At 68.7% G+C, this 55,653-nt stretch carries 57 protein-coding genes and 1 tRNA gene (2 of these 58 only partly in view); 29 read left to right on the forward strand and 29 right to left on the reverse strand.

What is annotated here, in order from left to right:
* The 3 genes in view from AB0E69_RS25145 to AB0E69_RS25155 are tightly spaced (at most 29 nt apart) and all read left to right on the forward strand, a layout consistent with a single transcriptional unit that may run on beyond the window.
* Positions 1–168: the end of a M67 family metallopeptidase gene (locus tag AB0E69_RS25145; RefSeq protein WP_360150645.1), read on the forward strand. The gene continues 291 nt to the left of window position 1, outside the view; 168 of the gene's 459 nt are visible here — the last part of the coding sequence; its start codon lies beyond the left edge, outside the window; its stop codon occupies positions 166–168.
* A 1-nt stretch (position 169) separates the two neighbouring features.
* Positions 170–448 carry a MoaD/ThiS family protein gene (locus tag AB0E69_RS25150; protein ID WP_360150648.1) on the forward strand — a complete coding sequence of 93 codons (279 nt, stop codon included), beginning with the start codon at positions 170–172 and terminating at the stop codon, positions 446–448.
* A 29-nt stretch (positions 449–477) separates the two neighbouring features.
* Positions 478–1,425 carry a cysteine synthase family protein gene (locus AB0E69_RS25155; protein ID WP_360150651.1) on the forward strand — a complete coding sequence of 316 codons (948 nt, stop codon included), beginning with the start codon at positions 478–480 and terminating at the stop codon, positions 1,423–1,425.
* A gap of 142 nt (positions 1,426–1,567) precedes the next feature.
* Here AB0E69_RS25155 and AB0E69_RS25160 read toward each other — a convergent pair whose 3' ends face one another.
* Positions 1,568–1,930 (reverse strand): hypothetical protein, encoded by a 363-nt coding sequence (locus AB0E69_RS25160; RefSeq protein WP_360150654.1) that lies wholly within the window; start codon positions 1,928–1,930, stop codon positions 1,568–1,570.
* A 167-nt stretch (positions 1,931–2,097) separates the two neighbouring features.
* On the opposite strand from AB0E69_RS25160, the gene murI reads away from it, so the two are divergent.
* The 3 genes from murI to AB0E69_RS25175 all read left to right on the forward strand — a co-directional run bounded on the left by murI (position 2,098) and on the right by AB0E69_RS25175 (position 7,426).
* On the forward strand, positions 2,098–2,901 hold the full coding sequence (gene murI, locus AB0E69_RS25165; RefSeq protein ID WP_360150657.1) for a glutamate racemase: 804 nt from the start codon (positions 2,098–2,100) through the stop codon (positions 2,899–2,901).
* Between the two features lie 130 nt (positions 2,902–3,031).
* Complete coding sequence (locus tag AB0E69_RS25170; protein WP_360150660.1) at positions 3,032–3,778, forward strand: MBL fold metallo-hydrolase; 747 nt, start codon at positions 3,032–3,034, stop codon at positions 3,776–3,778.
* A 108-nt stretch (positions 3,779–3,886) separates the two neighbouring features.
* A complete protein-coding gene (locus tag AB0E69_RS25175; RefSeq protein ID WP_360150662.1) occupies positions 3,887–7,426 on the forward strand; it encodes a PQQ-dependent sugar dehydrogenase in 3,540 nt (1,179 codons plus the stop codon).
* 177 nt (positions 7,427–7,603) lie between these two features.
* Here AB0E69_RS25175 and AB0E69_RS25180 read toward each other — a convergent pair whose 3' ends face one another.
* Positions 7,604–8,431: an SAM hydroxide adenosyltransferase gene (locus AB0E69_RS25180; RefSeq protein WP_360150665.1), complete on the reverse strand. Its 828-nt coding sequence runs from the start codon at positions 8,429–8,431 to the stop codon at positions 7,604–7,606.
* 153 nt (positions 8,432–8,584) lie between these two features.
* The gene (locus AB0E69_RS25185; protein ID WP_360150668.1) at positions 8,585–9,757 is read right to left on the reverse strand and encodes a Gfo/Idh/MocA family oxidoreductase; all 1,173 of its coding nucleotides are present in this window, start codon (positions 9,755–9,757) and stop codon (positions 8,585–8,587) included.
* A gap of 169 nt (positions 9,758–9,926) precedes the next feature.
* On the opposite strand from AB0E69_RS25185, the gene AB0E69_RS25190 reads away from it, so the two are divergent.
* From AB0E69_RS25190 to AB0E69_RS25205, 4 genes are read left to right on the forward strand one after another with little or no spacing between them, the layout of a single operon-like run.
* Positions 9,927–10,781: an SGNH/GDSL hydrolase family protein gene (locus AB0E69_RS25190; RefSeq protein ID WP_360150671.1), complete on the forward strand. Its 855-nt coding sequence runs from the start codon at positions 9,927–9,929 to the stop codon at positions 10,779–10,781.
* A gap of 10 nt (positions 10,782–10,791) precedes the next feature.
* A complete protein-coding gene (gene rph / locus AB0E69_RS25195; protein WP_360150674.1) occupies positions 10,792–11,508 on the forward strand; it encodes a ribonuclease PH in 717 nt (238 codons plus the stop codon).
* Complete coding sequence (gene rdgB / locus AB0E69_RS25200) at positions 11,505–12,110, forward strand: RdgB/HAM1 family non-canonical purine NTP pyrophosphatase (RefSeq protein WP_360150677.1); 606 nt, start codon at positions 11,505–11,507, stop codon at positions 12,108–12,110. The genes rph and rdgB overlap by 4 nt, the downstream gene beginning before the upstream one ends.
* A 2-nt stretch (positions 12,111–12,112) precedes the next feature.
* A complete protein-coding gene (locus AB0E69_RS25205; protein ID WP_360150680.1) occupies positions 12,113–12,700 on the forward strand; it encodes a hypothetical protein in 588 nt (195 codons plus the stop codon).
* A gap of 1 nt (position 12,701) precedes the next feature.
* On the opposite strand, the gene AB0E69_RS25210 is transcribed toward AB0E69_RS25205, so the two are convergent.
* From AB0E69_RS25210 to bcp, 3 genes are all read right to left on the reverse strand, one after another.
* Positions 12,702–12,782 (reverse strand) — tRNA-Leu (locus tag AB0E69_RS25210).
* Positions 12,783–12,826: 44 nt separating this feature from the next.
* The gene (locus AB0E69_RS25215) at positions 12,827–14,461 is read right to left on the reverse strand and encodes a substrate-binding and VWA domain-containing protein (RefSeq protein WP_360150683.1); all 1,635 of its coding nucleotides are present in this window, start codon (positions 14,459–14,461) and stop codon (positions 12,827–12,829) included.
* 358 nt (positions 14,462–14,819) lie between these two features.
* Positions 14,820–15,287, reverse strand: a complete 468-nt coding sequence (bcp, locus tag AB0E69_RS25220; protein WP_360150686.1) for a thioredoxin-dependent thiol peroxidase — start codon at positions 15,285–15,287, stop codon at positions 14,820–14,822.
* A gap of 69 nt (positions 15,288–15,356) precedes the next feature.
* On the opposite strand from bcp, the gene AB0E69_RS25225 reads away from it, so the two are divergent.
* From AB0E69_RS25225 to AB0E69_RS25235, 3 genes are all read left to right on the forward strand, one after another.
* Positions 15,357–16,400 carry a glucose 1-dehydrogenase gene (locus tag AB0E69_RS25225; RefSeq protein WP_360150689.1) on the forward strand — a complete coding sequence of 348 codons (1,044 nt, stop codon included), beginning with the start codon at positions 15,357–15,359 and terminating at the stop codon, positions 16,398–16,400.
* A gap of 67 nt (positions 16,401–16,467) precedes the next feature.
* Positions 16,468–16,731, forward strand: a complete 264-nt coding sequence (locus AB0E69_RS25230; protein WP_360150692.1) for a DUF3618 domain-containing protein — start codon at positions 16,468–16,470, stop codon at positions 16,729–16,731.
* A gap of 41 nt (positions 16,732–16,772) precedes the next feature.
* Positions 16,773–17,066, forward strand: a complete 294-nt coding sequence (locus AB0E69_RS25235; RefSeq protein WP_198682459.1) for a co-chaperone GroES — start codon at positions 16,773–16,775, stop codon at positions 17,064–17,066.
* An 11-nt stretch (positions 17,067–17,077) separates the two neighbouring features.
* Here AB0E69_RS25235 and AB0E69_RS25240 read toward each other — a convergent pair whose 3' ends face one another.
* Complete coding sequence (locus tag AB0E69_RS25240; RefSeq protein ID WP_360150695.1) at positions 17,078–18,145, reverse strand: amidohydrolase family protein; 1,068 nt, start codon at positions 18,143–18,145, stop codon at positions 17,078–17,080.
* Positions 18,146–18,179: 34 nt separating this feature from the next.
* Positions 18,180–18,557, reverse strand: coding sequence for a DoxX family protein (locus AB0E69_RS25245; RefSeq protein ID WP_360150698.1), 378 nt, complete (start codon positions 18,555–18,557; stop codon positions 18,180–18,182).
* 88 nt (positions 18,558–18,645) lie between these two features.
* Here AB0E69_RS25245 and AB0E69_RS25250 point away from each other — a divergent pair, with 88 nt between their 5' ends.
* From AB0E69_RS25250 to AB0E69_RS25280, 7 genes are all read left to right on the forward strand, one after another.
* A complete protein-coding gene (locus tag AB0E69_RS25250; protein ID WP_360150701.1) occupies positions 18,646–19,107 on the forward strand; it encodes a MarR family transcriptional regulator in 462 nt (153 codons plus the stop codon).
* A 62-nt stretch (positions 19,108–19,169) separates the two neighbouring features.
* Positions 19,170–20,270 (forward strand): succinyldiaminopimelate transaminase, encoded by a 1,101-nt coding sequence (gene dapC, locus AB0E69_RS25255; protein WP_360151648.1) that lies wholly within the window; start codon positions 19,170–19,172, stop codon positions 20,268–20,270.
* Positions 20,271–20,352: 82 nt separating this feature from the next.
* Positions 20,353–21,678 (forward strand): M15 family metallopeptidase, encoded by a 1,326-nt coding sequence (locus tag AB0E69_RS25260; RefSeq protein ID WP_360150704.1) that lies wholly within the window; start codon positions 20,353–20,355, stop codon positions 21,676–21,678.
* A gap of 137 nt (positions 21,679–21,815) precedes the next feature.
* Positions 21,816–22,454: a hypothetical protein gene (locus AB0E69_RS25265; protein ID WP_360150707.1), complete on the forward strand. Its 639-nt coding sequence runs from the start codon at positions 21,816–21,818 to the stop codon at positions 22,452–22,454.
* 49 nt (positions 22,455–22,503) lie between these two features.
* A complete protein-coding gene (locus AB0E69_RS25270) occupies positions 22,504–23,658 on the forward strand; it encodes an amino acid deaminase/aldolase (RefSeq protein WP_360150710.1) in 1,155 nt (384 codons plus the stop codon).
* Positions 23,655–24,953 (forward strand): D-arabinono-1,4-lactone oxidase, encoded by a 1,299-nt coding sequence (locus AB0E69_RS25275; protein WP_360150713.1) that lies wholly within the window; start codon positions 23,655–23,657, stop codon positions 24,951–24,953. The genes AB0E69_RS25270 and AB0E69_RS25275 overlap by 4 nt, the downstream gene beginning before the upstream one ends.
* 25 nt (positions 24,954–24,978) lie before the next feature.
* Positions 24,979–25,698, forward strand: coding sequence for a PIG-L deacetylase family protein (locus AB0E69_RS25280; protein ID WP_360150716.1), 720 nt, complete (start codon positions 24,979–24,981; stop codon positions 25,696–25,698).
* A 6-nt stretch (positions 25,699–25,704) separates the two neighbouring features.
* Here the strand turns inward: AB0E69_RS25280 and AB0E69_RS25285 are convergent, their stop codons facing one another.
* Together AB0E69_RS25285 and AB0E69_RS25290 are read right to left on the reverse strand one after the other, a co-directional pair.
* Complete coding sequence (locus AB0E69_RS25285) at positions 25,705–26,208, reverse strand: sigma-70 family RNA polymerase sigma factor (protein WP_360150719.1); 504 nt, start codon at positions 26,206–26,208, stop codon at positions 25,705–25,707.
* Entirely contained in the window at positions 26,205–26,822 is a 618-nt protein-coding gene (locus AB0E69_RS25290; RefSeq protein WP_360150722.1) for a hypothetical protein, read from the reverse strand. The genes AB0E69_RS25285 and AB0E69_RS25290 overlap by 4 nt, the downstream gene beginning before the upstream one ends.
* A gap of 203 nt (positions 26,823–27,025) precedes the next feature.
* Here AB0E69_RS25290 and AB0E69_RS25295 point away from each other — a divergent pair, with 203 nt between their 5' ends.
* Both AB0E69_RS25295 and AB0E69_RS25300 read left to right on the forward strand, forming a co-directional pair.
* Positions 27,026–27,610, forward strand: a complete 585-nt coding sequence (locus AB0E69_RS25295; RefSeq protein ID WP_360150725.1) for a hypothetical protein — start codon at positions 27,026–27,028, stop codon at positions 27,608–27,610.
* Positions 27,611–27,627: 17 nt separating this feature from the next.
* The gene (locus AB0E69_RS25300; RefSeq protein ID WP_360150728.1) at positions 27,628–29,262 is read left to right on the forward strand and encodes a hypothetical protein; all 1,635 of its coding nucleotides are present in this window, start codon (positions 27,628–27,630) and stop codon (positions 29,260–29,262) included.
* Positions 29,263–29,284: 22 nt separating this feature from the next.
* Here the strand turns inward: AB0E69_RS25300 and AB0E69_RS25305 are convergent, their stop codons facing one another.
* From AB0E69_RS25305 to AB0E69_RS25330, 6 genes are all read right to left on the reverse strand, one after another.
* Positions 29,285–29,842: a pyridoxamine 5'-phosphate oxidase family protein gene (locus AB0E69_RS25305; RefSeq protein WP_360150731.1), complete on the reverse strand. Its 558-nt coding sequence runs from the start codon at positions 29,840–29,842 to the stop codon at positions 29,285–29,287.
* A complete protein-coding gene (locus tag AB0E69_RS25310) occupies positions 29,842–30,924 on the reverse strand; it encodes a serine hydrolase domain-containing protein (protein WP_360150734.1) in 1,083 nt (360 codons plus the stop codon). The genes AB0E69_RS25305 and AB0E69_RS25310 overlap by 1 nt, the downstream gene beginning before the upstream one ends.
* Before the next feature lie 66 nt (positions 30,925–30,990).
* Positions 30,991–31,401 (reverse strand): hypothetical protein, encoded by a 411-nt coding sequence (locus AB0E69_RS25315; protein ID WP_360150737.1) that lies wholly within the window; start codon positions 31,399–31,401, stop codon positions 30,991–30,993.
* A 46-nt stretch (positions 31,402–31,447) separates the two neighbouring features.
* Positions 31,448–32,377: an alpha/beta hydrolase gene (locus AB0E69_RS25320; protein ID WP_360150740.1), complete on the reverse strand. Its 930-nt coding sequence runs from the start codon at positions 32,375–32,377 to the stop codon at positions 31,448–31,450.
* Positions 32,378–32,392: 15 nt separating this feature from the next.
* A complete protein-coding gene (locus AB0E69_RS25325) occupies positions 32,393–32,929 on the reverse strand; it encodes a DUF6817 domain-containing protein (RefSeq protein WP_360150743.1) in 537 nt (178 codons plus the stop codon).
* 170 nt (positions 32,930–33,099) lie between these two features.
* Positions 33,100–34,020 (reverse strand): LysR family transcriptional regulator, encoded by a 921-nt coding sequence (locus AB0E69_RS25330; RefSeq protein WP_360150746.1) that lies wholly within the window; start codon positions 34,018–34,020, stop codon positions 33,100–33,102.
* Between the two features lie 112 nt (positions 34,021–34,132).
* On the opposite strand from AB0E69_RS25330, the gene AB0E69_RS25335 reads away from it, so the two are divergent.
* Together AB0E69_RS25335 and AB0E69_RS25340 are read left to right on the forward strand one after the other, a co-directional pair.
* Positions 34,133–34,876: a glucose 1-dehydrogenase gene (locus AB0E69_RS25335; RefSeq protein WP_360150749.1), complete on the forward strand. Its 744-nt coding sequence runs from the start codon at positions 34,133–34,135 to the stop codon at positions 34,874–34,876.
* A 14-nt stretch (positions 34,877–34,890) separates the two neighbouring features.
* Positions 34,891–35,904, forward strand: a complete 1,014-nt coding sequence (locus tag AB0E69_RS25340) for an alcohol dehydrogenase catalytic domain-containing protein (protein WP_360150752.1) — start codon at positions 34,891–34,893, stop codon at positions 35,902–35,904.
* A 110-nt stretch (positions 35,905–36,014) separates the two neighbouring features.
* Here AB0E69_RS25340 and AB0E69_RS25345 read toward each other — a convergent pair whose 3' ends face one another.
* Entirely contained in the window at positions 36,015–36,449 is a 435-nt protein-coding gene (locus tag AB0E69_RS25345; RefSeq protein ID WP_360150755.1) for a DUF6319 family protein, read from the reverse strand.
* Between the two features lie 113 nt (positions 36,450–36,562).
* Positions 36,563–38,002: an NADP-dependent phosphogluconate dehydrogenase gene (gene gndA, locus AB0E69_RS25350; protein WP_360150758.1), complete on the reverse strand. Its 1,440-nt coding sequence runs from the start codon at positions 38,000–38,002 to the stop codon at positions 36,563–36,565.
* Positions 38,003–38,147: 145 nt separating this feature from the next.
* On the opposite strand from gndA, the gene AB0E69_RS25355 reads away from it, so the two are divergent.
* On the forward strand, positions 38,148–41,288 hold the full coding sequence (locus tag AB0E69_RS25355) for a DUF2961 domain-containing protein (RefSeq protein WP_360150761.1): 3,141 nt from the start codon (positions 38,148–38,150) through the stop codon (positions 41,286–41,288).
* A 143-nt stretch (positions 41,289–41,431) separates the two neighbouring features.
* A complete protein-coding gene (locus AB0E69_RS25360; RefSeq protein WP_360150764.1) occupies positions 41,432–41,953 on the forward strand; it encodes an isochorismatase family protein in 522 nt (173 codons plus the stop codon).
* Between the two features lie 820 nt (positions 41,954–42,773).
* Here the strand turns inward: AB0E69_RS25360 and AB0E69_RS25365 are convergent.
* From AB0E69_RS25365 to tyrS, 3 genes are all read right to left on the reverse strand, one after another.
* The gene (locus AB0E69_RS25365) at positions 42,774–43,595 is read right to left on the reverse strand and encodes an NAD(P)H-binding protein (RefSeq protein ID WP_360150767.1); all 822 of its coding nucleotides are present in this window, start codon (positions 43,593–43,595) and stop codon (positions 42,774–42,776) included.
* Positions 43,596–43,657: 62 nt separating this feature from the next.
* A complete protein-coding gene (locus AB0E69_RS25370; protein WP_360150770.1) occupies positions 43,658–44,890 on the reverse strand; it encodes an aminoglycoside phosphotransferase family protein in 1,233 nt (410 codons plus the stop codon).
* A 2-nt stretch (positions 44,891–44,892) separates the two neighbouring features.
* The gene (gene tyrS, locus AB0E69_RS25375) at positions 44,893–46,086 is read right to left on the reverse strand and encodes a tyrosine--tRNA ligase (protein ID WP_360150773.1); all 1,194 of its coding nucleotides are present in this window, start codon (positions 46,084–46,086) and stop codon (positions 44,893–44,895) included.
* Positions 46,087–46,303: 217 nt separating this feature from the next.
* On the opposite strand from tyrS, the gene idi reads away from it, so the two are divergent.
* Positions 46,304–46,870 carry an isopentenyl-diphosphate Delta-isomerase gene (idi, locus tag AB0E69_RS25380; RefSeq protein WP_360150776.1) on the forward strand — a complete coding sequence of 189 codons (567 nt, stop codon included), beginning with the start codon at positions 46,304–46,306 and terminating at the stop codon, positions 46,868–46,870.
* Here the strand turns inward: idi and AB0E69_RS25385 are convergent.
* Complete coding sequence (locus tag AB0E69_RS25385) at positions 46,847–47,713, reverse strand: NAD(P)/FAD-dependent oxidoreductase (protein WP_360150779.1); 867 nt, start codon at positions 47,711–47,713, stop codon at positions 46,847–46,849. The two genes, idi and AB0E69_RS25385, sit on opposite strands and share 24 nt — an antisense overlap.
* Before the next feature lie 80 nt (positions 47,714–47,793).
* Here AB0E69_RS25385 and AB0E69_RS25390 point away from each other — a divergent pair, with 80 nt between their 5' ends.
* Positions 47,794–48,702: a GNAT family N-acetyltransferase gene (locus AB0E69_RS25390; RefSeq protein WP_360150782.1), complete on the forward strand. Its 909-nt coding sequence runs from the start codon at positions 47,794–47,796 to the stop codon at positions 48,700–48,702.
* Here AB0E69_RS25390 and AB0E69_RS25395 read toward each other — a convergent pair.
* Positions 48,667–49,659: a 2-dehydropantoate 2-reductase gene (locus AB0E69_RS25395; protein WP_360150785.1), complete on the reverse strand. Its 993-nt coding sequence runs from the start codon at positions 49,657–49,659 to the stop codon at positions 48,667–48,669. The genes AB0E69_RS25390 and AB0E69_RS25395 overlap by 36 nt on opposite strands.
* A gap of 61 nt (positions 49,660–49,720) precedes the next feature.
* Between AB0E69_RS25395 and AB0E69_RS25400 the strand changes: the two genes are divergently transcribed.
* Positions 49,721–50,755, forward strand: coding sequence for a hypothetical protein (locus AB0E69_RS25400; RefSeq protein WP_360150788.1), 1,035 nt, complete (start codon positions 49,721–49,723; stop codon positions 50,753–50,755).
* Here AB0E69_RS25400 and AB0E69_RS25405 read toward each other — a convergent pair.
* The 6 genes in view from AB0E69_RS25405 to AB0E69_RS25430 are tightly spaced (at most 25 nt apart) and all read right to left on the reverse strand, a layout consistent with a single transcriptional unit that may run on beyond the window.
* A complete protein-coding gene (locus AB0E69_RS25405; RefSeq protein WP_360150791.1) occupies positions 50,752–50,934 on the reverse strand; it encodes a hypothetical protein in 183 nt (60 codons plus the stop codon). The genes AB0E69_RS25400 and AB0E69_RS25405 overlap by 4 nt on opposite strands.
* 25 nt (positions 50,935–50,959) lie before the next feature.
* Positions 50,960–51,919 (reverse strand): ABC transporter permease, encoded by a 960-nt coding sequence (locus AB0E69_RS25410; RefSeq protein WP_360150794.1) that lies wholly within the window; start codon positions 51,917–51,919, stop codon positions 50,960–50,962.
* A 1-nt stretch (position 51,920) separates the two neighbouring features.
* Positions 51,921–52,847, reverse strand: a complete 927-nt coding sequence (locus AB0E69_RS25415) for an ABC transporter permease (protein ID WP_360150797.1) — start codon at positions 52,845–52,847, stop codon at positions 51,921–51,923.
* Positions 52,844–53,857, reverse strand: a complete 1,014-nt coding sequence (locus tag AB0E69_RS25420) for an oligopeptide/dipeptide ABC transporter ATP-binding protein (RefSeq protein ID WP_360150800.1) — start codon at positions 53,855–53,857, stop codon at positions 52,844–52,846. Before AB0E69_RS25420 ends, AB0E69_RS25415 begins: the two co-directional genes overlap by 4 nt.
* The gene (locus AB0E69_RS25425) at positions 53,854–54,834 is read right to left on the reverse strand and encodes an ABC transporter ATP-binding protein (RefSeq protein ID WP_360150803.1); all 981 of its coding nucleotides are present in this window, start codon (positions 54,832–54,834) and stop codon (positions 53,854–53,856) included. The genes AB0E69_RS25420 and AB0E69_RS25425 overlap by 4 nt, the downstream gene beginning before the upstream one ends.
* A gap of 5 nt (positions 54,835–54,839) precedes the next feature.
* A protein-coding gene (locus tag AB0E69_RS25430; protein WP_360150806.1) for an ABC transporter substrate-binding protein crosses the window boundary here: on the reverse strand, positions 54,840–55,653 show its final stretch. It continues 983 nt past the right edge of the window; 814 of the gene's 1,797 nt are visible here — the last part of the coding sequence; its start codon lies beyond the right edge, outside the window — the gene reads right to left on this strand; the stop codon is at positions 54,840–54,842.

Genomic DNA, 55,653 nt, shown 5'->3' on the forward strand with positions numbered 1-55,653 from the left:
GAGCCCGGCGCGCACTACGTGCTGGTGTCGACCCGGGACGGCGCGGACTCCCCGGCGTACGACGGGCCGGTCGAGTTCCGCTCGTACCGGATCGTCGACGGCGAGGTCACGGAAGAAGAAGTACGCGTGGTTGGTTCCTATGGAGAAACCTCAGAAGGAGAGCACTGATATGGCGATCGAGCTGCGCGTGCCGACGATCCTGCGCACCTACACCGGTGGCGAGAAGGCGGTCGACGGCGCCGGCGCGACCCTGGCCGAGTTCATCGACAACGTGAACGGGAACCATCCGGGCCTCAAGGAGCGCATCGTGGAGGGTGAGCCGGAGGAGCTGCGCCGGTTCGTGAACGTGTACGTGAACGACGAGGACGTCCGGTTCACCGGCGGCCTGAAGACCGAGGTCAAGGACGGCGACGTCGTCGTCGTGCTGCCCGCGGTCGCCGGCGGCTGAGCCCCCGACTCGCCGGAAGGACTGAACGGATGCGTTTCGACAGCCTGCTCGACTCGGTCGGCGGTACTCCGCTCGTCGGGCTGCCCCGGCTGTCGCCGTCGGCCGACGTACGGCTGTGGGCGAAGCTCGAGGACCACAACCCGACCGGCTCGATCAAGGACCGCGCGGCGCTGCGGATGCTGCTGGACGCGGAGAAGGACGGCCGGCTCCGGCCGGGCAACACGATCCTCGAGCCGACCTCCGGCAACACCGGCATCTCGCTGGCGATGGCGGCCAAGCTCCGCGGCTACCGGATGGTCTGCGTGCTGCCGGAGAACACCTCCGAGGAGCGCCGCCAGATCCTGCGGATGTGGGGCGCGGAGATCATCTCCTCGCCCGCTGCGGGTGGGTCCAACGAAGCGGTCCGGGTGGCGAAGCAGGTCGCCGAGGACCACCCCGACTGGGTGATGCTGTACCAGTACGGCAACCCGTCCAACGCGCTCGCCCACTACGACGGCACCGCGCGGGAGATCCTCGACGACCTCCCGTCGATCACGCACTTCGTCGCCGGCCTCGGCACCACCGGCACGCTGATGGGCGCCGGGCGGTTCTTCCGGGAGCACAAGCCCGAGGTGCGGATCGTGGCGGCCGAGCCGCGGTACGGCGAGCTCGTCTACGGCCTGCGCAACCTCGACGAGGGCTTCGTCCCGGAGCTGTACGACGCGTCGCTGATCGACGCGCGCTTCTCGGTCGGACCGCGGGACGCCGTCCGGCGGGTCCGTGAACTGCTCGACAACGAAGGCATCTTCGCGGGCATTTCCACCGGGGCGATCCTGCACGCGGCGCTCGGTCAGGCGGCGAAGTGCGTCAAGGACGGGGAGTCCGCGGACATCGCGTTCGTGGTCGCGGACGGCGGCTGGAAGTACCTGTCGACCGGCGCCTACGAGGGCACCATCGACGAGGCCGAAGACCGCCTCGAGGGCCAGCTCTGGGCCTGAGCGAGTTGCTGGTCCGGCAACTGCCTGCCGGGCGTGAGGGTGCAGCGGGGTGTGCCGGGGGTGAACCGGTCCGGCGGGCGGAGGGCCGGTCCGATCACTGCCCAGCTTGTTGCTCAGGGCATTCTTTTGTGGTGGGGCCGGCCTACGGTTCCTTGAACAGGATCCGGCGGCCGATCCGCGGGTGGACGCCGCGGCCCTTGCAGCTGCTGCACGGGCGCTGGGCGTAGCTGAACAGGCTGCCGTGGTGCCGGCCGGCACCCTTGCACCGACCGCACTTCGCGTTCGGGTGCAGCGACAGCGAGACGACGTACAACACGAACGCCGCCATCAGCACCAGCAGCATCATCCCGGTCGGCCCGATGGCCGACGCGACACTCGCCGCGGTGCTCGTGTTGGTCTCCGTGGCCTGACTCGCCGCCTGCCCTGCGGCAGTCACGTGGTCGGGCTGTGGAGTTGGTCCTGCGGTGGTGCTGATCAGCACCGCGATGTGGTGCGCCAGGCTCATGGCATCACGAGGGGCGGTCGAACAAACATCGCTCCAGAGTGGCCTGCATCACGTGAAAAGGCAATTCCATAACGTAAAGATGTGGACAACTCCGGCGTGTCGTTCCCCGTGGTTAGGTAAGGCTCCCTTCGCAACTGCCCGGAAACAGACTTGTATAAGCTTTTCCCGTGGCAGACGCACCGGTGGGGATCTTCGACTCAGGCTTCGGGGGACTCACCGTCGCCCGCGCGGTTCTGGACCAGTTGCCGCACGAACCGATCCTGTACCTCGGTGACACCGCCCGCCAGCCGTACGGGCCGAAGCCGATCGCCGAGGTCCGCGAGTACTCGCTGGAGTGCCTGGACCACCTGGTCGAGGCCGGCGTGAAGATGCTCGTGATCGCGTGCAACTCGGCCAGCGCCGCGATGCTGCGCGACGCCCGCGAGCGATACGACGTACCCGTGGTCGAGGTGATCCTGCCGGCCGCGCGCCGGGCCGTTGCCGCGACGCGGAACCAGCGCGTCGGTGTGATCTGCACCAAGGCGACGGCACAGTCGCTGGCCTACGAGGACGGGTTCGCGGCGGCGCCGCAGGTGGAGCTGTTCACGCAGGTGTGCGCGAAGTTCGTGCCGTTCGTGGAGGCCGGGGTGACGTCGGGGCCGGAGCTGCTGGAGGCGGCGCACGAGTACCTCGATCCGCTGGTCGAGGCCGAGGTGGACACGTTGATCCTCGGCTGCACGCACTACCCGTTGCTGACCGGCGTGATCTCGTACGTGATGGGTGACAACGTCACCCTGGTCAGCAGCGCCGACGAGTGTGCGAAGGACGTCTACAGCGTGCTGACCAAGACTGGTCTGCTGCGGCCCGACGATCTGCCGACGCCCGCGCACCGATTCGTGACCACCGGCAACCCGGCGGACTTCGCGTCGATCGGGTCGCGGTTCCTGGGGCCGGTGCTGTCCAAGGTCGACCAGTTCGCGTGGGTGCGCTGACTCCGGTGTGATCTGGGTCGCACCGCGGATGTTGTCGAAGGCACCGGTCGGCGGCGGATCGCCTGCCTGGTAACCCGATCGACGCGTCGGGGTCCTGCGAACCCGCGGACTCGCCGGTACTGTTCGAAGTATGAAGCTCACCGTGATCGGTTGCTCCGGGTCCGTACCCGGCCCGGACTCGGCCGCCTCGAGCTATCTGGTCACCGCCGACGGTTTCAACCTCGTCCTGGACCTGGGCAGTGGCTCACTCGGCTCGCTCCAACGGCATGTCGCGGTACCGGAGATCGGCGCGATCGGCCTGTCCCACTTGCATCCTGACCATTGCATGGACCTGTGCGGGCTGTACGTCGCGGCGAAGTACGCACCCGGGTCGCCGATCCCGCGGATCCCGGTCTACGCGCCGCCCGGGGCGGCGTACCGGATGGCGCTGGCGTACGACCTCCCGCTCGATCCCGGGATGGAGGAGGAGCTCGAATTCCACGTCTGGCAGGACTCTCAGACCGTCGGGCCGTTCACGGTCCGGACCGCGCAGATGGTGCACCCGGTGCCGGCGTACGCGATCCGGGTTGAGTACGGCAACAGATCCCTCGTGTACACCGGGGACACCGGGCCCAACGACGCCCTCGTCGACCTCGCCCGCGGGGCCGATCTGTTGCTGTCGGAGGCCGCGCTGGTCGACAACGATCCGGACAACCCCACCGACCTGCACCTGACCCCGGCCGACGCCGGCGAACACGCGAAGAAGGCCGGCGCCAAACGCCTCGTCATCACCCACGTTCCGCCGTGGTACGACCGAGCCACCCAGGCCGAGAACGCCCGCCGCACCTTCCCCGGCCCGGTAGAGGTGGCCACGCCGGACGCGACCTTCGACCTCTGACGATCAAACGTTCGACCATCTCGCCCCCCTTGCCGCGGTGATCCGATCGGATCAGACTGCACCCAGGGGCGGCACGCGGGGGAGCGTGGTGCGCAGGGGGTGGGGCAAATGGTACGTCGTCGTGTCAGCAAGCCGTTCGGGATCCTGCTGGCGCTCGCGCTGGCCGCTGTGGGTCTACTGGTGACGTCCGGTCCGGCCGTCGCGGCTGCACCGGCGTACGCCCAGGGCCGGGCCAAGGAAGTCACCTCTGGCACTGTGGACAGCCTGGCGTTCTCGTCCGCCAACACGGGCGGGAACCTGATCGCGGTGTACCTGATCTGGAACACGAACGCGTCGGTGACGCTGTCCGACAGCCGAGGCAACGCGTACGCCGCCGCGGCCCCGGTGACGCGGTGGAACAACAACACCTGGAGCTCGCAGGTGTTCTACGCGAAGAGCATCGCGGCCGGTACGAACACGGTGACGGCCACGTTCTCCACCGCCATCACCGCGTGGGCGGATCTGTACATCCACGAGTACTCGGGCCTGGACAAGTCCAATCCGCTGGACGTCACGGCCGCCGCGGTCGGCACCGCGAGCGCCATGAGCAGCGGTACGGCGACCACCACCAAACCGTCGGACCTGATCTTCGGCGCGGGCGCGTCCACCAGCAAGGTGAACACGACCGGCAGCGGGTTCACCGCCCGGCTCACCAGCTTCGGCAACCGGACCGAGGACCGGGTCGTCAGCAGTTCAGGCCCGTACAGTGCGACCGCCGGCCAGACCGGTACCGGTTGGGTGATGCACTTGGTGGCGTTCAAGAGCGACTCGACGCCGGCTGACACCATCCCGCCGACCGTGGCCGTCACCGCACCGGCGAACAACGCGTCGGTCAGCGACATCGTCACGGTTTCGGCGGATGCAGCCGACAACGATCGCGTGGCCGGCGTCCAGTTCCTCGTCGACGGCGCCGCGAACGGGCCCGAGGACACCGCGGCGCCGTACGCGCTGGTCTGGGACTCCCGCACGGTCGGCAACGGTGCGCACACCCTGGCGGCCCGGGCCCGGGACGCGACCGGCAACACGACGACCTCTGCCGTCGTCAACGTGAACGTCTCGAACACGAACTACTTCCAGAACGAGATCCTGGCGACCGGGTTCGACCTGCCGACGACCTTCGAGTTCCTGCCCGACGGCCGCATGCTCGTCGCGGAGCTGCAGGGCCGGATCAAGGTGCTGCCGCCGCCGTACACGACGCCGAGTCCGACGCTGTTCCTGCAGATCACGAACATCGGCCAGGCCGGGGTGCAGCAGGGCATCTACGACCTCGTGCTCGACCCTGCGTTCACGACGAACCATTACTACTACGTCTTCTACACCTTGGGATCGCCGAACCACGACCGGGTGTCCCGGTTCACCGCGAACGCCGCACTGGACGGCACGGTGCCGGGCAGCGAGTTCGTGCTGTACGAGGATCCGCAGACCGCGAACGCCGAGCACCACGGCGGCGCGCTGAACTTCGACAACGACGGCAAGCTCCTGTTCACAACCGGCGAGCACTTCGACCCGTCGGCCGCGCCGCTGCTCACCAGCCCGCGCGGCAAGGTGCACCGGATCAACTCCGACGGCACCGTGCCGACGGACAACCCGTTCTACGACGGTGCCGGACCGAACGTCGACTCGATCTGGGCCCGCGGCCTGCGCAACCCGTACCGGGCGTACTACGACCCGCCGACCGGCCGGTACTTCATCGGCGATGTCGGCGGCAACGATCCGTCCACCTCGAAGGAAGAGATCAACCTGGGCGTCCGCGGTGCGAACTACGGCTGGCCCGCCACCGAAGGTCCGTGCGCCGCGCCCTGCACCAGCCCGTTGCTGTGGTACCCGCATTCCGGCCGCGACGCCGCGGTCACGGGGGGCTTCGTCTACCATGGCACCGCGTTCCCGGCGGCGTACCGTGGTGCGTACTTCTACGCCGACTACGCGCAGAACTGGATTCGCGGCCTCACCCTGGACGCCAACGGCGCGGTGAGCGGCACCTTCAACTTCGAGCCGGCCGACGGCTCGGTGGACGGACCGTACGGCGACATCGTCTACCTGGCCGAGGGACCTGACGGCGCCTTGTACTACGCGGACCTGGGGTACTCCGACGACAGCGGCACCTTCGGCGTGAGCAAGATCCGCCGGATCAAGTACGTGCAGAACAACCAGGCGCCGGTGGTCAACGCCTCGGCCACCCCGACGTCCGGCCCGACGCCGCTGGACGTCGCGTTCTCCAGCGCCGGCTCGTCCGACCCCGAGGGGCAGCCGCTCACCTACTCGTGGACGTTCGGCGACGGTACGACGTCCACCGAGGCGAATCCGGCCCACACCTACACCACCGCCGGCGCGTACCAGGTCCGGCTGACGGTGTCAGACGGGGTGAACAGCTCGTTGTCGACCCCGCTCACGATCAGCGCCGGCAGCGTCCCGACGGCAACCGTCCTCGCTCCGACGGACGGTGCACACTTCCGCGCCGGGGACGTGATCACATTCAGCGGCGACGGCACGGATCCCGACGACGGCGCGCTGCCCGCGAGCGCCTACACCTGGAACATCGACTTCCTGCACGACGGTCACGTCCATCCCGGTACGCCGATCGCCGGCGTCACCAGCGGCACGTTCACGATCCCGTCGAGCGGGCACGACTTCAGCGGCAACACCCGGTACCGGATCACCCTGACGGTCCGCGACTCCACCGGTCTCACCGCGACGCAGTCGGTCACGATCTGGCCGGACAAGGTGAACCTGAGCTTCGACACCGTGCCGAGCGGACGAACGCTCTACCTCGACGGCATCGCCAAGACGACACCGTTCGTCTACGACACCCTGGTCGGGTTCAACCACACGATCGACGCGCGCAACCAGATCGTGGGCGGTACGTCGTACACGTTCGCGTCGTGGTCCGACGGTGGTGCGCAGCTGCACACCATCACGGTGCCTGCGACCGCCCAGAGCTACACGGCGACCTACACCGCCACGCAGGTGCCGATCGGGCTGGTCGGCGCGTGGGGCTTCAACGAGACGTCCGGTACGACGGTCAACGACACCTCCGGCACCGGCAACAACGGGACGATGTCCGGCGCGGGTGTCACCAGGAGCACGGCCGGCAAGTACGGCGGAGCCCTGTCCTTCAACGGCTCCTCGGGCAACGTGACCGTGCCCTACTCGGCCTCGTTCAGCTTCAGCTCCAGCTACACGCTCGAGGCCTGGGTCAAGCCGACCGCTCTGAGCGGATACCAGACCGTCTTGATCAAGGAGGTCACCGGCGGGTGCGCGTACTGGTTGCAGACGACCGGCAACCAGATCGCCTCCGGCTTCAGCAACGGAGGCTGCCGGGAATGGGTCAGCGGAACACCGACCCTGCCGCTCAACCAGTGGTCGCACCTCGCCGCTGTCTTCAACGACAGCGCGAACACGTTCACCCTCTACCTCAACGGCACGGCCATCCTCACCGCGACCACCACCCTCGCGCCGGTTCCCAACACGCAGGCTCTGGTCTTCGGCCAGTCCGCCTGCAGCGGCTGCAGCTACGAGCGCTGGCGCGGTCTGATCGACGACGTCCGGATCTACAACCGCGCGCTGGCCGCGACCGAGATCCAGTCCGATCGGGACACCGGGGTCAGTTAGGGTGTGTCTCCCAATCCCACGCCTACTGCGCTGCACTCGGCACGGCACCTCGCCGCACTGGAGCAAAGGCCACGATGGAAAAACATCGAGGCCTTCACTCCAGCACGCCGAGGCACCGCACCGAGCACATGCTCGCTACGGCGTGGAATTGGGAGACACACCCTAGGCGGCGTCTCCTTAGGCGGCGCACTCCACGGCCGTACGCCGCAGCGGGCTGTCGCCGGGGCGGAGCCCGAAGCGGCGGGCGGCCGAGCCGCCGCGGACGACCAGCTCGGCGAATCCGGTGCCCGAACTGCCGACGATCAGGCCGGCCGCACCACGCGGGACGTCGGTCAGGTGGCGGTAGCAGGCGACGTCGACGAGCTCCGTCGTACCGTCGTCGTTGCGGCGGACAACGGTCCGGGTGTCGCCGGGGGCGAAGTCCAGACGGCGGTCCAGTTTGCAGTTGCCGAAGTTGTCGACCACGGCAACGGCCGGCTCTTCGTCAACGCCGGCAGGGATCGCGGTCTCGGTCGACGGTACGGCGCGGCCGTCGGCGACCCACTTCGCCAGCAGCGGCAGGTACCAGAGGCTGCGGAACTGGGTGCCGGCGAGCTTCTCGATGTCAGCCGCGGAGAAGCCCGCGGCCGTGACCGCCTCGCGGATGTCGGTCACGTAGACGTGGTCGATGCCGAGCTCACGCCGTACCAGCGCCAGCGCCCGCGCGTTGAACGTGCTGGCGACCAGGTGTTCGCCGTACCAGAAGAAGCAGAACGGGACGCCGTTCGGCCAGGCACCGTCGCGCGGGGCAATGTTCAACAAGGTGATTGTTGGATGGCCGGACGTGCCGAGTGACTCCGTGGCGAGCAGGCAGTCCAGCAGGGTGAGTGCGGCGAACGACTCCGGATCGGGCCCGTCGGCGGCGACGATGGTCGGTGGCTGGCCGAACAGCGCGCCGATCCGGGTGCTGAGTCTGGCGCGGGCGTTGCTGTCGAAACAGTCGGTGATGTAGGTGATCGGGTACATGGCATGGCTCCCAGAGAAGTGGTTGCAGGCAAAAGAAAGAGGCCCCCGATACAGGGGGCCTCTCGCTGCAAGCACAGGTGCCTACGCCGCTAGAGTCCTCCGCATCGAGGGCTCAGCATTCGCATGGCGGCGTACCGGGTCACGAGAAGGAGCTTAGCGCACCTGTCCGTTGTCGAAGTACTCCACCAAAGCAGGGTCCAGCGCTGGGATGTCCTGCGGTACGCCGTTCGCCCGCAGGGACTGCGTAGCGGCGTACCCGGCGGCCACCGCGGCCCGGGCGGCCACTGGTGAGGTCAGCGTGGCCCCACCGTCCCGCACGAACCGCACGAATTCCGCCACCAGGTGCGGGTCGGCGCCACCGTGGTGGTCCGTCTCGCCCGAGATCTCCACCACCTGGTCGGCGTCCTCGCGGTAACCGGAGCGGCGGCTGTTCCACACCTTGACGACCCCGCCGGCGGTGTCACCGAAGTTCTCCAGCCGGCCGTGCGTACCGATGACCGTGTAGTTGCGCCAGTAGTCCGGCGTGAAGTGGCACTGCTCGTAGTTCATCAGGACGCCGTTGTCTAGCAGCAGGTTCACCTGCGAGATGTCCTCGACGTCCATCACCGGCGCAAGCCCCTTCTGCTCCAGCGGCGGCCAGTTGTCCTCGGACACGAAGTCCCTGAAGCGCTGGCCGGACCTGTCCTGCCGGTCCGTGATCCCGCCGTACAGCGTGAGCGCACCCATCGCGTTGACCCGCGTCGTGTACCCGCCGGCCAGCCAGTGCATCACGTCGATGTCATGGGCGCCCTTCTGCAGCAGCAGCCCGGTGGTCCGGCTGCGGTCCGCATGCCAGTCCTTGAAGTAGAAGTCGCCACCGTGGCCGACGAAGTGCCGGCACCAGATCGCCTTCACCTCACCGATCGCCCCGCTCTGGATCAGCTCCCGCATGGTCAGCACCACGGGCATGTGCCGCATGTTGTGGCCGACGTACAGCCGGGCGCCCGAGTCGTACGCCGCCTGCAGCACGCGGTCGCAGCCCTCGGTCGTGATCGCCAGCGGCTTCTCCACGAACACGTTGACGCCGGCGCTGAGGAAGTCGACCGCCGGGCCTTCGTGCAGGTCGTCCGGGGTGGTCAGGAACACCCCGTCGAGCTTCTGGTCGAGCAGCTCGGCGTGGCCGGCGTACGCCGTGGCGTCCGGGTACTGCTCCAGGGCCGCGGAGCGCTGCTCGGCGGCGGGGTCGGCGACGGCCACGATCTCGGAGCCTTCACCAGGCCGGTGCGCGTACTGCGCGATGCGGCTCCGGGCCCCGAGGCCCACCACACCGAACCGAAGGTTGGTCATGCAAGTCACTCCTGCACATAGTTGTTTGTAACACCCTAACTCCGAGCATTTCCGATGCTCAACGGCGATCTCACTCCCGGCGCCGGTTGCGCAATGCTCGGTTGGTGTTGACATGACGGCAACCTCGGACACACCCGGATCTCGCTCCGTGCGCTCACCATGGCGGAATGTGAGCCTCCACTACGTGGCACTGGGGGACTCGACCACAGTTGGGGTCGGGGACCCGATGAACGGCAGCAGCACGACCGACCTTTCCGGTGCCGGCGCGCGCCCGGGCCAAGGGTGGCGGGGCTGGGCCTCGCTGCTCGCCGACGCCCTGGGCAGCTCCCACCGTGTGACGTTCTCCAACTTCGCGACCAGCGGCGCCACCGTGCCGATCGTCGCGACCGAGCAACTGCCCGAGATCGGTACCGGTCCGATCGACCTCGCCTCGCTGATCGTCGGGGTGAACGACACCCTGCGGTCGACGTTCGACGCGGGGCGGATCCGGGACCACCTGGACCAGGTGGCGGAGGACCTGACGTCGCGCGGCGCCCTGCTGCTGACCGTCCGGTTCCACGACCACGGCCAGGTGTTCGGCCTGCCGAAGTGGCTGCGCCGGCCGCTGTGGAACCGGATCGAGCAGGTCAACCTGGTGTTCGACGACCTGCACGCCCGGTTCGGTGGGATCAGGCTGGACATGGCCGATACGCCGGAGGTGTACCGGCGGGACTTCTGGAGCGTCGACCGGCTGCACCCGGGTGAGCTCGGGCACCGCAAGCTGGCGCGGGCGTTCGCGGACGAACTGGTCCGGCGGGGCCTGCGGATCGACGTACCGCCGCAGCTGGACTGTGCGTACCGGCCGCCGAGCAAGTGGGCGGACGCGCTGTGGCTGGTCCGCGAGGGCGTGCCGTGGGTCGGGCGCCGCGCGAACGACCTGCTGCCGTGGGCGGCCCGGATGGCCGTCACGCAGTTCAACCGGACTCCCAGCCCGCTGGTGTTGCCCCCTTCGGCCAATGCGGAGGTCCAGCGCCTGGAGGCATAGGGTTTGGGCCATGGCCCGTATCGATGGACGTACCGCTGACCAGCTCCGCCCGGTGAAGCTCACCAGGAACTGGCTCGACCACGCCGAGGGCTCGGTGCTGGTCGAGTTCGGGAAGACGCGGGTGCTGTGCGCGGCGAGCGTGACCGAGGGCGTGCCGCGGTGGCGCAAGGGGTCCGGGCTCGGCTGGGTCAGCGCGGAGTACGCCATGCTGCCGCGGTCGACCAACACCCGCTCCGACCGGGAGTCGGTGAAGGGCAAGATCGGCGGCCGGACGCACGAGATCTCCCGGCTGATCGGGCGCTCGCTGCGGGCCGTGATCGACTACAAGGCGCTCGGCGAGAACACGATCCTGCTCGACTGCGACGTGCTGCAGGCCGACGGCGGGACGCGGACCGCGGCGATCACCGGGGCGTACGTCGCGCTGGCGGACGCGGTGACCTGGCTGCGGGAGCGGAAGCTGCTGAAGAGCGAGCCGCTGACCGGGACCGTGTCGGCGGTGTCGGTGGGGATCATCGACGGCGCGCCGATGCTCGACCTCTGCTACGAGGAGGACGTGCGAGCCGAGACCGACATGAACCTGGTGATCACCGGCGAGGGGAAGTTCATCGAGGTGCAGGGCACGGCCGAGGGTGCGCCGTTCGACCGCGCCGAGCTGGACAGCCTGCTCGAGCTGGGTACGTCGGGGTGCGCCGAGCTGGCGAAGCTGCAGCAGGAGGCGCTGGCGTGACCCGAGTTCTACTTGCCTCGAACAACCAGAAGAAGCTCGAGGAGCTGCGCCGGATCCTGACCCCGATGGTGCCGGGGATCGAGGTGCTCGGGCTGGGCGACGTACCGCCGTACGACGAGCCGGCCGAGACCGAGCCGACGTTCGAGGGCAACGCGCTGCTGAAGGCGCACGCGGCGCTGGCGGCGACCGGGTTGCCGTCGATCGCCGACGACAGCGGGATCTGTGTCGACGCGCTGAACGGGATGCCGGGCGTGCTGTCGGCCCGCTGGTCGGGTCCGGCGAAGGACAACCACGCGAACAACCTGCTGCTGCTGGGTCAGCTGGAGGACGTGCCGGACGAGCGACGGGGTGCGTCGTTCGTGGCGGCGGTCGCGTTCGTGCAGCCGGACGCCGCGGACGAGATCGTGCGTGGGGAGATGCGCGGCTCGGTGATCCGTTCGCTGCGCGGGACCGGCGGGTTCGGCTACGACGTCCTGTTCCAGGCCGAGGGCTACGACCGGACGACGGCCGAGCTGTCCGTCGAGGAGAAGGACGCGATCAGCCACCGCGGCAAGGCGCTCCGGGCGCTGGCCCCGATCGTGGCGAAGGCGTTAGGGGAGTAATCATGTTGTTCGCAGGAAGTGATCGCGACGGCGTCGCGGAGGGCAAGATCACCGTGGCGTACCGGCGCTGGGCCGAGCCACGGGTGGTCGAGGGCCGGATCTACCGCACGAACGCGGGCCGAATCGAGATCGACAGCATCCGCCAGGTCAACCCCGACCTGATCGCGGACACCGACCCGGAACTCGCGCAGGCGGACCGCCAGAACGCGAAGGACGTCCGCCGCAGACTCCGCGGCGACGAGTCCCAACCCACGTTCCTGATCCGCTTCCACCTGGTCGAAGGCCCGGACCCGCGCGAGCAGCTGGCGGCGCAGTCCACCCTCACCCCAGCGGACCTGGACGACGTGAAGACCCGCCTGGCCCAGTTCGACCAGTCCCACCACGGCCCCTGGACCACCGAAACCCTCCGCCTGATCCAGTCCAAGCCGGCCACCCGAGCAGCAGACCTGGCCGCATCCGTAGGCCGCGAAACAGCCCCCTTCAAACTGGACGTCCGCAAACTCAAGAACCTGGGCCTGACCCACAGCCTCGAAGTCGGCTACGAACTCTCCCCCCGCGGCCAGGCCTACCTGGCCACCCTCGACGACTAGGTACCAGAGACGGGATTTGAACCCGCACGCCCGGGGGCACCGGCACCTAAAGCCGGCGTGTCTGCCGTTCCACCACTCTGGCTGGGGAGTGCTCCCCTAGGAGGGACATCCTAGGGGAGCTTGACGTCAGCGGCTTTGGAGGGCGTCGATGAAGTACGTCTTGAGGTCGTTCGGGTTGGTGGCGACGTAGGCCTGGCCGCCGGTGGCCTGGGCCAGGGCGCTGAGCTCGTCGGCGTTGACCTCGGGGCCCATGCCCAGCGCGATGATGCGGACCGGACGGCCGGGGTCCTGCAGGCCCTGGAGGGTCTTGACCGTCTGGGCCAGGGTCGGGCTGTTCGGGTCCTCGTTCTTGCCGTCGGTGAACAGCAGGACCGAGTTGACCGCGCTCTGGTCGTAGTTCCGCTTGACCGCCCGCACCGCCGCGATCGCGGTATCGTACAGGCCGGTGCTGCCGCCGGGGACCGGCTTCTGGATCTTCAGGTTGGCGGTGATCAGCCCGCGCTGCCGTTTCGACAGCGGCGCGATTTTCACCAGTTCCTTGAAGTCCGCGCCGTCCGGGGTGAGGTTCGTCGAGAACGTCCACAGGCCGAGCGACGCGGTGTCCGGGAACAGCGTCAGACCGGTGGTCGCGGCCTCGATGGTGAGCTGCATCCGGGTCGTGTTGCCGACCTTGTCGCCCATCGAGCCGGAGATGTCGATGACCGCCAGCGAGTGCGTGGACAGCGACAGCCGGGTCCAGTTCTGCAGCGCGATCTCGACCGCGCTCGCGGTCGGCTTGGTCAGCTGGTTGACGTCGCCGACGCCACGGCCACCGCTCAGGGGGCTCAGGGTGCTGTCCCGGAAGCCGGCCTGGTCGCGCGCCTGCTGCGACGCGTCGGTCAGCAGCTCACTGGCCAGCGCCTGCGCCGCCGTCTGCACCTGCGTCGGGTCGGACTTGGTGGTCACGACGATCGGGTAGTCCAGCGGGAGCGTCCCGGTGGACGGCAGGACCGCCCGGAGCTGCGTGTCCGGGTGTGCGTCCTGGTACTGCACCCAGCTCTGCTCCGACGCCGGTACGACGATCGGGCTGCCGTCCTGGTCCGCCCGGCTGAACAGCGCGTTGACGTCGGTGAACGGCTTCGGCATCGAGCCGAGGTGCTGCGCCAGCGGCACGATCAGCCCGTTGACCAGGTCGTCGGACGTCGACGTCTTCACCCGCTCGGCCTGGAGGGCCAGCAGGGTGAGAGCACCGGGTGAGGTGCTCAACGGGTCCAGCAGACCCGTCTGGGGAGTCAGCGACCGCAGCCAGGACGAGGTGTCGGCGAAGTTGGTCCGCCGGCCGACCAGCACCAGCGGCGAGCCGGCGACGGAGGGTACGGCGATGGTCGGAACCGACTGCCCGTCGTCCGCCTTGGCGATCCACAGCGACGAGTCCGGCACCCACAGGTCCGGCCGCGTGTCGGAACCGCTCGCGATGTCGCGGGCGACCTTGGACGACGCTGCCGGGCTGATGGTGAACTGCAGGCACGGGTTGCCGTCCTTACCGCCCTTGCTCGCGATCGACTTGGCTGCAGCCTCGAGTGACGGCTGCATCTCCGGTGTCGTCGCGAGCTGGATCTGGGTCGGGTCGTCGCACGACTTGCTCCCACCGAGGAACCCGTCGGCGCCGGATTCCGACCCGAAGGAACGGACCACGAAGACGGCGCCCAGCGACACCACCAGTAGTCCGACCGCGGTGATGTACACCGACCGGCGGTTGTTGTTGGTGTTACTTCGCGTCACCGCAGAGGAATGCTTTCCCATCGCGGTACGTCCCTCCCTCCCAGAGGCTCACTGCGCGCGCAGATTACCCGGTTTCGGCAGGTCACGGCGAAGGCGGCAACCATTCTTGACACAGCTGTGGTTGGACGCCGACGGCCCCGCGAGTACTGCTCTTTCACAAGAACGCTGTAAAACTCACGGATCGTGTCCAGGTTGTCGCAGCGTGCTGAGCAGATCGTGTGACGTAGATCACAGCAACGACTTCGCTCAAACGACCGTTCCATGGACCGTGATCATGAAACGGTCGAAGGTTTCCCTCCGGGGGCGGAGCTGACAACGTCGCCTTTTCACCATGCCGTCATGGAGCAGACACCATGCTTCAGAGCCCGAGGTCGCGGCGGAGCTTGGCGACGTGCCCGGTCGCCTTCACGTTGTACTGCGCGACCGCGACCTTCCCGTCCGGGTCGACCACGAACGTGGACCGGATCACCCCGGTCACCTTCTTCCCGTACATGGTCTTCTCGCCGAACGCGCCGTACGCCTCGAGCACGGTCTTGTCCGGGTCGCTGAGCAGCGGGAACGTCACGCCGTCGCGCTCGCGGAACTTCGCCAGCTTGGCCGGCTTGTCCGGGGAGATGCCGAGGACGGCGTACCCGGCGGCCTGTAGTGAGTCGAGCGAGTCGCGGAAGTCGCAGGCCTGCTTCGTGCAGCCCGGCGTCATCGCGGCCGGGTAGAAGTAGACGATCACGTTCTTGCCGCGGAGGTCCTTCAGCGCCACGTCGTTGCCGTCGGCATCGGGAAGGGTGAAGTCGGGTGCGGTGTCTCCGACGGACAGACGTTCGGACATGGGTGCCCTCCAACCAGGGTTCGAATGCCGCAATGCTACGTGCGGGAAGGGCCCGGTTAGCCTGAGGCCATGCGGGCCATGACTGTCACGCCGGGCAAGTCCGACTCGGCGCGAGTAGGTGAGGTTTCCGAGCCGCCCGAGACGGACGGCTCCGTGCTGGTGACGGGCCTGCTGACCGGTATCTGCGGTACCGACATCGAGCTGGTCTCGGGAGCCTTCGGCAGCGGCCGAGCCGGCTCCGACCACCTCGTGATCGGCCACGAGTCGCTCGGCCGGGTGCTGGACGCGCCGGTCGGCTCCGGCTTCGCGGCGGGCGACCTGGTCGCCGGCGTGGTCCGCCGACCCGACCCAGAGCCCTGTCCGGCCTGTGCGCGCGGCGAGTGGGACTTCTGCCGCAACGGCCGGTACACCGAGCGCGGCATCAAGGAGATGGACGGGTACGGCGCGGAGCAGTGGCGCGTCGACCCGTACTTCGCCGTACCGGTGCCGGCCGCGCTAGGACTCCTCGGCGTACTCGTGGAGCCGGCCAGCATCCTCACCAAGGCGTGGGAGCAGGTCGACCGGGTCGGTGCGCGCTCCTGGTACGGCCCGGAGCAGGTGCTCGTCACCGGTGCCGGTCCGATCGGTTTGCTCGCTGCACTCATCGCCAGCCAGCGCGGGTACGGCGTACACGTGCTGGACCGCATCGAGGACGGGCCGAAGCCGGAGCTGGTGCGTGCCCTCGGCGGGACGTATCTGACTGACCTGCGGGAGCTGGACGTCGTGCCGGACGTCGTGATCGAGGCAACCGGTGTCGGGCAGCTCGTGTTCGACTGCGCCGAACTACTGCCACCGGCAGGGGTCATTTGCCTGGCGGGGATCCACCCCGGCCCAGCGTCGGTCGACGTACGGCTGGATGCACTGGTCCGGCAGCTCGTCGTACGCAACGCCGCCCTGGTCGGCACGGTGAACGCGGGCAAGCGGCACTACGCGGACGCGGTCGACGTACTGCTCGCGGCGGACCGGACGTGGCTGGAGCGGCTGGTGACCCGGACCGTGCCGCTGTCCGACTGGCCGTCCGCGCTGGTCCGGGAACCGGATGACATCAAGGTGGTCGTGGACTTGCAGGGGTGACCTGCGAGGATGGGTACATCGGAGCCTTCCGGGGCTCCGGCCGGTCGAACTGAAGGGAGCGCCGACGATGTCGGACACGAAGGCTCGGACCGCCGAGCAGATCGAGGCGGACATCGCCGCCACCCGGGCCCGGTTGGCGTCGACCGTGGACGAGCTGGTCGACCGCGCGAACCCCAAGAACGTCGCCCTGCGCCAGGTCGAGCAGGCCAAGGCCCAGGTCTTCGACGAGAGCGGCCGGCTGCGCACCCAGAAGATCGTCGCGGTCGCCGGTGCGGTGGCCGGTGTCGTCGGGGTCCTCCTCGTGGTCCGGCGGCTGGTGGGTCGCCGGTGACTCCTCGCAAGCGCATCGCCGACGACAAACTGCCGATCCGGATGCTGCACGACCGGGTGCTGGTGTCGCTCGAGCAGGAGGGCGAGCGGAAGTCGTCGGCCGGCATCCTGATCCCCGCCACCGCCCAGATGGGCCGCCGCCTGTCCTGGGCGAAGGTGGTCGCGATCGGTGCCAACGTCCGGACCGTCGAGGTGGACGACCGGGTGCTGTTCGACCCCGAGGACCGCGCCGAGGTCGAGGTCCGCGGCGACGACTACATCCTGCTCCGCGAGCGCGACCTGCACGCGGTGGCCGCCGGTCGCCTCGAAGACGGTCAGACCGGCCTGTACCTATAGCCCGTAGAGACCTATAGCCCGTAGAGCCGCAACGCGTTCTCGCGGCCCCACATCAGTGCCACCCGCTCTGCGTCGGCGGCCGACCACAGGTCCTGACTGATGAAGCCGTCCAGCACGGTGGCCAGTGCTTGCCGCCAGATAGCAGCGCCCAGGTAGTGGAGCTCCGGTGGGCCGGCCGCGTCGGACGAGTACAGGAGCTTGGCGAACGGCGCGAGCTCGAGACCCTCGGCCAGTACGGCGGCGGCACGCGCACCGACGTACATCGTGCTGAGGCCGAGGTCGAGGCTCACGTGCGGGAAGACGTGCGCCAGATAGCCGGCCTCGCGGTGGAACGGGTAGCAGTGCAGCAGGACGACGTGTGTGCCGAGCGGCTCGATCTGTCGCAGCCACTCCGTCAGTAACAGCGGATCGGCGCTCCGCAGGTCCAGATCGGGGTCACCGAAGCCCACGTGTAACTGCAGCGGTAGTCCACGACGCGCACCGAGCCACAGCAACCAGCGCAGCAGCACCGGGTCGGTGACTCGCGCGGGCACTTGGGCGTACCAACGATCCAACGCAGCCAACACCTCAGCACCAGTCGGCTCGGTCGGGTCGAAGGCGAAGCCGTGCCGATAAGCCACGATGCTCTTCAGCCCCACCGCACCAGCAGTCCGCTCCGCCAGCCGCTGTGCCAGCGCATCCGGTACGGCGGACACGTCGGACTCGTGCGCAGCGACGTACTCCAGCTCCGACTCGAGCCGGACGACCTCATGTGTCCGTGCGACCTCTGCCAACGCAGTCACGTCACCCAGATAGCCGGTGTCGACCAAGAAGTCACTGACACCGGCCGCTCTGAGGAACACCTGGTCGTCCCGCGCGGCCATGTACTCGTCAGCCGAGGCATGTGGCTCCAGCCCAACCAGTGGAGCGCAGTACCGCCGGATCGCGAACCCCAGCTGCGAGTCGAACGTCGACATCCACGAGGGCACCGGCCGGTCCGTCTCGGTGATCAGCTGCTCGAACGCGGGCCGGTCGAGTGGGCCAGACACCACGCCGTGCACATGGTGGTCGACCAGCGGCAGGTCAAGCTGCACGGTCACCGCCCCCTTCAGCAGAACCTGAAGGGTACGCCGGTCAGAAGCTGTTCGGGCCGAACCGGAAGATGGCCAGCACCACGGCCAGGACGAGGACGACCGCGTTCAGCCCGACCTGCGGGAACTCCTTGCGGCGGACGTGGGTGATGATCGCGCCGAGCATGATCAGCCCGACCCCGGTCGCGGCCAGCGGCACCAGCATCGGCGCGATGTCGAGCACCGCGGGCAGGATCAGGCCGATCGCGCCGAGCACCTCGGCGGTGCCGATCAGCTTGACCGTGCCGGCCGAGAAGTCCTCGACCCACTTCATGTTCGGGTTCGCCAGCAGCTTGCGCCGGCTCTGCGACAGCTTGGTCAGCCCGGCGGCCAGGAAGAAGGCTGCCAGGACACCGGCGAGGATCCACAGAAAGACGTTCATATCCCACTCTCGGTCATTAGTTGATGCGTCAACTCACAACGTAGCCCTGGATGAGTTGAAGCGTCAAGTAAGTCGCTAGACTGGTGGCGTGACCAAGTGGCTGGAGCAGGACGAGCTGGCGGCGTGGATGTCGCTGGCCGGTCTGATGTTCAAGCTGCCCGGCGTGCTGGACTACCAGCTGCAGCGGGACTCCGGCCTGACCCACTTCGAGTACCTCGTGCTCGCCGGGCTCTCCGAGTCACCGGGCCGCTCGCGCCGGATGAGCGACCTGGCCGGCTTCGCCAACGGCTCGCTGTCGCGGCTCTCGCACGTGGTCAAGCGCCTCGAGCAGCGCGGCTTCGTCGAGCGCAGTCCCGCGCCCGAGGACGGCCGGATCACCGTCGCCACCATCACCGACGCCGGCTACGAGATCCTCGTCGCCGCGGCGCCTGGCCATGTCGCGACGGTCCGCGAGTACGTCATCGACACCCTGACGCCCGAGCAACTCGCCCAGCTCAAGGCGATCGCCGACCAGATCCTCGGCAAGGTCGACCCCGGCAAGCCCTGCTGACTTCTCGCGGAGCGGGCGCCCGGCGGTGGCCGGAGCGGCGGCCGGGGGAGAATGGCTGGGTGATCTTCGAGACCTCCAGCCGGTTGCCCGACTTCCCCTGGGACAAGCTTGCCCCGTTCAAGCAGCGGGCGGGCGAGCATCCCGACGGCATCGTGGACCTGTCGATCGGCAGCCCGGTCGACCCTGTGCCCGACCTCGTGCAGCAAGCGCTGGCCGACGCGGCGAACGCGCCGGAGTACCCGACGACGATCGGTACGGCGGCCGCGCGACAGGCGGCCGTGGACTGGATGGCCCGTCGGCTCGACGTGACCGGTGTGGACGCGCAGCGCGGCGTACTGCCGGTCATCGGGACCAAGGAGCTGATCATGCTGCTGCCGACGCTGCTCGGCATCGGCGCCGGCGACACCGTCCTGATCCCTGACCTGGCCTACCCGACGTACGAGGCGGGCGCTGCGCTTGCGCGGGCGACCAGCGTGCCTGTCGCGGACCCGACGGCGTACGACGGCCCGGTGAAGGTCGCGTACCTCAACTCGCCGCGCAACCCGTCCGGTGAGATCACCTCCCCGGACGATCTGTGTCGTACGGTCGAGTGGGCGCGGGCGAACGACGTACTGCTGGTCAGCGACGAGTGCTACACCGAGTTCGGCTGGGACGAGAAGCCGGTGTCGGTGCTGCACCCGGACGTGTGCGGAGGCAGCTTCGACAACCTGCTCGCCGTGCACTCGCTGTCGAAGCGGTCCAACCTGGCCGGATACCGCGGTGGCTTCGTCGCCGGCGACCCGACCGTGGTGACCGAGCTGCTCGCCGTCCGCAAGCACGCAGGCCTGATGGTGCCGTCGCCGATCCAGGCCGCGATGGCAGCCGCCTTCGCTGACGACGTACATGTCGAGGAGCAGCGCACTCGCTACCTGCGTCGCCGGGCGGTACTGCGAGACGCGCTGACGGATGCTGGTTGGACCATCACGCTGTCCAGCGGCGGCCTGTATCTGTGGGCCTCGCACCCGTCGTACGACGCTTGGGGATCCGTCGGTGCACTGGCCGAGAAGGGGATCCTCGTCGCTCCCGGTGCGTTCTACGGCACTGCGGGTGAGCAGCATGTGCGCATTGCCCTGACCGGTACGGACGAGCGCGTGGACGCCGCAGTGAAAAGACTGCAGGAGTAGCAGAACTTTACGCCCGGAGTGTGACGTCTTCCTGTTGTGACTGCCTCTTAAGTGGGTAGGCAACAACAGGGAGGGACAGCGGATGAAATGGCGCGTCTTCGGGGTCGCAGTGGTCGTCGTGCTCGGGATGCTGCCGGCTGGGGTGGCGCGGGCTGACGATCCATCACCGTCGGTCACACCAACGGTGACCCCGACAGTCACGCCAACACCAAAACCGACACCGACATCGACACCACCATCGACACCGGCCACGCCGGCTGTGGTGACGCCGACTCCGGCGTGGTCGATCACGCTCGACCAGCCGGTCGCATCGTGGGAGGACAAGGCCACGATCTTCACCGGCAAGATCAGCAAGCCGATCACCGGGTCCTACATCACCCTGTGGCAGCGCGTCCCCGGCGCGTGGGTGTTGCGGGCCGCGACGCGCACGACAACGGGCGGCGTGTACCGCTTCAGCTACACGTCGGCCATCGCCGGCACCTGGGCGTTCCGCACGATGATCGGCGTGAAGGACACGACCGCGCTCGCGATCTCGGCGTACCGGACGGTGCCGATCCAGGACCGGAAGATCGTCGTGAACACCCCGGCCGCCTGGTACGCGACGCTGACCGGCGTCTCGGTCACCGGCCGGATGACGCCGGCCGAGTCCGGCAAGGAGCTCGCGCTGCAGGACTACCTCGGTAGCGGCAGGTGGCGGCTGCTCGCCGTCGCCAAGATGGATGCCAAGGGCAACTTCCGGCTCCGGGTCCCCGACGACCTGCCGTCCACCCGCACCGTCCGGGTGCTGACCCGCGGCGTCACCCAGTCCGCGATGGAGTACTCCGGCCTGGCCAAGATCGTGATCAAGGCGGTCCTCAACCCCAAGGTGTACGCCGTCTCGGCCGCGATGGTCGCGAACACGTACCGGGCCGGCTGTCCGGTCAAGCCGTCGTCACTGCGGCTGCTCCAGCTCAACTACTGGGGCTTCGACGGCCACGTGCACCGCGGCGAGCTGGTGCTGCGGGATGCCGCCGTCGCGAAGATGATCACCGTCTGGACCACGACGTTCGCCTCCAAGTTCCCGATCCGCGGGATGCGTCGGGTGGACGTGTACGGCGGTAACGACATTAGGTCGATGGCCGCGGACAACACCTCGGCGTTCAACTGCCGCCGCGTGACCGGTGACCCGTACTCGCTCTCGCCGCACTCCTACGGCTGGGCGATCGACATCAACACCGTCGAGAACCCGTACCTGGCCGCGAACGGCGTCTGGTACCCGTCGAACGGGCTGTCCTACCGCAATCGGAAGGTGGCCCGTCCGGGCATGCTGTTCGCCGGCAGCGTCGCGACCAAGGCCCTGGTGGGTCAGGGCTACTTCTGGGGTGCCCGCTGGGCCAAGCCCGACTACCAGCACTTCGAGCCGAAGTGAGAGCGGTAGCAGTCCTACTGATACCGGTCTTGGTGCTGGCCGGCTGCAGCTCCAAGTCGGCCGCCGAACAGAGCAAGTCGGCGCCGACCTCGGCACCGACTCAGGCCATCCCCAGCACGGTGGGCGGGACGGTGCCGGTGCCCACCAATACCGTGGGCACCGCGGAGCCGACGGACGCGGCTGTGCCGCCGGAGGTGCCCGAGCAAGCGACGGCACCGCCGCCCGCGAACGCCGGACCGCTGTCAGCCGCCAACCTGCCGGCACCAGAGAAGCTGGGTGCGGGCTGGAAGACGTACGCCGACCCCGGCGGCGCCGAGGCCGGCTTCATCGGCAACAAGACGTGGACCCGCCGCCGCGACGCCCACCAAGCCGCCTACGAGGCCCTACCGAACGGCTGCGCAGGTGCACCGGTCAGCGGCTCGCTCCCGGTCCCCGCGCACGCCCTCACCGGCACCTACCGCACCGCCGACAACCTGCCCGCCACCGCTCTCCTCCTGCGCTTCGCTCGAGCCGCTCAAGCTCAGACCTACTACAGCGGCTACCAAACCCGCATGAAGGCGTGCGGCGCCGGCGGTGATCTCTCGGTCAAACAGCTTTGGACCAATGACACAGCTGCCGCCGCAGTGCGTTCGTACGCCGGAGCCGAGTCCTACGTAGACATCTCGGTCGTCAAAGGCAGCACTGTCGCCCTGGTAGCGACCGCCTCTGCCCAAGCGGACCACCAGGGAGATTGGGCGAAGTCGGTCGTCCCAGCCCTGGAGGCGGTGATCGATTAGATCCAGAAGTTGTATTACCTTTCAGTATTCTTTGACTTACACTCCGGTTATGGGTGACTTCGACCGATACGGCCGCCTGACCGCGCACCTCGACGCGCCGTACGCGGTCATCGACCTCGCCGCGTTCCGGCGGAACGCGGACGATCTGGTCCGGCGCGCCGCGGGTACGCCGATCCGGATCGCCTCGAAGTCGGTTCGCTGCCGGCCGTTGATCACCGCCGCGCTCGAGCGGCCCGGGTTCCACGGCGTGATGAGCTACGCGCTGCCCGAGGCGCTCTGGCTGGCGCGCAACGGCGTCGACGACATCCTGCTCGGCTACCCGACCACGCACCGGGCCGCGCTCCGCGAGCTGTCCGAGGACCCCGAGGCCGCCGGGCGGATCACGCTGATGATCGACTCGCCCGAGCACCTGGCGTTCATCCGGTCCGCCGCGACCGGCAAGGCCCGCATCCAGGTCTGCCTCGACGTCGACGCCTCGCTGCGCGTCTTCGGCCAGCACCTCGGCGTACGGCGTTCCCCGCTGCGCACGCCGTACGACGCGGCCACGCTGGCGCGGCAGGTCGTCGCGGACGACACCTTCGAGCTGACCGGGGTGATGTTCTACGAGGCACAGATCGCCGGTCTGCCCGACACGTCACCCGCCGTGCGCTGGGTGAAGCGGCGCTCGGCCGCGGAGCTCGCCGACCGACGGGGTGCGGTCGTGGACGCGGTGAAGCAGTTCGCGCCGATCCGGATCGTCAACAGCGGCGGCACCGGCAGCCTCGAGGTGAGCAGCGCCGACAGGGCCGTCACCGAGGTCACAGCGGGCTCGGGTCTCTACGGGCCGACCCTGTTCGACAAGTACGACGTCTTCCAGCCGGAGCCCGCGATGGCGTACGCGCTGGACGTGGTCCGGCGGCCCGCGCCGCGGATCGCGACCCTCTTCGGCGGTGGGTACGTGGCCTCGGGCCCGGCGAAGAAGTCGCGGCTGCCGCTGCCGTCGTACCCTGCCGGTCTGAAGCTGTTGGGCACCGAAGGTGCCGGCGAAGTGCAGACTCCGGTCCATGGGCGGTCCGCCGACGGCCTGCAGCTGGGAGACAGGGTCTGGATGCGCTACGCGAAGGCGGGCGAGATGCTGGAGCGGTTCGACGTCGTGCACGCGGTCGACGGCGATTCGCTGACGGAGCTGGTCACCTATCGGGGCGAGGGGAAGAACTTCGGATGAGCACCTGGCGGAACTGGGCCGGCACCGAGTCTGCCACCGGCATCGAGACCCTACGGCCGGGGTCGGCCGACGAGCTCGCGGCCGCGGTCAAGTCCGCCGCGGAGCAGGGGAAGAAGCTCAAGGCGGTCGGCTCGGGCCACTCGTTCACCGGCTGCTCGGTGCCGCAGGAGGTGATGGTCCGGCTGGACGGGCTGTCGTCGATCATCCATGCGGACAAGGAGTCCGGCCGGGTGACGGTCGGCGCCGGCACCGGCCTGCGCAAGCTCAACGCTGGTTTGGCCGCCTTCGATCTCGCGATGGCAAACCTCGGCGACATCGACAAGCAGACCATCTCCGGCGCGATCTCGACCGGTACGCACGGCACCGGCGCCCGGCTCGGCGGGCTGGCGACGCAGGTGGTCGGGCTCGACCTGGTCACCGCCGACGGCTCGGCGCTGCACTGCTCGGCGGACGAGAACCCGGACGTCTTCGCGGCGGCCCGGGTCTCGGTCGGTGCGCTCGGCGTGATCAGCTCGCTCACGCTGCGGTGCGTGCCGGCGTTCCTGCTCCGCGCGCAGGAGATGCCGATGCCGCTGGCCGACGTGCTGGACGGCTTCGATGAGCTTGCCGATGGCAACGACCACTTCGAGTTCTACTGGTTCCCGCACACCGACGTCGCGCTGACCAAGCGGAACAACCGCGTCGGCCCCGACGTCGGCGCCGCGCCGGTGAGCCGGGTCCGCGGCTGGGTGGACGACGAGCTGCTGTCGAACAAGGTGTTCGAGCTGACCAACCGGATCGCGGTGCGCCGGCCGGGACTGGTACCGCGGATCAACCAGTTCGCCTCCCGGGCGCTGTCGGCGCGCGAGTACGTCGACTCGTCGTACCAGGTGTTCTGCTCCGAGCGCAACGTGGTGTTCCGCGAGTCAGAGTACGCCGTTCCCCGCGCCGACGTGGTCGAGGTGATCTGGCGGCTGCGGGAGTGGATCGACGCGTCCGGGTCGCGGATCCCGTTCCCGATCGAGGTCCGGGTGGCGGCGCCGGACGACATCTGGCTGTCGACGGCGTACGGGCGGGACACGGCGTACGTCGCGATCCACCAGTACCACCGGCTGCCGCACGACCCGTACTTCCAGGCCTTCGAGCGGATCGTGGATGACTACCAGGCCCGGCCGCACTGGGGGAAGCTGCACACGCTGACCGCCGCCGAGCTGCGCGAGCGGTACCCGCGGTTCGACGACTTCCTCGCGGTGCGGGATCGGCTGGACCCGGGCCACACCTTCGGGAACACCTACACACGGCAGGTGTTCGGCTGACGCTCGGTCGCGTTAGCCTGCGGGCATGGATGCTGTGGAGGGGCTCGAGCCGCTGGCCGAGGACTGGCAGAAGGCGCTTGCGGTAGTCGCACACCCGGACGACCTGGAATGGGGCTCGGCCGCGGCGATCGCGCGCTGGACCGGCCAGGGCAAGGAGATCGTCTACTGCCTGCTGACCTCCGGCGAGGCGGGCATCGACGGCGTCGACCCCGCCGAGTGCGGACCGCTCCGCGAGGCCGAGCAGATCGAGTCGGCGCGGATCGTCGGCGTACCGGTGGTCGAGTTCCTCGGGCAGCCCGACGGCACGATCGAGTACGGCGTCCCGCTGCGCCGCGTGATCACGGCCGCGATCCGCCGGCACCAGCCGGAGATCGTCATCACGAACAACTTCCGCGACACCTGGGACGGCGCGACGGCGCTCAACATGGCCGACCACATCAACTCCGGCCGGGCCGTCCTGGACGCGGTCCGCGACGCCGCAAACCGCTGGATCTTCCCGGACGCCGGCGACAAGTGGGACGGCGTACGCCAGGTCTGGGCTGCCAGCTCGCCGTACTCCAAGCACGCGGTCGACACCACGGACACCTTCGACCTGGGGCTGCAGTCGCTGGAGGCGCACAAGGCCTATATCGACGGGCTTTCCCAAGGCTTCGACCCGGAGGAATTCCTCGAGGGCGTCTCCCGTCCCACCGGCACCCGGCTAGGCACCAAGTACGCTGCCCGCTTCGAAGTCTTCCCGATGTAGCCCGTCTCAGCTGTGAGCTTCGCTCAGCGAGAGGGCGACCCGGAGAGTGTCGCGCGCGGCGGCGTACCGGCTTCTCGCGGTGGACGGGTTCAGACTCAGGAGCTCGGCGGCCTCAGTGATGGTGAAGCCGTCCCAGTGGACCAGCGTCACCAGGTCGCGCTGCGCCGGTGGCAGCCGGAGTACGGCGTCCCTGACCGCGTCTGCCTCAGCGTGATCGGGCCCCTGGTCCGTCGTCAGGTGCTGACGGACCCGATCGGCCAGTGCGGTCCGGCGACGCGCGGACCGGCGATGGTTCCCGAGGACGTTCGCGGCGATCGTGAACAGCCACATCCGTCGCCGCTCCGGCGTGGCGGGCAAGGCGTCCGCCCGGCGCCACGCCTGCAGCATGGTTTCGCCGAGCAGGTCGGCCGCGTCCTCACGAATGGCGACCCGCCGCTCCAGGTACGCGAGCAGCTCGCCGGCCGCCTGCCGGAGTGCGCCGCGGATCTCGGCGGTCTGTTCGGGCGTCATCGGCCGCACCCGTACCCGACCACGTAGCTGAGCGCGTACGGCTCGAGGTGTTTGTCCGTGAGGTCGGCCGCCAGCCGGTGCCAGATCTCGGAACCGACCGCGCTCAGCGCGAGATCGTCTCCCGTGATCCGTGGTTGGCGTTCGGCCGGGTCGGGCTCGCCGGCGTTCGCGGCGTCCTCGGCCTTCTGGAACTTCCGGATCGCGGCCGCCTGGTCGATCGACGAGTAGTCGAAGGAGTTCAGGAAGCGGTTCGCTTCGTTGAGCGCGGCCTGCTTGTCCGCCTCGCTGTGCCCGTGTGCGAGAGGCTCGCCGTCGCCGGGGCGTTCGTCGACGACAGGGCTCACCGTGACCTGGATGCGGCACTGGCTACCGGAAGGCGTCGTCCAAGGCACCCACGTCGGCGTCGGCACCAGGCCGGTCGCCATCGCGGCCCCGGTGCCGATCGCGATCGCCGTGGTCGCCAGCCCGCCGATCGCACCGGCCCGCAGCCGTCGCCTGCGGGGCCGGGCAGCGGCTTCCGCGTCGACCACCATGCGGTGCAGGTCGTGCTCCAGCGCCGCCGTACGTGGAGTCAGCGGCGGTGCCGACTTGCCGAGCAGGTCGTCGAGCTCCATGCGTTCCTCCCGAGCGGTCGTGCTGTCACCCCTACCTGTCCGGAACCGGCGGATCCGTCCAAACGAAGTTCTCCGGGATCGGGCGCCCGGTCGGTGGACGTTCGCGCAGGTCCCGGACAGGTAGCTCGATGAGGTCAACCGAACGAGAGGAACCCACGGTGCGATCCACCGCACGATCGCGATGCGTCAGCCTGTCCGTCGCCATGCTGACGGTCCTGGGGGTCGGGCTGACGAGCCAGGTCCACGCAGCGGCAGAGCACATCCCAGCTCGGCACGCCGGTGATCAGCAGGTCACACTGGTGACCGGCGACCGGATCACCTTGTCCGGCGGAGACCCGGCCCAGGCCGCGCTCAGCCGGGGGCCGGGCCGGGACGGGATCACGTTCCGCACGCTGCGCACGAAGGATCACTTCTACGTCATCCCGTCCGACGTCAGCGATCAGGTGGCCGCCGGTCGCCTCGACCGCCGGCTGTTCGACGTCACCGGCTTGATCAAGGCCGGTTACGACGACAGGTCGACCGGGACGCTGCCGGTCCTCGTGACGTCCGAGGGTGCCGCACTACGGTCGACGGTGCCGGGAGCAGCGGTGAGCCGCCGTCTGCCGATTGTCAACGGCGTCAGCATGAAGGTCGACAAGGCGCGGGCCGCCACGTTCCTGACCGGTGCAGCCTCGGCCGGGGTCAAGAAGATCTGGCTGGACGGTCAGCGCGAGGTCAGCCTGGACCGGTCCGTCCCGCAGCTCGGCGCGCCGGCCCGGGCGGAGCACCTGCCCCGGAGGACGCACTGAAGCTCAACGCGACCACGGTGACCGTACCGGCCGGCGGTACGACGTCGGTGCAGGTCACCTCGAACACCGACCACGACGGGCCGGACGGTGTGTACGCCGGCCGGATCACCGCGACCGACGGGGAGAACACGGTCGTGTCGGCGATCGGGATGATCAAGGAGAAGGAAAGCTACGACCTCACCGTCAGCAATCTCGGCCTGGACGGTCAGCCGATCGAGGCAGCGGCGTCCATCGTCGGTGTCGACGTCGACTACCTCCTCGACACCTACCAGGCGACCACCAAGGTCCGGCTGCTGAAGGGCGACTACCTGGTCGACGGCCACCAGTTCGTCGGGTCGGACGTCTACTCGCTGGTCCAGCCGAGCGTTTCGCTGACTCGGAACACCACCGTCGTCCTGGACGCCCGGAAGGCGAAACCGGTCCGTATCACCGTCCCGAACGCCGAAGCCTCGCTGGCGATCGCCGATGTCGGCTACGAGCGGCGCTCGGCGAACGGAGAGCACACAGTCACCGCCACGGTGGCGTTCGACCACTCCCGTCAGGTGTACTCCGCACAGTTCGGGGCGTCGCTGCCACCCGAGCAGCTGACCGGCCACGTGTCCTCCCAGTGGGGGAGGATGAACGCAGATCAGTCGTACGACGGGTCGCCGTACCTGTATGTCCAGCTCGACTCGATGCCCGGCTCGTACCCGACCGGATTCCGTCGTGACGTCGCGGCAGACCAGCTGGCGGTGGTCGACCAGCAGTTCAACGCGACCTCGGATCGAACCGTCGAGCGAGCCGTGTCCGGCGTACCGGCGGGCGGTGGGGACACTTGGGCGATCAGCATCCCGTTCCGCGCCGCGGCCGCGGCGCGGGTGCTGGTGGCCGCCGGCAACGCGAGCTGGCTGACGCGGTTCGACGAGCGCGAGCCCGAGCAGAATCCTCATCCAGAGCTGCCGTTGGACCACGAGCTGGTGTCGCGGCCGAGAACCTATCAGGCTGGGAGGACCTACCAGGAGCGCTACAACGCGGTCGTCCTGGCTCCCTCGCCGGTGACCGCGAGCCGAGCGGGGGATCGGTTGAAGCTGGCAGTGGCTCCGCTGTCGGATGCTGACGGCAACAAAGGCTTCGGGCCCTGGGACCTCCAGTCCAGCAAGCTGATTCAGGACGGCACGGTGATCGCCGACGGACCGGTCTTCGGCGACATCGAGGTTGCCGGCCTACCGGCTGCGAAGACTACCTTCACCTTGCAGGCCGCGCAGACCCGACAGCCACACTCGACCTTCAGCACCCGGACCGAGTACAGCTGGACGTTCTCGTCGGCCGGCACCGCCGAACCCGTCACGCTGCCGATGCTCGCCGTGCGCTACCGGCCGACGGTGGATCGCTCCAATCTCGCCGAGCGCCGGCCGGTGACCGCGCTTCCGGTGATCGTGGACACGGTGCCGGGGCGAGCACTGCCCACGGTCGTCAAGGTACGGCTGCAGGTGTCGGGCGACGACGGCAAGACCTGGCGCGAGGCAAGCGTCGAGCCGACCGGCAGTGGCGCGTACCAGGCAGTCTTCAGCACTCCGAAGGACGCCAGCACGATCTCCCTGAAAGCCCACCTTGTCGATGCCGAGGGCAACTCCACCGACCAGACCGTGATCGCCGCCTATCCGCTCCGCTAGGTCCAGCTTCGGCGCCCTGGGATCACGGCCGCGATACGTCGCCCGGTTCGAGGTCTTCTCGTTCTGAAGCACTCCATCGGTAGCGGGTCTGCGCCGACTCGCTACCGATGGTGAAGGCGAACGCCTGGTCCGGCGGGACCTGGTACAGCAGCACGTCCCCAGCTCGGATGGCGTCGCCCAGGCCGTTCCAGGTTCCGTCCGCGCGGGTGAAGTGCCAGCCGTACGCCTCCTCGAACGCGGTGGCCACTGCGTCCCGAGTGCCGGAGTCGGCCACAGGTCGCGCCGTACCCTCGACCACGTAGTCCGTGCCGGTCAGGGCTGCGGTCCCGGCGGTCAGTGCACAGTGCTGGTTGCCGATCAGGTTCTTCGCCTTCTGCTCGTTGTCGCCAGTGGTGAACCACATCGCGTCGAACGCCCAGATCGCCACCACCGGCGTCACGTGCGGGCGACCGTCCGCGCGCACTGTGCAGAGCTGAAACTTCTGAATCCGGCGCAGGGCCCCTTCCGTGGTGTCCCACGAGGTCGGGTCGACGCCAGCTGTTGAGAACGTCGTACCGAGGCTGGTCTGTGGAGCGGTCATCAGGAGTTCCTTCCAGTAGTCACGATGTTGCTGATCGACTGCGCGGTGTCGAAGTCCGGCAGCAGACGGGTCTTGGTCAGCGCGAAGGCGAGACCGCGGTCGGGATCCGCATAGGCGTAGCTTCCGCCGCCGCCCGGCCAGCCGAAGGCCGTGGAGTTCTCCTCGGGAAGTGCGCCGATCCTGCCGATCGGGTACCCAAGGGCCAACCGCGCCGGGTTGCCGAAGACCTGATCCACGCCCTCGAACGCGGGCGCGGACAGCTCCGCGAGCTGCGCGGAGCCGACGAGCTTGCCGTGCAGCAGAGCGTCGTACATCGCAGCCAGACCGTGCGCCGTGGCGATCGCCACCGACGGGATGTCGGCGCTGAGGATCTTGCGGTTGTTACCGAAGGCGGCACTCGGCCCGCGTTCCCACGGCGCGAGGATCGCCTCGTCGTCCTCTGGGTCGGCGGGCCATTGCGAGTCCAGCTGGTCCAGGTGCGCCAATCCCGGCAACGACTCTTGCGGAGCGGCGAAGTAGAGATGTCCCTCGATGCCCAGCGGCGCCGTGATCCACTCTTGCAGCAGCTCGTGCATCGGCCGTCCGGTTGCCCGGCGGGCGAGCTCGCCGACCAGATAGCCAAAGGTGTACGAGTGGTAGCCCGTGGCAGTGCCCGGCTGCCAGCGCGGCTCGGCGGCGGCCAAGGATTCACACACTCTGGACCAGTCGGGAAGCTCGGCCGGGGTGATCTCGCGCGGCATCGCCGGCAGACCGACCGTGTGCGTGAGCACGTGCCGCAGCGTCGCCGTCTCCTTGCCGTGCACTCCGAACTCGGGCCAGAGGTCGGTGACCGGACCGTCGTACTCGAGGAAACCGCGCGCTACAAGCAGGTGGGCGAGCGTGGCGGACACGTTCTTGCCGGTGGAGAAACTGAAGATCGGTGTGCCCGAGGTGAGCGGTCGCCCGATCGGGTCAGCCGAGCCGGCTACCGCGTCCACGATCAGCCGGCCGTCCTGATACACCGCGACCTGCAGCCCGGTCTCCACGCCACTGTCGATCAGCGCATCGATCTGACGCTGCACTCGTTCCTGTACGTCGCCCATCGCTCTCCTTCGGTCTCGCCTGTCACGGGAGACGTCGGAGCTAGTTGAGCAGACTCGACACGTGCCTCAGTCGTGCGGTAGGTCGAGGCTCGCGTTCAGGTGGGGTGGCGTGGGCTTGGGGTGGCGGGGCTCGCGGTCGCCGGAAAGGTCTGGTGGGGTTGTCGGACCCTGCCAGGAGCGGACCAGGGCCCGGCCGCCCTTGCGGGTCAGCCGGTGCAGGTCGATTCGCTGGACGTCGCTCGCCGGGATGCCCAGCTGAGCGAGGCTGCGGTTGGCCATGCCGCAGGCTGCGTCGTGCTTACGCGGTGACATCTTCTGGTGCAGGACGATCGCGATGCTGCCGTCGGGGAGGTCCTCGACGCGCTGCAGATGCAGCGCCTTGTCCAGCATCCCGGACTTGAGGGCGAGCTCGATGTAGGCGGAGTTGGACAGTCGTTGGTCGGTCTTCGCGCGCGCAACCACTTCGTATCTGGCCATGCTCCGATCATCCGTCGCCGGTGACCCGTTTTCCAGCCGTCTGCCGTCAGCGAAGCGCGTTGACAGCGGCAGCGACCTCGGCCGGGTTGGAGATCATCGTCAGGTGGTTCGCGCCGCGGATCAGCGTCGGCGCGGGTGCGCCGACGCGTGCGGCAGTCTCGGTGGCGTTGCCACCATTGGTGTCCAGAGAGCCGAAGACGACCGCCTTCGGCACCGGGAGATCGCGCAGCTTCGCCAACCGCTCGGGCGCGACCGCAGGTATGCCGTGTGCCGTCATCTGCCAGACCGCCTTCTCTGCGCCGGGCTGGCGGAACGGTCGCGTCCACTGGTCGACGTCCATCGCCGGACAGTCCGGCGAGCAGACGCTGTTGTAGATCTTCCGCAGCAGCCAGTCCGAGCTCAGCACCAGCCGGAACAACGAGGTCCGGTACGGCGGAACGACCAGCCAGCGCGGCGGGCCGGCCTGCCCGCCCGGCAACGGCAGCCCGTCGCCGTCGAGGAACATCAGTCCACCGACCCGTCCCGGTGCCTCCAGCGTCGCCTCGGCCGCGATCCCCGCGCCCAGCGAATGCCCGACCAGGATCGGCTTCGGCTCGCCCGGACCGCCGAGCTGCTGCGCATCCAGGAAGCCGAGCAGTTGTGCGGCGAGATGCTCGATCGTGTACGGCGCCTTGCGCTCGGAGTACCCGTAGCCGGTGATGTCGTACGCGTACACCCGGTGGTTCGTCGCGAGCAGCGGGACCAGTCGCGACCAGCTGTCGACGGATTCGGCCGCTCCGTGGATCAGTACGACCGGCGTTCCCGTCGTACCCCAGGTCTCCCAGCGGGTGTTGATGTCACCGGCGCGGACGAACTTCAACCCGGCCGGGGGATTCGCGGTGCCGCTGGTGGCGAGGTTGTAACCGAAGGACGCCAGGGTGACGAGCAGGCAGAAGCTGAGGATTCCCAGGAACCCCCGCCACAGGAACCGTTTCACGCCCCCAAGTGTGGCCTACAGCCCAAGGATGCGTTGCGCCTCGGCCAGCACCGCCGGTGAGGTCAGCGACTGCCAGCGCGGGATCTGTTCCTTCAGGAACGCGCCGAGCTTTGGCGCCAGCTCCGCGTCGTTGTCGAGCACGTCGAGTTCGTTCACGATCGTCAGGTCGACGAAGTCGCGGAGGTCCTCGGTCCCCAGCTCCTCCGAGGTGCCGGTGAAGCGGTCGGCGACCGTGCGGTGCTCGGCGAGGTCGCGCCAGCTGGTCTCGCGGTCGCAGGCGCCGTACCGGTAGACGAGCAGCTCCGCCTCCGGGCCGATCACCGACTCGAGCACCGGCCGCTCGGTCTGCCAGTCGAACAGGTGGGTCGGATAGCCGTCCGTCCCGTACGCCGCGTGCGCGAGACCGGCCAGCACCAGGGTGTCGGACGCGCCGAGCGAGCCGAGGCGTTTCGCGACCCGGTGCAGGTGGACGTAGAGGCTTCCTCCGGCGTGGTCGAGCTCGTCGGCGCCGCGGACCATCAGCAGCGAACTCAAGTCCTCGAATGTGCTCATCTGACCCCTTCTCGACGCGGAGCGGCCAGGGCCCACGGACCGGCCCAGGTCACCCACGGTAAGGCCAACGCCCCAGGCGCGCCCACACCTGCGGCGTGCCGTTTCCGTCACACCGCGTTCACCTGGTGTTCCGGCGCCGGCACCGATAGCCGATGCCTATCGACCCGTGCTCAGGTGGTTGCTGTTGGCAACGGGTGGGGGTGCAGCGTGCGCCGGGTCTGGTCGAGGAGGAGATGGAGGTACGGGTTGACGTTGTGCCGGGGCCAGATCAGGGCCAGCACGTTCGGCTCGGCGTCGACCAGCGGCAGCCAGGTGAGCCGCGGATGGGCGAAGTACGTCACCGTCGAGGCGGGCGCGATCCAGCAGCCGTGACCGGCCGCGACCAGGTGCAGGCACTCCTCGGGGGTCCGGGCCTGCGGGCCGAAGACCGCCCGGCTGCCGTCCGGCCGTGGGTCGATGAACCAGAAGCTCACCACCGCCTCCGGCATCCGGTCGCGCGGACCGACCACCGGTACGTCGGTCAGGTCCGCGATCGTCAGGCACTTCCGCGACTCCAGCGGGTGACCCGGTGGCAGCGCGACCCACCGGTCCTCCTCCAGCAACGGATGGACGGTGAAGCGCGGGTCGTCGCCGATCGGCAGCCAGAGGAACGCGGCATCCGCGCGCCCCTCGGTCAGCGCCTGCAGCTCATCCGGCAGCGTGTGCATCGAGAGTGGCTGTACTTCGACGTCCGGAGCCTCCCGGCGCATCGCAGCCTCGACCGCGGGCATGAAGTGCGCCGTACTCTGCGCCTTGAACGCGACCCGCAGCGGCTCCGGCCGGCCGGAGCCGGTCAGTCGCGCCTCGCTCACCATCGCCTGCGCGGAGGTGAGCAGCGCCGCGCCCTGCTTGAGCACGATCTCGCCGGCCGGGGTGAGCTCCACGCCGGACGCCCGGCGCTCGACCAGCGGGGTCCCGATCACCCGCTCGAGCTGACGGATCTGACCGCTCACCGCTTGCTGGGTCAGGTTGAGGGTCTGGGCGGCCCGGGTCATGCTGCCCTCGGCCGCCACCGCCTCGAGCGCCTGCAGGAGCCGCAAGCTCAGATCCACTCCGTCATCCTCCCACAACGAGCGCTTGTGGCAGCCCCAACAAGTCTCTGTTTCCGTTCGGTCCGGCCACGGCCGACGATCGAGGAAGGTCTCTTGATAGGAGAAAGAAAGCATGACGCTGAAGGGGAAAACGGCGCTCGTCACCGGCTCCTCGAAAGGGCTCGGCCGCGCGATCCTGCTCCGGCTGGCGGCGCAGGGCGCGAACGTCGTCGTGAACTACTCGCACGACGAATCGGCCGCGAACGAGGTGCTCGCCGCGGCGCAGGAGGTCGGCGCCCGGGCGATCACGGTCGCCGCCGACGTGTCCCAGGTCGACGGGATCGAGAAGGTGTACGACGCGACGCTGGCGGAGTTCGGCCAGGTCGACATCGTGGTCGCGAACGCGGGGATGGAGAAGGTGAACGTGCCGGTGGCCGAGGTCACCGAGGAGGACTTCGACCTGCTGTTCCGGGTCAACACCAAGGGGCCGTACTTCGTCCTCCGCGAGGCGGCGAAGCGGATCGCCGACAACGGCCGGATCGTCACGATCTCGTCGAACACCACGACCGTCCCGCAGCTGGGGGTGGGGCTGTACGGCACCAGCAAGGTCGCGACCGGGTACCTCGCCCGGGTGCTGGCGCTGGAGCTCGGCCCGCGCGGGATCACCGTGAACACCGTGGTCCCCGGGCCGATCGACGGCGCCGGCATCTTCACCGACCCGGCGAACGACGAGTACAAGAAGAGCCTCATCGAGATGGTGCCGATCGGCCGGCTCGGCACCACCGAGGACGTGGCCGGGGTGGTGTCGTTCCTGGTCAGTGACGACGCCGGCCTGATCACCGGACAGCAGCTGGTCGCCGACGGCGGAATGCACTGAGGGAGAGCAGCAGAATGACAGGAACCATGCGGGCAGCCCAGGTCCAGCAGGCCGGCGGGCCCTTCGTCGTGACCGACGTCCCGATCCCGGACCCGAAGCCCGGGCAGATCCGGGTGAAGGTGTACGCCTGCGGCATCTGCGGCGGGGACGCGATCCCGCGGAACGCCCTCTTCGGGACGGTCCTGCCCCGGACCCCCGGGCACGAGATCGCCGGCGTGGTCGACGCGGTCGGCGACGGCGTGACGCTCTGGCAGGTCGGGCAGCGGGTCGGCGTCGGCTGGTCCGGTGGCGTCGACTTCACCTGCGAGTACTGCCGGCGCGGCGACTTCACCAACTGCGTGAACCGGACGATCGTCGGCACGTCGTACGACGGCGGCTACGCGGAGTACATGGTGGCGCCCTGGGACGCGGTGGCGAAGATCCCCGACGAGCTGACCTTCGAGGAGGCGGGTCCGTTGATGTGCGGCGGGATCACCGCGTTCAATGCGCTGCGGCACCTGCACGCGGGGCCCGGCGACACCGTCGCGGTCCACGGCGTCGGCGGGGTCGGGCACCTGGCGATCCAGTACGCGAACAAGATGGGCTTCCGGACCGTCGCGATCAACCGCGGGCGCGACAAGGAGGAGCTCGCCCGCCGGCTGGGGGCGGACGAGTACATCGACAGCACCGAGGGCGACGCGGGTGAGGCGCTGAAGAAGCTGGACGGCGCGCAGGCGATCCTCGCCACCGTCTCCCGGGGCGATCTGCAGTCGGACCTGATCAAGGGCCTGAAGCCGAACGGCCAGCTGGTCGTGCTCGAGGGCATGGACCCGATCCAGGTCACCGGCCACGACCTCGCCGACTGGCGGCTGAACCTCTCCGGCTGGTACTCCGGTGTCGCCCGGGACTCCGAGGACACGCTGAACTTCTCGGTCCTCAAGGGTGTCCGGCCGATCATCGAGACCTTCCCGCTGGAGGAGGCCGAGGCCGCCTGGCAGCACCAGCCGAAGGCCAACCTCCGGATCGTGCTGAAGACCCAGCCCGAGTAACCCCTCCCAAGACAGCTACCCCGGAACTCGCTCGCACGGGTCCCGGGGTAGCTGCACGTTCTCTCCCGCGGTCGCTCAGGGAAGGTGAGTTCGCGCGGGGAGAAGGCTGGTCAGTCGAGGTCGGCGAGGGCCTTCTTCGCGGCCTCCAGCTCGGCCTCGAGCGCGGCGACCTTGGCGGCCTGCTGGGAGCGGGCCTCCTCGATCACCTCGTCGATCGGGGTGGACAGGTCCTCGTGCAGCTCCTTGGCGGCGCGGGAGACGGCGGCCGCGGCCACCGCGAGCCCCCGGGCCAGGTATGTCGTGCCCTGCTTGAGCTCGGCGTGCCACTCGCCGTCCGCCGTGCCGGTGACGGTCAGCGTGAGCTCGATCGTCTTCGTCTTCTTGCCGGCGGCCTTCTTGGCGGGTGCCTTCTTTGGTGCCGGAGCAGCCTCGGAAGTGGGCTCAGGGGTGGGCTCAGGAGTGGTGGCAGCGACCGACGGGATGGTGCTGTCGGGAGTGTCGGCGACGTCGGACGGCGTCTCTACTGCCAGAGTGTCTACAGTCATCGTTGCGGCGATCTCCTTCGATGCATCGCCCGCAGTGAGCGGGCTGGCGCTGTGCGAACATTAGAACATACGTTCGACCCCAACGCCAACCCGCCTGACGCGTCAGCAGAGTGTCAGCTCTGGGTCTCGGCCCGGTCGCCCGACCACTCCAGGTGGAAGGTCCCCTCGCGGTCCGTCCGCTTGTAGGTGTGCGCGCCGAACAGGTCGCGCAACCCCTGGATCAGCGCGGCCGGCAGCCGCTCCGCCCGCAGGCCGTCGTAGTACGACAACGCTGCCGAGAAGCCCGGCGCCGGTACGCCGACTGCCGCGGCAGTCGCCACGACCCGCCGCCACGCCTCCTGCCCGTTCGCGACGGCTTCCTTGAAGTAGTCGTCGACGAGCAGCGAGGGGAGGTCCGGGTTCCGGTCGTAGGCCTCCTTGATCCGGTCCAGGAACCGTGCCCGGATGATGCAGCCGCCACGCCAGATCGTCGCCATCGCGCCGAGGTCGATGTTCCAGCCGTACTGCTCCGAGGCGGCCCGGATCGCGTCGAAGCCCTGCGCGTAGGCGACCAGCTTCGACGAGTACAGCGCGTGCCGCACGTCGTCGATGAACGCCTGCCGGTCGACATCGGCCTTCGCGGACTCCGGTCCGGGCAGCACGCCGGCGGCGGCTTCCCGCCGTACGACGTCACCCGACAGCGACCGCGCGAACACGGCCTCCGCCATACCGCTGACCGGGATGCCGAGGTCGAGCGCGGACTGCACGGTCCAGCGACCGGTGCCCTTCTGCTCCGCCTGGTCCAGGACGATGTCCACGAACGCGCCGCCCGTGGTCGGGTCGGTCTGGCTGAGCACCTCCGCGGTGATCTCGATCAGGAACGACTCGAGGTCGCCGGTGTTCCAGTCCCGGAACACGTCGGCCAGCTCGGCCGGGGAGAGCTCCAGCACGTGGCGGAGCAGGTCGTACGCCTCCGCGATCAGCTGCATGTCGGCGTACTCGATGCCGTTGTGCAGCATCTTCACGAAGTGGCCGGCGCCGTCCGGACCGACGTGCACGCAGCACGGCTCGCCGTTCACGTGCGCGGAGATCTTGGTCAGCATCGGCTCGAGCGCGGCGTACGACTCGGGGGAGCCGCCCGGCATGATGCTCGGGCCGTTCAGCGCGCCTTCCTCGCCGCCGGAGACGCCGGAGCCGACGAAGTGCAGGCCCTTCTCCTTCAGTGCGGCCTCGCGGCGCCGGGTGTCCAGGAAGTGCGCGTTGCCCGCGTCGACGACGATGTCGCCCTCGTCCAGGAGCGGGACCAGCTCGTCGATGACGGCGTCGGTCGGCTCGCCGGCCTTGACCATGATGATCACCCGGCGGGGCGGCTCGAGCGACTCGACGAAGCCGGCCAGGTCGGTCGACGGGACGAACTCTCCCTCGGACCCGAACTCCTTGACCAGCGCGTCGGTGCGCGCCTGGGAGCGGTTGTGCAGGGCGACACGGAACCCGTTGCGCGCCAGGTTCCGGGCCAGGTTGCGGCCCATCACCGCGAGGCCGGTGACGCCGATCTGGGCTTTTGCAGAGCTCATCGAATCTCCCGCGTATCTGAAGTTGTGTGCGGGGTCCAGTCTGCCTGAGGCCTTCTCATCCACAAACATCGGTGGTAAACATCTGAGAAATCGATTTCCCACACGAAGGACTCCGCCCATGCTCCGTCGTGCTGTTGTGCTGTTGATGTCTTCGCTGCTTGTGCTGACCGGATCTGTGCGAGCTACCGCGAGCCCGTCTGGAGGGGGTAACGACAACGGTCCGGTGGGCTGGGACGTCTACCGGAACCTCGACCGGTTGCCCGAGCTGCAGACCGGCGTACGGACGAAGCAGTTCTCCAGCTTCGGCCGGGACGGGACCAACAACGACGGCTTCGACGGGACCTACTCGTGCCTGCGGACGACTGGTGACGGGTGCGTGATCGCCGAGGACTCGGGTCCGGGTGAGGTTGCCTCGATCTGGTTCACGCGGGACGAGGGCAACGTGACGAGGACCGGGACGATCACGGTCGAGCTCGACGGCAAGCAGGTACTGCGGGGCTCGCTGCAGGACATCGTCGACGGGAAGCTGGGTGCGCCGTTCAGCTACCCGCTGGTGGCGAACGCCGGTCAGACCAGTGGCGGCGTCTACATCCGGGTGCCGATGCCGTACCGGTCGTCGATGCGGATCACCACGCAGGTCAATCCGCTCTTCTACCACGTCGACTACCGTCAGTTTCCGGATGCGAACGGCGTCCGTACCTTCGACCCCACCGACAAAGCCGAGGATGTGCTGGCCCTGCTGAAGGCGGCCGGTAGTAGGGACCCGAAGCCTGTGCAGCCCGGTTCTGCGACCGCCAGGACTTTGCTGAATCTTGCCCCAGGCAAGCAGTTGACGCTGAGCCAGACCTACGGTCCGGGTGAGCTGACGGCTCTGCGGCTCAAGCTGCCCGAGCTCGTCGGGCTTGACCTGAAGAGCCTCAGCGACGACGGGCGCGCGTTCCTGGGCGGCAGCACGTTCACGATGAAGGTCGATCCGGCGAACACCGGCGTACGGCTGACCCGGCGGATGGATCTGCGGATCGGCAACCAGCGCGCGAAGGTGCTCGTCGACGGCGTACCGGTCGGGGAGTGGGCGCCGCGCAAGGCCGAGGGTGCGCAATGGGCGGACCAGACCGTCGACCTGCCGGCGAGCGCGACGGCGGGCAAGTCGGAGATCACGATCACCAACCAGTTCATCTCGTCGGACCTGGACTTCAACGAGTTCGCGTACTGGGTGGACTCTCTGGTCGGCGGTCAGGTGAAGCGCACGGACACGCTCGACGTTGGGCCGAACCACGTCGCCGACGAACAGGCGCACGGCTACTCGATCGATCGGCAGAACTGGAGTGGCGAGCACGCGATGGCGTACGCCGCCACGCCGGAAGATGCTGCGCGGGTCAAGCCGTCGGACACCTTGCTGGCAGGGGTGCGTGTGCAGGTGAACGTTGATGGTGTGCAGCGGGTCGACGCGCCGCTGGGTGAGTTCTTCGGGTCCGGTCTTGGTGAGAACCCGGTGCGGTCGCTGTTCTTCGCGATGGATCCGGAGGGCTGGTACTCGTCGTGGTGGCCGATGCCGTACGTCGCCCGCGCGACGGTGACGCTGGTGAACACGACGGCGTACCCACTCTCGGGCCAGGCCGAGGTGACTGCGTCGCGGGACGCTTGGAAGGCGGTCGAGCTGGCGACGGGGAAGATCGGGTACTTCACGGCGATCTCTCGGCGCGGTGAGACGACGCAGGGGAGTGACTGGGCCTTTGCCGACGTGGCCGGGCGGGGGAAGTTCGTCGGAGTGTCGCAGACGATGGAGGGATTGCTTGCTGACGGCAACACCCGCGGGTACCTCGAGGGCGACGAGCGGGTGTCGGTTGACGGCGAGCGGACGCCGGCGATTCATGGGACGGGGACCGAGGACTTCTACGAGTCCGGGTGGTACTTCAACGCCGGGACGTACTCGACGCCGTTCCACGGGAACTCGGCGCACGAGGTGCGAGCCGGGTTCTGCACGAACGAGTGCGACGGGGCGTGGAGACTGCACATCACCGACTCGGTGCAGTTCCAGAACCACTTGAGCTTTGGTATCGAGCACGGTCAGCAGGACGATCATCCGGCGATCTACGGGTCGACCGCGTTCCTCTACACCGCGGCTGGGTTTGGGGCGCGGGAGACGGATCGGATCGATGTCGGTACGGCGGCGGGGCGGCAGCAGCACGGGTACGTCGACAACGGGACCCAAGCGGACCTGAGCTCGGTCTACGAGGGCGACCACGACGACGTCGTACTGACCGACGCCGTACGGTCCACGCTCAGCCCGATCCGCTTCAGCGTCAAGATCGACCCGGCCAACCGCGGCGTCACGCTTCGCCGCACCAGCGATCAGAACAGTCCTGGGCAATCAGCGCAGGTCCTTGTCAACGGCAACGATTCGGGCACCTGGCTGCAGCCCCTCGGCAACTCCCACCAGCGGTGGCTCGACGACAACTACCAGCTTCCGGCGTCGCTGACCTTCGGCAAGACCCGCTTGGACATCGAGCTCCGCCCAACCGGGCCGGCGTGGACGGCTTCGTCGTACGTCGTCCAGTCGCTCGTCCGTCCGTACGACGACCACCGGGCGCCGGCCGCTGTCAGCGGGGTTGTGGCGAGCGGACGTACCGACAACGCCATCAACGTGAGCTGGCCGGACGTGAGCGACGCCAGCGGGATCGCGTACTACAACGTCTATGGTCGGTCGGGCGGCAGCGAGAAGCTGCTGGGAACGACGCCGCTGCCGGGCTTCTTGCACCGCGGTCTCGGACTCCATGAGACGTGGACCTATCGGGTCAGCGCGGTCGATCTCGCCGGTCACGCCGGACCGAAGTCCGCGGGCGCCAGCGCCACCAGCGGAAGCACGTTGCGAATCGAGGGTGAGGCGATGCTGCCGCCGGTGTCATCGACGGTGCCGGTCGATCCGCAGGGCAACTGCTGCGGGGTCAGCTGGTCCGGTGGGGCGCAGGCATGGATCCACGGCACAAAGCCCGGCGACAAGACGGTCTTCCGTTTCACCGTCCCAACCACTGGGACCTACAACCTATCAACCGTCCTGACACGCGCGGCCGACTACGGAATCGTCGAGGTCCAGGTAGACAACAACCCCCCGACAACCTTCGACGGCTACCAACCAACAGGCGTCAGCACCAGCCCACTAGACCTCGGCACCGCCCCCCTCACCACCGGAGACCACCACCTAACCCTCACCCTAACCACCAAAAACCCCTCCGCCACCGCCTACCTAGCCGGCCTAGACCTCCTAAACCTCACCCTGATCACGTGACCGCCCTGCGACGAGAGCGCGGCTTGGGTCGGGTGGTCGGCTTGGGTGTTGGAGCTTGGGCTCGGCAGGTGGCTTCCTGTGGCGAGAGCGCGGCTGGGCCGGTGGGTGGTCGGGTTGGGCCTGTTGGACCTTAGGCTCGGCAGGTGAACTCCCTGGATTCCCGCCGTACCGCTCTCGTTCTGATCGATCTGATGCCGCGCATCATCGCCCTGGACACCGCGCCCTTCACCGGACAAGAGGTCCTCGACCGATCCGTCGCCCTCGCCAAGGCCACGCGATCGGCTGGGGGCCTGGTCGTCAACGTCCGCGTCGAACGTCCTGGTCTGGACGTGCAGCCGGAGGGCAGCGAGTTCGCTCCCGCCGTGGCCCCGCAGCCCGGCGACCTCGAGATCGTCAAAAACACCATCGGCGCCTTCGGCCGTACGACGTTGGACGCGGAGCTCCAGTCCCGAGGCATCACCCACCTCGCTCTAGCAGGCATAGCCACCAACTTCGGCGTCGAATCCACCGCCCGAGCCGCATCCGACCTCGGCTATGAGCTCATCTTCATCACCGACGCCATGACCGGCCTGGACGAGCCCTCCCACACCTTCGCCCTAACCCAAATCTTCCCCCGCCTAGGCACCCTCACCACCACAACCAACTACACCACCTCCCTCACCTAACCCCGGGTCCGCCCCACGCGCGTCCACCCCACGCGGCTCCGCCTCACGCGGGTCAGCCCCACGGACCGCCGCACGCCGGTTCAGCCCCACGCGGGCTACGTGGTTGCTATGTCGTCGCTCAGCTCCTCCGTCGCACCCGGTACACGCGCTCCCGTCCACCCTCCGGCTTACCGCCGGCCTGTCGCCCGGCTATCGCCGGCGTGCTGCCAGCTAGCGCTGGCGTGTTGCGGGCTGCCACCCGCGGGCGACTATCTCGGGCTAGCGTCCTTCGGCGATGAAACTGTGGTGACGGGCTGAGGTAGTTAACCCAGCGCGGTGCTAGGCGCGGCTATGGCGATGCCAAGCCTCGACGCCTCCTGCCGATGGGTCGAGATCTCCGGAACATATGTGCCACCTGGTGACACTTAATTTCCGGAGATCGAGCGCCATCCCAGTCGAGCTGCAAGTTTCGCGTAGACGGCCGACCAACCCACAGCCCACTCGACCGGCCCGACTCCGGTTTGTTGGATCCGTCGCGCGCATCCGTCGCCCGGCGTCGCGTGGTGGCATAGGGAGGACGGCCGCCCGAGGTAGTCATCGCGAGTGGTAACGAGCAGCTCCGCGGCGCCAGCCGCTAACTCTCGGCGCCAGCCGGAAGCCTGCGAGCGCGGCTCGTAACCTCGCGAGCGCAGCGAGCGAACCCGCGAGCGACGGCTGGATGCACCGGGGCGCTCGCCCCCGAACAAGCAGGGTGGGTGGGCGACGCGTGGCGCGATGACGACGGAGCAGGCGCGTAGCCCGCGTGGGGGCTGCCGTGCCTAGTGCCGGGTTGGGGTGGTTGTTAGGTGAAGAGGGGGGCGTTTTCGGTGGTCCATTGGTGGAGGGTTCGGGGTGGGTGGCCGGTGACTGTGGCGACCGTGTTGGTGACGGTGGTTTCGTCGACGGTGCCGTCTCCGAAGAAGGATTCGATGGCGGCTGCGTAGGGCTCGGGCATTGAGGAGTGGAGGGCTTCGTGGGTTTCGGCTCGGGTCATGGGGTATGCCGTGAGGGGGCGGTTGAGGGCCTCCGCGAGGATCGCGACCTGGGCGGGCGGGGTGAGGGCCTCGGGGCCGGTGAGGCGGAGTACCTCTCCAGGGTGGGCGCCTTGGAAGGCTCGGACGGCGACGTCGCCGATGTCGCGGGGGTGGATGGTCGAGATGGGTACGTCGGGGAACTGGACGCGGACCTCGTCGCCGGCGCGTAGTTGGTCGAGCCAGCGGAGCGTGTTCGACATGAAGGAGTTCGGGCGGAGGAAGGTCCAATCCATTGTGGTTGCCTTCACCGCCTCTTCGGTGGCGTGGTGGTAGGCGGCGACGGCGTTGGTGAGTTCGCCGTCGAGGGAACTGCTCGACAGGACCACCACGTTCCGGACGCCGGCCTGGACCGCGTTCGCGAGCAGTACGTCGAGGTTGTCGTATCCGCTCAGCAGGAAGATTCCGGTCACGCCGGTCAGGGCGTCCGCGAACGTCTCCGGATGGTTCAGGTCGCCGTACACGGGCTCGATGCCGGCCGGCAGTTCGGTCGGGGAGCGGACCAGAGCGCGTCCCGGGATGCCTTGTTCCGCGAGTGATTGCACGACGGCGCCGCCGGCGTTTCCGGTGGCACCGGTAATCAGGATCGTCACCGGGCCACTGTGGCACATCCGCGGTTTACTCGGGCTGCCAAGAGAACGCCTGCCGATCGTGTTCAGGTAACTAAGGCTGCCCGGAGGCAGGTGACCGGATCGTCGCGGTGGTAGATGCGTTCGTCCGGCTCGATGTTGTCCAGAAACCGCTGGTACATGAGGGCATAGGTGAGCGGCCCCAGCACCTTCATCGGACCGAACGCGCGCTCCGGCTGACACCCGGGCACGTGTCGCTGCCAAGCCGCCGACCAGACATCGATGACGTGCTGGCGCTTCTCGGCCGGCAGAAAGTCCCGCAGTCGCTGCGCATCGACGGCCGGGTGCCCGACGAAGGTGTCTGCCCAGTCGACAATCACCCGCCGCGTCCCGTCCGAGCGCCAGTTCCCGGGGTGAAAGTCACCGTGCACAAGACTTACTGGAAGCCCGGACGACTCGAGCTCGTCGACCACCTTCGGAAGACCCGCCACGAGTCGCTCGAGCCCGTCCAACTCCTCCGCGGTCAACGCCACCTGCGGTGCGAGCTCCCGGGTGCGGGACCTGCGCGCGGGCTGAGCGCGGTCGCCGGTGACGGACCTGTCCACGAGCCGGGCGATCTGGTCGGCGAGCTCGCTTGGTAGCAGTTGCGGCGCAGCGAAACTGTGCACCGCCGGTGCCATCGCTGCTTGAACACCGACCCACCGGCTCACCACGTCCTCGACCGTCGCCTGGTCCGGCTCCCAGCAGTCGGTGCCGGGTACGTGGGCCAGTAGGGACCAGCGGTCCTGCGGAGACGTCGCGAGCACCTCTGGTACGAGCGACTCGTCGTACTGCTGGACGTGGTGGATGACGTCCGAATCAACCGCGTTGAAGGTGCTGTTCGCTTTGGCCCAGGCCTCGGGAAAGCGGATCAGGCACGAGAGGTTCCAGGTCTTCACCTGGGTTGGGGACTGCAGGTCCACAACCCCCTGCGCCCACTCGATCAAGCGGCTGGGTCCGTCGACCTCGGCCCAGGTCGCTCGGAGAGGGTGTGCAGCGATGACCGCGTCCCAGTCAGCCGGCACCGTGGGGTCGAGTACGCCGGCGCGCGGCTCGGCCAGCGCCTGAACGTGGTACGTGATCCGTCCACCGCGCATCGGGGTCGGGCTCGTGGTGTCGACCAGCCGCAGTACGACGGTCGGTACGCCGAGCAGCGCGTCCAGGTGCTGAGTGACGGCCTCGACCTCGGACCACCACGGTGGCTCCACCGCGAACGCCGGCGCGCGGCCGACGTACCGCTCGCCGACGCTCACCAGCGCCTCGACTGTCTTCGTCTCCACGCTTACTGTCTCCTGACTCGGTGCCACGTGCGGGCTCCTGACTTCACCACCATGGGCTCGGTCAGGTCCACGGCTTTTCCGGGATCGTCGCAGCGATCGCCCTCGATCGTCACCCCACCCTGCCCGATCAGGCGACGCAGCTCGGAGTTGCTGGCGGCCGGATGGATCGCGCGCAGAACTTGCAGCACCGTGCCGGCCGAGGCGGGCACAGTCAGCTCCGGTATGTCGGCCGGTTGCGCTCGGTCGGAGAACGTACGCCGGAACGCGTCCAGCATCTCCCGCGCCGTACCCGCGCCGTGGTACCGCGTGACGACCGCGGCCGCCAGCCGCAACTTCGCGTCCCTCGCCTGTGGACCGCCGGTCGCGGCCGCGGCCTCGAGGGCAGCGACCGTGTCCAGCGGCAGCTCGGTGTAGACGCGCGCGTACTGCTCCACGAGCGAGTCCGGAATGCTCATCACCTTGCCGAACTTGTCCTCCGGGCTGTCCGTCAGCCCGATGTAGTTGTTGAGCGACTTCGACTGCTTCGCCCGCCCGTCGAGGCCCGGCGTGATCGTCGTCGTGATCACCACCTGCGGCGGCGCGCCCAACCGCTGCTGGAAGTGCCGCCCGAGCTGCTCGTTGAACAGCTGGTCGGACCCGACGATGGTCAGGTCGCTCCGCATCGCGAAGCTGTCGTAGCCCTGCAGGACCGGGTAGACGAGCTCGTGGACGGCGATCTCCCGGCCGGCGGTGACGCGTTCGCGGAACATGTCCCGGCCCATCAGCTGCGCCTGCGTGACGTGCGCGAAGAGGCCGAGGAGCTCGGCAATCCGCATCCCGTCGTACCACTCGGAGTTCCGGCGTACTTCGAAGACGGCCGGGTCGGTGCGCAGGACGAGCGACACCTGCTCGAGGAAGGACGCAGCGTTGGCGTCGATCTGCTCCGGGGTGAGGACGGGACGGGTCTCGGAGCGGCCGGTGGGGTCGCCGACGCGGGTGGTGAGGTCGCCGAGCAGGAAGACGACCTGGTGGCCGAGGTCCTGGAGCTGGCGCATCATCCACAGGTTGACGGCGTGGCCGAGGTGCAGGTCGGGGGCGGTGCAGTCGACGCCGTACTTGATCCGCAGCGGGCGTCCGGAGGCGAGCCGCTCGTGGAGGTCGTCGGCGCCGACGATGGTGTCGGTGGTACGGCGTAATCGGTCGATGATCGCGTTCATGGGTGCTCCTCGGGACAGGGCGAGGCACCCGTGAGTCCGCCAGTGCCTCCGGCAAACAAAAGAGGCAGGACGGGTGTCCTGCCTCGGAGGCTCTGGGTGCAGCGGGCGTGCTAGTGGCCGGCTCCTCCCAGAGCCGGTCGATACGTCACGCTGCGCTCGATCACGCGGCCAGGTTAGCAGGTCCGGACCGCTGCCGAAATCGGGTTAACCTCGGAGGGTGACGGAGGAACTGGTGGTACTGCTGGACGAGTCCGGGCGCGCGATCGGGACCGAGGCGAAGGCGACAGTCCACCACGCGACGACTCCGCTGCACCTCGCGTTCTCCAGCTATGTCGTCGATGCCGCCGGGCGGGTGCTGATCACCCAACGTGCCCTCAGCAAACCCACCTGGCCGGGCAGCTGGACCAACAGTTGCTGTGGGCACCCACTCCCCGACGAGCCGCTCGAGGACGCCGTACGCCGCCGCCTCACCGACGAACTGGGCATCACCGCGGACCGCGTCGACCTGGTCCTCCCACAGTTCCGCTACCGAGCCGAAATGCCCACAGGCGTAGTAGAAAACGAACTCTGTCCCGTCTACCTCGTCCCATGGACAGGCGACGCCACCCCCAACCCCACCGAAGTCGAGTCCTACCGCTGGCTACCGTGGTCCGAGGTCCGCGATTTCCCCGCACTCTCCCCGTGGTGCCTACTCCAACTAGCCGAACTGGACCGCCTCGGCCCCAACCCCTTGACCTGGCCAACAGCAGACCCAGCCCTTCTACCTCCCGCCGCCCAGCTCTGACTCCAAGAGATCGCTGTGCACGGTGACTGCGACTGTGCTGGCGTGGCCTGCTGCTGCGATGGCCAGGAGGGCGGGGTGAGTTGTGGTGCCTGCGGCGTAGATGCCGGGGATTGTGGTGCGGCCGGCAGGGTCGGTGACGACCGCTCCGTTGGACGCCGCGCAGCCCAGCCGCTCGGCAAGGTCTGACTGCTGGGACTGGCGGACTGTTGCGAAGACCATGCGTGGGTTGAGCTCGTCTCCGTTGGACAGGTGGATTCGGGGGCCGGCGGTTACCTTGAGGACGGGTTCGGTGCGGACTGTGACGCCGGCTCGGGTCAGTTGAGTGAGGTCTGGTTGGGGGCCGCCGGTGCAGAGGGTTACTTGGTTGCTCCAACGGCTGAGGAGGAGGGCTCGAGCTACCGAACGCTCGGGGTCGTCGCGCAGGCCGAGCTGCACCAGCGGCTGATCCCGCACCTCCCACCCGTGGCAGTGCGGGCAGGCGACAACCGTCCGCCCCCAACGCTCCGCAAGACCCGGTACGTCGGGAAGTTCGTCCCGCAACCCGGTCGCCAACACCACCGCCCGCACTTCAACCCCGTCAACCACAAACCCACCGCCCGACCGCACCACCCCGTCGACCCGAAGTTGGCGTACCTCGACGTCGTACTCGCGGAGCTGTTGCAGGCCGACCGCCAGCAGCTCAGCCGGCGACGCGGAGGGGACGCCAAGGTAGTTGTGGACATGCGAAGCCGCAAGGTTCCGTGGCGACCCGTCGTCGAAGAGAACCACTCGCAGCCGCGCTCGTCCCAGCGTCAGCGCTGCCTGCAGACCTGCCACGCTCCCGCCGACCACAGCGACATCCATACGACCATCATACGAGACTAGGAGTCTCACCTGATGAAATTCAGTGGCCCCACATCAATCCCCGGCAGCCTAATGACCAGATGAGCAGGATCTGGACGGTCGAGTCCGACGCGGACTACGAGGCGTGGCGGCAGGTGCGGATTGCCGTCCTTCCGCACGAGCGCTGCCCGAGCGTCGCCGAGCTGCGCGAGCTCGAGACGCCCGAGCGCCTGCTGGTGCTGGCCGAGCTCGATGGCGTCGTCGTCGCGCACGGTCTCGCGGACCGCTCCAACGAGGCGGGCCGTGGTGGCATCTCGCCGCGGGTCGTGCCGGCCGCGCGGCGGCGGGGCGTCGGGACGCGGCTGCTCGAGGTGCTCGCGGACCATCTCGGGGCGCTGGGCTTTCACGCCGCCGGCTGCACGGTCGACGACGAGGGATCGGTCGAGTTCGCCCGGCGGTTCGGGTTCGTGGAGACCGGTCGGCAGGTGGAGCAGGTACGCCGGATCGGCGCGGAGCCGTGGCCGGACAAGCCGTCGGAGTACGAGATCGTCAGCGTCGCGGAGCGCCCCGAGCTGTGGCCGCTCGCGTACGAGCAGGTCGCGCTGACGACGTTCCCGGACATGGACGTGCAGTTTCCGATGGACGTCTCGGCGCAGGAGTGGGCGACGGACTGGATCAACGACCCGGCCGCGATGTTCGTTGCGGTCGCCGGCGATCAGGTGATCGGCGTGGCGGGGCTGCTGCTCGACACGGACAAGCCTGAGCGGGCCGAGGTCGCCTACACCGGGGTACGGCGGGAGTGGCGCGGCAAGGCTGTTGGCTCGACCCTCAAGCGGACGAGCATGGCCTGGGCCGCCGAGCACGGGATCACCGAGATCTACACGTGGACCCAGGAAGGCAACGCGAACATGCGCCGTCTCAACGAGCACCTCGGCTTCACCTACGGCATCGTGAGCGTCAACGTCCGCGCGGAGCTACCGCTGAAGTTCCCGGAGCAGCCCGGGTCCTGACCACGCCCGACGCGCGGTCTCGGCCGCCCGGATGAGTTCGACCAATCGCCTGTTGACCGGCGCTGAACGCCCGAGTGAGTCGGCGAGCCGGACGACCTCGCCGTTGAGGTAGTCGATCTCGGTGGCGCGGCCGGCCTCGAGGTCCTCCCACATCGACGTGCGGGCGAGCGGATCCACGGCCAGCACCTTCCCCGCGACCCGCCGGAACAGAAAATCCGGCAGCCGGAGGACCATCGGGAACCGGTGCATCGGGATCGCGAGGAGCTGGGCCGGCTCAATCCCGGCCGCGTCCAGCAGCTTCAGCGTTTCAGCCTGCGCCAACGCGAGGCACTGCCGATACGCCCGCTGCGACAGCTCGTCGCGCAACGGCAGGTTGGACAGCGCATTGATCGGGTTGTTGAGGTTGAGCAGCAGCTTCGCCCACTGCACCGGCACGATGTCGTCATGCTGCGTCAACGGCAGCCCGGCGGCAGCGAACGCGTCCAGGTACGGCGTCAGCGCCGCGTCCCGCTGTACGTCGAGCGCACCCTCCGTGCCCTGGTGGAACACGCCTTCGCCCCGGTTGAGCACGTTGAACGGCACCATCCCGGTGACCACCGTCTGCTCACCAAGCCGCGCCTTCAACACCTCACCGTTGCGAAGCCCGTTCTGAAAGCTGACCACCACCGCGCCCGGCTTGAGCACGCCCGCGAGCTCGGCAGCTGCGGTCCCGGTCGCCGCCGACTTCACGGTCACCAACACGAGGTCGGCCTCCGCAGCCGCCGCCGGAGTGGTCTCGACACGCACCTCCGGCACGCGCAGGTCGGCGCCGCGATAGTCCGTGAGCCGCAAACCGTGCACAGCCAACTCGTCCGCAACCCGCTGCCGCCCGACGAACGTCACCGACGTCCCGGCCGCAGCCAGCCGTCCACCGACGTAACAGCCGATCCCACCAGCCCCGTACACGACTATCCGCACCAAGACCTCCTAGCTGGACCAAACCAACCTAGTGCACCCGACCGCGACTAACCTCCGCCAAGTGATCCACGCCGCGCGCAGCCGTCGACGCGTGCTGTACGACGTTCCGCTCCGCGGAGACTTCGCCGAGTACGCCGAAGCCCGGCGCTGGACGTCGCTCGACGAGTCGTCGTGGAAGATCACCGCGGACGCGACGCTCGTGTACTCCGAGCACGCGACCAACGGCATCTGCTTCGTGTACGTGGTCGCTCCAGACCCAACCACCGCCGAGGATCTCGCCGACCAGGTCGATCAGGACTTCCAGGGTCTGATCCGCCCACCGGACGAGCTCCGCGACCGCGTCCTGGCCGCGGACCCCACCGGCCAGGGCCGCGACATCGAGCGCCCGGGCTACACCGACCACCGGTTCAGCGAGCTGACGACCGCTCTGATCATGCTCGGCCTCGGCGCTCCGCTCGAGCCGCGCGAGGAAGACGTCGGGACGCTCCTGCTCTACGCGGGCCATGAGAGCCGGATCGTTCGGACGGCTACCGTCGAGGCCCTCGCCGCCACGGGCTGGATCCTGGAGACGGCGCGCCGGGTGGTGTTGAGATCCGGGGTCAGCCGGGACGAGATCGAGCGCGCGGCCGCCGAGCTGGACTGGGTACCGCGGCAGAACGGTGAGCTCGACACCTGGTCGACGAGCGACCTGGAAACCAGCATCCGCCACGTCACGACGCACCCGACCGGGCTGCCGTACCTGATCGTGCAGGGTCCGGACGCGGTGCTGATCGAGTACCAGGCCCTCGGTCTGCTCGGCTCGTGGTCGTTGGCTGAGGCGCTGACCGCGCTGGCGGTCGCGCCGCCGGGACCGGACCGCCGGACCGCCCTGCTGCGCGTGGCGCTCGCGGCGCCCCGCACTCCGCATCCGAACGTGGAAGGCGACTTCGTCCTGACCGCCGCCGACGCGGATCCAGCCACTCGCCGCGCAGTGGTCGACGCCGTCGGGTACCTCCGCTGGCCGTCTCTGCTCGCCCTCGTCGAGCGTCTCCGCACGACGGACCCCGACCCGACCGTCCGCGCCGCTGCCGCCGCGTTCCGCCGCGATACGCTCTAGAGCCGCAGCTCCCGAAACGCGAAGAACAAGGGCGGGCCGGTGAACCGGTGGGAGGCCGGTGTGTTGGACCAGTGGGCCGGGGTGGTGGGGAAGGCCGAGCGAAACGCGCAGTGCAGGGCGGATGGGTCCGCGGCGTCGCCCAGGAGGACGACGCCGCGATCAGTCAGGTCCGAGAGCACCAGCAGACCCTACAAAGCCCGGGGGCTAATGCAAACGCACTCGTGGATCGAGTACGGCGTACGCGATGTCGACCAGGATGTTCGCCACCACGACGGCGGCCGACGCGAACAGCACGATCCCGATGATCACCGGCAGGTCCTGCTGGTTGATCGCCGTCACCGCCGTCTGACCGAGCCCCGGCAGACTGAACACCGTCTCCGTCACCACGACACCGCCGATCAGCTGCCCGAGGTCGATACCGAACTGCGTCACCACCGGCGTCAGCGCACTCCGCAGCCCGTGCCGGACGATGACCCGGCTCTCCCGGATCCCCTTCGAGCGGGCCGTCCGGATATAGTCCTCGCCCAGCACATCCAGCATCGATCCGCGGGTCAGCCGGGTATATGTTGCCGCAAGCAACAAAGCCAGCGCCACCCACGGCAGCAGCAGGTGCTGGAACCACGGCCCGACCCCACCGGTCAGGGGCGAGTACCCTCCCGCCGGGAACCAGTGGTACCCGGTCAGCGTGAGCCGGAAGTACAGGAAGTACAGCAGCAGCAACCCGAGCAGGAACGACGGGAACGAGTAGAAGAACAGCGCGAACAACGTCAGCCCACGGTCCGCCACCGACCGCGGGTGCGTCGCCGAGACGACCCCGTTGAACACCCCGAGCAGCAGCCACAGTACGGCGGCGCCGAGCGCGAGCGAGACCGTGATCGGCAGCGCCTGCGCGATGATCTTCGTCACCGGCACCTGGTGGTAGTAGTCGTACCCGAGGTTGCCCTTGGCCGCGTCCCCGAGGAAGTTCAGGTACTGCTTCCAGACCGGGAGGTCGAGACCGAGCCGGTGCTTGATCAGCGCGATCGTCTCCGGCGTGGCCTGCCGGCCGGCCAGCGTCTGCGCGACGTTGCTCGGCGCAACGAAGAACAGCGCGAACACCGCGACCGTGATCAGCCACAGGACCAGGATCCCGTGCCCGATCCGGCGTACCAGGAACAGTCCCATCTCAGCTCCGATCCGCGCGGGGGTCGAACGCGTCCCGGACCCCGTCACCGAACAGGTTGAACGCGAGCGTGGTGGTGAGCAGCGCCAGACCGGGGAAGAGGATGAACCACCACGCGGTCGTGTAGTAGTTCTGCGAGGAACTGATCATCCCGCCCCAGTCGGCCGTGGGCGGCGGCAGGCCGAGCCCGAGGAACGACAGCGTCGCCTGGGTCACGATCACCACCGGGATCAGCAGCGTGGTGTAGACGATCACCGGAGCGATCACGTTCGGCAGGATGTCGACGAACATGATCCGGGTGTCGTTGGCCCCGAGCGACCGGGCCGCCTCGACGAACTCGCGTTCGCGCAGGGACAGCACCTGGCCCCGGACGATCCGGGCGACCGAAGCCCAGCTGAAGCACCCGATGACCAGCACCGTCACGGTCAGGCTCGGGCCCGTGACGGAGACCAGCGCGATCGCGACCAGCAGGAACGGCACCGACAGGACGACGTCGATCAGCCGCGCCAGGACCGTGTCGGTGATCCCCCCGAGGAACCCCGCGGCAAGCCCCAGCACGACGCCGATCACGACCGTGATCGCGGTCGCGATCACGCCGACCAGCAGCGACACCCGCGCGCCGTACGCGATCCGGACCAGCACGTCCCGGCCGAGGTCGTCGGTGCCGAGCCAGAACGTCCCGTTCGGCCCGCGCGGCAACCCGTCCGGCGTCAGCCCGATGTCGCGGTACTGCTCGTTCGGCGGGTGCCCGGTGATCGCGGTGAACACCGGCGCGAAGATCGCCATCAGCACGATCAGCACGATCACGGCCAGCGAGATCATCGCGACCTTGTCCTTGCGCAACCGCCGGATCGCCAGCACGAACGGGCTGCGGCCCTCGATCGCCCGCGGCTCGTCGAGGACGTCGACCAGCTCGATGGCGGTACTCATGACGCCTGCAGATCAGGTACGGCGGTGGACAGGTCCTCGCCCAGCGTCAACGGATGGAAGCATGCCGTCCGGTGCTCGTAGGTGTCATCCAGTACGGCGACCAGCGGCGGCTCGCCGGCGACGCAGTCGGTCCGCGCCTTCGGGCACCGCGTGTGGAACCTGCACCCCTCCGGCGGGTTCGTCGCGGCCGGGATGTCGCCGCCGAGGATGATCTGCTCCCGACTGTCCGCGGTATCCGGGTCCGCCACCGGCAGCGCGGACAGCAGCGCCCGCGTGTACGGGTGCCGGGTCTCCCCGAACAGCTCGCTCGTCGGCGCGAGCTCGACGATCTTGCCCAGGTACATCACTGCGATCCGGTTGCTCACGTGCCGGACCACGGACAGGTCGTGCGAGATGAAGACATACGTCAGGTCGAACTCCTGCTGCAGGTCCGCCAGCAGGTTGATGATCTGCGCCTGGATCGACACGTCCAGCGCCGACACCGGCTCGTCGCAGATCACCAGCTTCGGCCGCAGCGCGAGCGCCCGGGCCACGCCGATCCGTTGCCGCTGGCCACCACTGAACTCGGCCGGGAACCGGTTGTAGTGCTCGGGGTTCAGCCCGACCAGCTCCATCAGCTCCTGGACCTTCTTCTTCCGCTCGGCGCCGGACGCGATGTTGTGGATCGCGAACGGGTCCCCGATGATCGACCCGACTCGGCGGCGCGGGTTCAGCGAGCCGTACGGGTCCTGGAAGATCACCTGGATGTCGCGGCGTATCGGTCGCATCGCCCGGCGCGACAGCGCGGTGATGTCCTTGCCTTCGAAAGTCACCGACCCGGATGTCACGTCGTACAGGTGGGCCATGCACCGGGCCAGCGTCGACTTGCCGCAGCCGGTCTCGCCGACCAGCCCGAGCGTCTCGCCCTTGTGCACCTCGAGCGACACCCCCGCGACGGCCTGAACCACTTCCTTCGAGTGCGTGGGGAACTCCTTGCGGACGTCCGCCACGCTCAACAGCACATCGCTCATGAAGCCATCGCCTCTTTGTTCTCGTGCGGCAGCCAGCAGGCCGACTGGTGCCTGGGGTCGCGGGCGACGTCGGTCAACGGCGGCGCCTCGGTCCGGCACTTGTCGAACACATGCGGGCAGCGGGCCGCGAACGGGCACCCCTTGGGCAGGCTGATCAGGCTGGGCGGCGACCCCGCGATCGGCGTCAGCCGGTCACCACTGCGCGCCGGCAGCGACGCCAGCAGACCCTGCGTGTACGGGTGATGGTTGCGGTAGAAGATGTCCCGGCGCGGCGCGCGTTCCATCACCGCCCCGGCGTACATCACCACCACCTCGTCGGCCATCTCGGCCACCACGCCCAGGTCGTGGGTGATCAGGATGATCGCGGTACCGAACTGTTCCTGGAGCCGGCGCATCACGTTCAGCACCTGGGCCTGCACGGTCACGTCGAGCGCGGTGGTCGGCTCGTCCGCGATCAGCAGGGCCGGGTCGAGCGCCATCGCCATCGCGATCATCACCCGTTGCCGCATGCCGCCGGAGAACTGGTGCGGGTAGTCGTCGATCCGCTCCGCGGCGCGCGGGATCCCGACCAGCGTGAGCAGGTCGGTGGCCCGTTTCCGGGCCGCCTGCTTGCTGATCACGGTGTCGTGGGCACGGATCATCTCGACGATCTGCCAGCCGATCCGGTACTGCGGGTGCAGGCTCGAGAGCGGGTCCTGGAAGATCATGCCGATCCGGGCCCCGCGCAGCCGGCGGAGCGTGGCCTGGTCCGCCGAGATCAGGTCCGTCCCGTCGAAGTACGCCGTACCCGACACCTTGGCGCCGCGGGTGAGGCCGGTGATGGTCTGGGTGGAGACGCTCTTGCCGGACCCGGACTCGCCCACCACGGCGAGGGTCTGGCCGGCTTCCACGTCGAACGACAGCCCCCGGACGGCGCGGACGGTGCCGTCCGGGGTGTCGAAGGAGACCCGCAGGTCTCTTACCTCAAGCAGGGCCATGCTCGTTATCCGCCCTGCTTGTCCTTGGACAGCCACACGTTCGTCGGGTCGTAGTTCTGCATCGACGGGACGTAGACCGCGTTGTGCACCTGCGCGGCGCGATAGTTCGCCTGCTTGCCGTTGGTCAGCGGGTAGAACGGCGCCTGGTCCATCACCCGGGCGTCGGCCTTGGCCCACAGGTCGGCGGCCTGGTCCTGGGTTTGCGCGGTCGCGGCCTGGGTGATCAGGTTGTTCGTCTCCGGGTCGTTGTAGAGCCCGAAGTTGCTGCCGATCGGCGGGAACGACGGCTCACCGGAGAACAGCGGGTTGAAGAAGGACAGCGCCGCGTTGCCGTACCAGTCGGCGCCCCAGCCGGCCAGCGAGATGTCCCAGACCCCGCGCTTGGCGACGTCGGGCACCTGCAGGTACTTCACGTAGAAGTCCGCGTTCGGCGACGGTACGCCGGTGACCGTGATCCCGACCTTGGACAGGTCCTGCTGGATCGTCTGGAAGCTCTTGCTGCTGCCCTCGCTCGCGTTCCGGTACAGGAACTTGAGCGTGAGGTTCGGGAAGCCGGCCTCCTGGAGCAGCTGCTTGGCCTTGTCCGGGTTGTACGGGTACGGGTCGATCTGCTTGGAGCCGACGATCACCTCGGGCAGTACGTGCGTGAGCGGCGGGTTCAGTGTCTTGCCGCCGAGCACCTGCAGGATGTGGTCGCGATTGATCGCGAAGTTGATCGCCTGCCGCACCTTCGGGTTCTGCAGCGCCTTGTTGTTGTTCGGCGAGACCGTGTTGTAGATGACGTACGGGTTCGAGCTGGCGGTGTCGCCGATGGTCAGG

The sequence above is a fragment of the Kribbella sp. NPDC026611 genome (assembly GCF_040638345.1).
GTDB lineage: Bacteria > Actinomycetota > Actinomycetes > Propionibacteriales > Kribbellaceae > Kribbella.

Bases quoted from the DNA above. Each gene is read 5' to 3' on its own strand.
- AB0E69_RS25150 (WP_360150648.1), top strand. From the start codon at position 170: ATGGCGATCGAGCTGCGCGTGCCGACGATCCTGCGCACCTACACCGGT.
- AB0E69_RS25155 (WP_360150651.1), top strand. From the start codon at position 478: ATGCGTTTCGACAGCCTGCTCGACTCGGTCGGCGGTACTCCGCTCGTC.
- AB0E69_RS25160 (WP_360150654.1), bottom strand. From the start codon at position 1,930: ATGAGCCTGGCGCACCACATCGCGGTGCTGATCAGCACCACCGCAGGA.
- AB0E69_RS25170 (WP_360150660.1), top strand. From the start codon at position 3,032: ATGAAGCTCACCGTGATCGGTTGCTCCGGGTCCGTACCCGGCCCGGAC.
- AB0E69_RS25175 (WP_360150662.1), top strand. From the start codon at position 3,887: ATGGTACGTCGTCGTGTCAGCAAGCCGTTCGGGATCCTGCTGGCGCTC.
- AB0E69_RS25180 (WP_360150665.1), bottom strand. From the start codon at position 8,431: ATGTACCCGATCACCTACATCACCGACTGTTTCGACAGCAACGCCCGC.
- AB0E69_RS25185 (WP_360150668.1), bottom strand. From the start codon at position 9,757: ATGACCAACCTTCGGTTCGGTGTGGTGGGCCTCGGGGCCCGGAGCCGC.
- rph (WP_360150674.1), top strand. From the start codon at position 10,792: ATGGCCCGTATCGATGGACGTACCGCTGACCAGCTCCGCCCGGTGAAG.
- AB0E69_RS25205 (WP_360150680.1), top strand. From the start codon at position 12,113: ATGTTGTTCGCAGGAAGTGATCGCGACGGCGTCGCGGAGGGCAAGATC.
- bcp (WP_360150686.1), bottom strand. From the start codon at position 15,287: ATGTCCGAACGTCTGTCCGTCGGAGACACCGCACCCGACTTCACCCTT.
- AB0E69_RS25225 (WP_360150689.1), top strand. From the start codon at position 15,357: ATGCGGGCCATGACTGTCACGCCGGGCAAGTCCGACTCGGCGCGAGTA.
- AB0E69_RS25230 (WP_360150692.1), top strand. From the start codon at position 16,468: ATGTCGGACACGAAGGCTCGGACCGCCGAGCAGATCGAGGCGGACATC.
- AB0E69_RS25235 (WP_198682459.1), top strand. From the start codon at position 16,773: ATGCTGCACGACCGGGTGCTGGTGTCGCTCGAGCAGGAGGGCGAGCGG.
- AB0E69_RS25245 (WP_360150698.1), bottom strand. From the start codon at position 18,557: ATGAACGTCTTTCTGTGGATCCTCGCCGGTGTCCTGGCAGCCTTCTTC.
- AB0E69_RS25260 (WP_360150704.1), top strand. From the start codon at position 20,353: ATGAAATGGCGCGTCTTCGGGGTCGCAGTGGTCGTCGTGCTCGGGATG.
- AB0E69_RS25270 (WP_360150710.1), top strand. From the start codon at position 22,504: ATGGGTGACTTCGACCGATACGGCCGCCTGACCGCGCACCTCGACGCG.
- AB0E69_RS25275 (WP_360150713.1), top strand. From the start codon at position 23,655: ATGAGCACCTGGCGGAACTGGGCCGGCACCGAGTCTGCCACCGGCATC.
- AB0E69_RS25280 (WP_360150716.1), top strand. From the start codon at position 24,979: ATGGATGCTGTGGAGGGGCTCGAGCCGCTGGCCGAGGACTGGCAGAAG.
- AB0E69_RS25285 (WP_360150719.1), bottom strand. From the start codon at position 26,208: ATGACGCCCGAACAGACCGCCGAGATCCGCGGCGCACTCCGGCAGGCG.
- AB0E69_RS25290 (WP_360150722.1), bottom strand. From the start codon at position 26,822: ATGGAGCTCGACGACCTGCTCGGCAAGTCGGCACCGCCGCTGACTCCA.
- AB0E69_RS25295 (WP_360150725.1), top strand. From the start codon at position 27,026: ATGCTGACGGTCCTGGGGGTCGGGCTGACGAGCCAGGTCCACGCAGCG.
- AB0E69_RS25305 (WP_360150731.1), bottom strand. From the start codon at position 29,842: ATGACCGCTCCACAGACCAGCCTCGGTACGACGTTCTCAACAGCTGGC.
- AB0E69_RS25310 (WP_360150734.1), bottom strand. From the start codon at position 30,924: ATGGGCGACGTACAGGAACGAGTGCAGCGTCAGATCGATGCGCTGATC.
- AB0E69_RS25315 (WP_360150737.1), bottom strand. From the start codon at position 31,401: ATGGCCAGATACGAAGTGGTTGCGCGCGCGAAGACCGACCAACGACTG.
- AB0E69_RS25325 (WP_360150743.1), bottom strand. From the start codon at position 32,929: ATGAGCACATTCGAGGACTTGAGTTCGCTGCTGATGGTCCGCGGCGCC.
- AB0E69_RS25335 (WP_360150749.1), top strand. From the start codon at position 34,133: ATGACGCTGAAGGGGAAAACGGCGCTCGTCACCGGCTCCTCGAAAGGG.
- AB0E69_RS25340 (WP_360150752.1), top strand. From the start codon at position 34,891: ATGACAGGAACCATGCGGGCAGCCCAGGTCCAGCAGGCCGGCGGGCCC.
- AB0E69_RS25345 (WP_360150755.1), bottom strand. From the start codon at position 36,449: ATGACTGTAGACACTCTGGCAGTAGAGACGCCGTCCGACGTCGCCGAC.
- gndA (WP_360150758.1), bottom strand. From the start codon at position 38,002: ATGAGCTCTGCAAAAGCCCAGATCGGCGTCACCGGCCTCGCGGTGATG.
- AB0E69_RS25355 (WP_360150761.1), top strand. From the start codon at position 38,148: ATGTCTTCGCTGCTTGTGCTGACCGGATCTGTGCGAGCTACCGCGAGC.
- tyrS (WP_360150773.1), bottom strand. From the start codon at position 46,086: ATGAACGCGATCATCGACCGATTACGCCGTACCACCGACACCATCGTC.
- AB0E69_RS25385 (WP_360150779.1), bottom strand. From the start codon at position 47,713: ATGGATGTCGCTGTGGTCGGCGGGAGCGTGGCAGGTCTGCAGGCAGCG.
- AB0E69_RS25390 (WP_360150782.1), top strand. From the start codon at position 47,794: ATGAGCAGGATCTGGACGGTCGAGTCCGACGCGGACTACGAGGCGTGG.
- AB0E69_RS25410 (WP_360150794.1), bottom strand. From the start codon at position 51,919: ATGGGACTGTTCCTGGTACGCCGGATCGGGCACGGGATCCTGGTCCTG.
- AB0E69_RS25415 (WP_360150797.1), bottom strand. From the start codon at position 52,847: ATGAGTACCGCCATCGAGCTGGTCGACGTCCTCGACGAGCCGCGGGCG.
- AB0E69_RS25420 (WP_360150800.1), bottom strand. From the start codon at position 53,857: ATGAGCGATGTGCTGTTGAGCGTGGCGGACGTCCGCAAGGAGTTCCCC.
- AB0E69_RS25425 (WP_360150803.1), bottom strand. From the start codon at position 54,834: ATGGCCCTGCTTGAGGTAAGAGACCTGCGGGTCTCCTTCGACACCCCG.